This window comes from Phenylobacterium conjunctum (assembly GCF_042679085.1).
GTDB lineage: Bacteria > Pseudomonadota > Alphaproteobacteria > Caulobacterales > Caulobacteraceae > Phenylobacterium > Phenylobacterium conjunctum.
In genome coordinates, this window is the sequence record NZ_JBHTLQ010000029.1 from 1 (window position 1) to 49,630 (window position 49,630).

59 protein-coding genes, 1 tRNA gene, 1 pseudogene and 1 riboswitch are annotated in these 49,630 nt (G+C 69.1%); of the genes and pseudogenes, 37 read left to right on the forward strand and 24 right to left on the reverse strand.

The genetic code is table 11. The features are described 5' to 3' along the window. The 3 genes and pseudogenes from ACFQ27_RS13025 to ACFQ27_RS13035 form a co-directional block, all read left to right on the forward strand. Positions 1 to 198 (forward strand): annotated as a pseudogene (locus tag ACFQ27_RS13025) (hypothetical protein); the annotation flags it as partial. Positions 199 to 334: 136 nt separating this feature from the next. Further along, positions 335 to 520 carry a hypothetical protein gene (locus ACFQ27_RS13030; protein WP_374345504.1) on the forward strand — a complete coding sequence of 62 codons (186 nt, stop codon included), beginning with the start codon at positions 335 to 337 and terminating at the stop codon, positions 518 to 520. Positions 521 to 634: 114 nt separating this feature from the next. Next, on the forward strand, positions 635 to 856 hold the full coding sequence (locus ACFQ27_RS13035) for a hypothetical protein (protein WP_374345505.1): 222 nt from the start codon (positions 635 to 637) through the stop codon (positions 854 to 856). A 6-nt stretch (positions 857 to 862) separates the two neighbouring features. Here the strand turns inward: ACFQ27_RS13035 and ACFQ27_RS13040 are convergent, their stop codons facing one another. From ACFQ27_RS13040 to thiC, 3 genes are all read right to left on the reverse strand, one after another. After that, positions 863 to 1,750, reverse strand: a complete 888-nt coding sequence (locus tag ACFQ27_RS13040; RefSeq protein ID WP_374345506.1) for an SPFH domain-containing protein — start codon at positions 1,748 to 1,750, stop codon at positions 863 to 865. Between the two features lie 35 nt (positions 1,751 to 1,785). Continuing rightward, on the reverse strand, positions 1,786 to 2,520 hold the full coding sequence (locus ACFQ27_RS13045) for a pentapeptide repeat-containing protein (RefSeq protein ID WP_377353882.1): 735 nt from the start codon (positions 2,518 to 2,520) through the stop codon (positions 1,786 to 1,788). Positions 2,521 to 2,634: 114 nt separating this feature from the next. Further along, positions 2,635 to 4,455, reverse strand: coding sequence for a phosphomethylpyrimidine synthase ThiC (gene thiC / locus ACFQ27_RS13050; RefSeq protein ID WP_374345508.1), 1,821 nt, complete (start codon positions 4,453 to 4,455; stop codon positions 2,635 to 2,637). A gap of 52 nt (positions 4,456 to 4,507) precedes the next feature. Then, a riboswitch (TPP riboswitch) is annotated at positions 4,508 to 4,615 on the reverse strand. 115 nt (positions 4,616 to 4,730) lie between these two features. Here thiC and ACFQ27_RS13055 point away from each other — a divergent pair. The 6 genes from ACFQ27_RS13055 (at position 4,731) to ACFQ27_RS13080 (ending at position 8,272) form a co-directional block, all read left to right on the forward strand. Next, positions 4,731 to 5,099 (forward strand): hypothetical protein, encoded by a 369-nt coding sequence (locus ACFQ27_RS13055; protein ID WP_377353883.1) that lies wholly within the window; start codon positions 4,731 to 4,733, stop codon positions 5,097 to 5,099. Positions 5,100 to 5,178: 79 nt separating this feature from the next. Then, positions 5,179 to 5,589 carry an MAPEG family protein gene (locus ACFQ27_RS13060; protein ID WP_374345510.1) on the forward strand — a complete coding sequence of 137 codons (411 nt, stop codon included), beginning with the start codon at positions 5,179 to 5,181 and terminating at the stop codon, positions 5,587 to 5,589. Positions 5,590 to 5,643: 54 nt separating this feature from the next. Next, a complete protein-coding gene (locus ACFQ27_RS13065; protein ID WP_377353884.1) occupies positions 5,644 to 6,645 on the forward strand; it encodes a D-cysteine desulfhydrase in 1,002 nt (333 codons plus the stop codon). After that, positions 6,645 to 7,346, forward strand: coding sequence for an aspartate/glutamate racemase family protein (locus tag ACFQ27_RS13070; RefSeq protein ID WP_377353885.1), 702 nt, complete (start codon positions 6,645 to 6,647; stop codon positions 7,344 to 7,346). The genes ACFQ27_RS13065 and ACFQ27_RS13070 overlap by 1 nt, the downstream gene beginning before the upstream one ends. Positions 7,347 to 7,348: 2 nt before the next feature. Beyond that, complete coding sequence (locus ACFQ27_RS13075; RefSeq protein WP_374345513.1) at positions 7,349 to 7,975, forward strand: Crp/Fnr family transcriptional regulator; 627 nt, start codon at positions 7,349 to 7,351, stop codon at positions 7,973 to 7,975. A gap of 102 nt (positions 7,976 to 8,077) precedes the next feature. After that, positions 8,078 to 8,272, forward strand: coding sequence for a YgaP family membrane protein (locus ACFQ27_RS13080; protein WP_377353886.1), 195 nt, complete (start codon positions 8,078 to 8,080; stop codon positions 8,270 to 8,272). Here the strand turns inward: ACFQ27_RS13080 and ypfJ are convergent. From ypfJ to ACFQ27_RS13095, 3 genes are all read right to left on the reverse strand, one after another. Further along, positions 8,269 to 9,123, reverse strand: coding sequence for a KPN_02809 family neutral zinc metallopeptidase (gene ypfJ / locus ACFQ27_RS13085; RefSeq protein ID WP_377353887.1), 855 nt, complete (start codon positions 9,121 to 9,123; stop codon positions 8,269 to 8,271). The genes ACFQ27_RS13080 and ypfJ overlap by 4 nt on opposite strands. A gap of 70 nt (positions 9,124 to 9,193) precedes the next feature. Beyond that, a complete protein-coding gene (locus ACFQ27_RS13090) occupies positions 9,194 to 9,541 on the reverse strand; it encodes a hypothetical protein (RefSeq protein ID WP_374345516.1) in 348 nt (115 codons plus the stop codon). 45 nt (positions 9,542 to 9,586) lie between these two features. Then, positions 9,587 to 10,480, reverse strand: coding sequence for a DMT family transporter (locus tag ACFQ27_RS13095; protein ID WP_377353888.1), 894 nt, complete (start codon positions 10,478 to 10,480; stop codon positions 9,587 to 9,589). Between the two features lie 216 nt (positions 10,481 to 10,696). Here ACFQ27_RS13095 and ACFQ27_RS13100 point away from each other — a divergent pair, with 216 nt between their 5' ends. Further along, the gene (locus ACFQ27_RS13100) at positions 10,697 to 12,502 is read left to right on the forward strand and encodes a methyl-accepting chemotaxis protein (protein WP_377353889.1); all 1,806 of its coding nucleotides are present in this window, start codon (positions 10,697 to 10,699) and stop codon (positions 12,500 to 12,502) included. A 15-nt stretch (positions 12,503 to 12,517) separates the two neighbouring features. Here the strand turns inward: ACFQ27_RS13100 and ACFQ27_RS13105 are convergent, their stop codons facing one another. Beyond that, positions 12,518 to 13,477, reverse strand: a complete 960-nt coding sequence (locus ACFQ27_RS13105; protein WP_377353890.1) for a helix-turn-helix domain-containing protein — start codon at positions 13,475 to 13,477, stop codon at positions 12,518 to 12,520. A 142-nt stretch (positions 13,478 to 13,619) separates the two neighbouring features. On the opposite strand from ACFQ27_RS13105, the gene trhA reads away from it, so the two are divergent. Beyond that, on the forward strand, positions 13,620 to 14,276 hold the full coding sequence (trhA, locus tag ACFQ27_RS13110; protein WP_374345520.1) for a PAQR family membrane homeostasis protein TrhA: 657 nt from the start codon (positions 13,620 to 13,622) through the stop codon (positions 14,274 to 14,276). 12 nt (positions 14,277 to 14,288) lie between these two features. On the opposite strand, the gene ACFQ27_RS13115 is transcribed toward trhA, so the two are convergent. Together ACFQ27_RS13115 and ACFQ27_RS13120 are read right to left on the reverse strand one after the other, a co-directional pair. Then, positions 14,289 to 14,852: a hypothetical protein gene (locus ACFQ27_RS13115; RefSeq protein ID WP_374345521.1), complete on the reverse strand. Its 564-nt coding sequence runs from the start codon at positions 14,850 to 14,852 to the stop codon at positions 14,289 to 14,291. 85 nt (positions 14,853 to 14,937) lie between these two features. Then, positions 14,938 to 15,021 (reverse strand) — tRNA-Leu (locus ACFQ27_RS13120). 153 nt (positions 15,022 to 15,174) lie between these two features. On the opposite strand from ACFQ27_RS13120, the gene ACFQ27_RS13125 reads away from it, so the two are divergent. From ACFQ27_RS13125 to ACFQ27_RS13135, 3 genes are all read left to right on the forward strand, one after another. Then, positions 15,175 to 15,507, forward strand: coding sequence for a FeoA family protein (locus tag ACFQ27_RS13125; RefSeq protein ID WP_377353891.1), 333 nt, complete (start codon positions 15,175 to 15,177; stop codon positions 15,505 to 15,507). Continuing rightward, positions 15,504 to 17,372 carry a ferrous iron transporter B gene (gene feoB / locus ACFQ27_RS13130; protein ID WP_377353892.1) on the forward strand — a complete coding sequence of 623 codons (1,869 nt, stop codon included), beginning with the start codon at positions 15,504 to 15,506 and terminating at the stop codon, positions 17,370 to 17,372. The genes ACFQ27_RS13125 and feoB overlap by 4 nt, the downstream gene beginning before the upstream one ends. Before the next feature lie 83 nt (positions 17,373 to 17,455). Then, a complete protein-coding gene (locus ACFQ27_RS13135; protein WP_377353894.1) occupies positions 17,456 to 17,746 on the forward strand; it encodes a hypothetical protein in 291 nt (96 codons plus the stop codon). On the opposite strand, the gene ACFQ27_RS13140 is transcribed toward ACFQ27_RS13135, so the two are convergent. From ACFQ27_RS13140 to hppD, 6 genes are read right to left on the reverse strand one after another with little or no spacing between them, the layout of a single operon-like run. After that, entirely contained in the window at positions 17,721 to 18,236 is a 516-nt protein-coding gene (locus ACFQ27_RS13140; protein WP_377353895.1) for a MarR family winged helix-turn-helix transcriptional regulator, read from the reverse strand. The genes ACFQ27_RS13135 and ACFQ27_RS13140 overlap by 26 nt on opposite strands. Then, positions 18,233 to 19,240, reverse strand: a complete 1,008-nt coding sequence (locus tag ACFQ27_RS13145) for a fumarylacetoacetate hydrolase family protein (protein WP_374348751.1) — start codon at positions 19,238 to 19,240, stop codon at positions 18,233 to 18,235. Before ACFQ27_RS13145 ends, ACFQ27_RS13140 begins: the two co-directional genes overlap by 4 nt. 39 nt (positions 19,241 to 19,279) lie before the next feature. After that, positions 19,280 to 19,558 carry a hypothetical protein gene (locus tag ACFQ27_RS13150; protein WP_374348753.1) on the reverse strand — a complete coding sequence of 93 codons (279 nt, stop codon included), beginning with the start codon at positions 19,556 to 19,558 and terminating at the stop codon, positions 19,280 to 19,282. After that, a complete protein-coding gene (locus ACFQ27_RS13155) occupies positions 19,559 to 20,692 on the reverse strand; it encodes a homogentisate 1,2-dioxygenase (protein ID WP_377353896.1) in 1,134 nt (377 codons plus the stop codon). Beyond that, positions 20,692 to 21,678 carry an isoaspartyl peptidase/L-asparaginase family protein gene (locus ACFQ27_RS13160; protein ID WP_377353898.1) on the reverse strand — a complete coding sequence of 329 codons (987 nt, stop codon included), beginning with the start codon at positions 21,676 to 21,678 and terminating at the stop codon, positions 20,692 to 20,694. The genes ACFQ27_RS13155 and ACFQ27_RS13160 overlap by 1 nt, the downstream gene beginning before the upstream one ends. 10 nt (positions 21,679 to 21,688) lie before the next feature. Further along, positions 21,689 to 22,789, reverse strand: coding sequence for a 4-hydroxyphenylpyruvate dioxygenase (gene hppD, locus ACFQ27_RS13165; protein ID WP_374348760.1), 1,101 nt, complete (start codon positions 22,787 to 22,789; stop codon positions 21,689 to 21,691). Positions 22,790 to 22,901: 112 nt separating this feature from the next. On the opposite strand from hppD, the gene ACFQ27_RS13170 reads away from it, so the two are divergent. The 7 genes from ACFQ27_RS13170 (at position 22,902) to ACFQ27_RS13200 (ending at position 28,265) form a co-directional block, all read left to right on the forward strand. After that, a complete protein-coding gene (locus ACFQ27_RS13170) occupies positions 22,902 to 23,480 on the forward strand; it encodes a YqaA family protein (protein ID WP_374348762.1) in 579 nt (192 codons plus the stop codon). Positions 23,481 to 23,509: 29 nt separating this feature from the next. Next, positions 23,510 to 24,028, forward strand: coding sequence for a disulfide bond formation protein B (locus ACFQ27_RS13175; RefSeq protein WP_377353899.1), 519 nt, complete (start codon positions 23,510 to 23,512; stop codon positions 24,026 to 24,028). Next, entirely contained in the window at positions 24,025 to 24,588 is a 564-nt protein-coding gene (locus ACFQ27_RS13180; protein WP_374348768.1) for a demethoxyubiquinone hydroxylase family protein, read from the forward strand. The genes ACFQ27_RS13175 and ACFQ27_RS13180 overlap by 4 nt, the downstream gene beginning before the upstream one ends. Next, the gene (locus ACFQ27_RS13185; RefSeq protein ID WP_374348770.1) at positions 24,585 to 25,232 is read left to right on the forward strand and encodes a GNAT family N-acetyltransferase; all 648 of its coding nucleotides are present in this window, start codon (positions 24,585 to 24,587) and stop codon (positions 25,230 to 25,232) included. The genes ACFQ27_RS13180 and ACFQ27_RS13185 overlap by 4 nt, the downstream gene beginning before the upstream one ends. Next, on the forward strand, positions 25,229 to 26,428 hold the full coding sequence (locus tag ACFQ27_RS13190; RefSeq protein WP_377353901.1) for an MFS transporter: 1,200 nt from the start codon (positions 25,229 to 25,231) through the stop codon (positions 26,426 to 26,428). Before ACFQ27_RS13185 ends, ACFQ27_RS13190 begins: the two co-directional genes overlap by 4 nt. Before the next feature lie 59 nt (positions 26,429 to 26,487). Continuing rightward, positions 26,488 to 27,456, forward strand: coding sequence for a retroviral-like aspartic protease family protein (locus ACFQ27_RS13195; RefSeq protein WP_377353902.1), 969 nt, complete (start codon positions 26,488 to 26,490; stop codon positions 27,454 to 27,456). A 317-nt stretch (positions 27,457 to 27,773) separates the two neighbouring features. After that, positions 27,774 to 28,265, forward strand: coding sequence for a hypothetical protein (locus ACFQ27_RS13200; RefSeq protein ID WP_377353903.1), 492 nt, complete (start codon positions 27,774 to 27,776; stop codon positions 28,263 to 28,265). Here ACFQ27_RS13200 and ACFQ27_RS13205 read toward each other — a convergent pair. Continuing rightward, the gene (locus ACFQ27_RS13205; RefSeq protein WP_377353915.1) at positions 28,238 to 28,801 is read right to left on the reverse strand and encodes an HNH endonuclease; all 564 of its coding nucleotides are present in this window, start codon (positions 28,799 to 28,801) and stop codon (positions 28,238 to 28,240) included. The two genes, ACFQ27_RS13200 and ACFQ27_RS13205, sit on opposite strands and share 28 nt — an antisense overlap. Before the next feature lie 847 nt (positions 28,802 to 29,648). Between ACFQ27_RS13205 and ACFQ27_RS13210 the strand changes: the two genes are divergently transcribed. From ACFQ27_RS13210 to ACFQ27_RS13220, 3 genes are read left to right on the forward strand one after another with little or no spacing between them, the layout of a single operon-like run. Further along, on the forward strand, positions 29,649 to 30,278 hold the full coding sequence (locus tag ACFQ27_RS13210; protein ID WP_374342529.1) for a TetR/AcrR family transcriptional regulator: 630 nt from the start codon (positions 29,649 to 29,651) through the stop codon (positions 30,276 to 30,278). Positions 30,279 to 30,288: 10 nt separating this feature from the next. Next, a complete protein-coding gene (gene gluQRS / locus ACFQ27_RS13215; protein WP_377353904.1) occupies positions 30,289 to 31,143 on the forward strand; it encodes a tRNA glutamyl-Q(34) synthetase GluQRS in 855 nt (284 codons plus the stop codon). Continuing rightward, complete coding sequence (locus tag ACFQ27_RS13220; protein ID WP_374342533.1) at positions 31,136 to 32,032, forward strand: DMT family transporter; 897 nt, start codon at positions 31,136 to 31,138, stop codon at positions 32,030 to 32,032. Before gluQRS ends, ACFQ27_RS13220 begins: the two co-directional genes overlap by 8 nt. Here the strand turns inward: ACFQ27_RS13220 and ACFQ27_RS13225 are convergent. Continuing rightward, positions 32,020 to 33,432: a protein adenylyltransferase SelO gene (locus ACFQ27_RS13225; RefSeq protein WP_377353905.1), complete on the reverse strand. Its 1,413-nt coding sequence runs from the start codon at positions 33,430 to 33,432 to the stop codon at positions 32,020 to 32,022. The genes ACFQ27_RS13220 and ACFQ27_RS13225 overlap by 13 nt on opposite strands. 104 nt (positions 33,433 to 33,536) lie before the next feature. On the opposite strand from ACFQ27_RS13225, the gene nhaA reads away from it, so the two are divergent. Beyond that, positions 33,537 to 34,730: a Na+/H+ antiporter NhaA gene (nhaA, locus tag ACFQ27_RS13230; protein ID WP_377353907.1), complete on the forward strand. Its 1,194-nt coding sequence runs from the start codon at positions 33,537 to 33,539 to the stop codon at positions 34,728 to 34,730. On the opposite strand, the gene ACFQ27_RS13235 is transcribed toward nhaA, so the two are convergent. The 3 genes from ACFQ27_RS13235 to ACFQ27_RS13245 form a co-directional block, all read right to left on the reverse strand. Then, positions 34,727 to 35,665 (reverse strand): alpha/beta hydrolase, encoded by a 939-nt coding sequence (locus ACFQ27_RS13235; protein ID WP_377353908.1) that lies wholly within the window; start codon positions 35,663 to 35,665, stop codon positions 34,727 to 34,729. The two genes, nhaA and ACFQ27_RS13235, sit on opposite strands and share 4 nt — an antisense overlap. 109 nt (positions 35,666 to 35,774) lie before the next feature. Then, positions 35,775 to 37,214, reverse strand: a complete 1,440-nt coding sequence (locus tag ACFQ27_RS13240) for an aldehyde dehydrogenase family protein (protein WP_374342541.1) — start codon at positions 37,212 to 37,214, stop codon at positions 35,775 to 35,777. A gap of 113 nt (positions 37,215 to 37,327) precedes the next feature. Continuing rightward, positions 37,328 to 38,263 carry an SMP-30/gluconolactonase/LRE family protein gene (locus tag ACFQ27_RS13245; protein ID WP_377353909.1) on the reverse strand — a complete coding sequence of 312 codons (936 nt, stop codon included), beginning with the start codon at positions 38,261 to 38,263 and terminating at the stop codon, positions 37,328 to 37,330. 224 nt (positions 38,264 to 38,487) lie between these two features. Here ACFQ27_RS13245 and ACFQ27_RS13250 point away from each other — a divergent pair, with 224 nt between their 5' ends. The 5 genes from ACFQ27_RS13250 (at position 38,488) to ACFQ27_RS13270 (ending at position 41,737) form a co-directional block, all read left to right on the forward strand. Continuing rightward, a complete protein-coding gene (locus ACFQ27_RS13250) occupies positions 38,488 to 39,216 on the forward strand; it encodes an SDR family oxidoreductase (RefSeq protein ID WP_377353910.1) in 729 nt (242 codons plus the stop codon). Between the two features lie 86 nt (positions 39,217 to 39,302). Continuing rightward, a complete protein-coding gene (gene folB / locus ACFQ27_RS13255) occupies positions 39,303 to 39,650 on the forward strand; it encodes a dihydroneopterin aldolase (protein WP_374344506.1) in 348 nt (115 codons plus the stop codon). Continuing rightward, entirely contained in the window at positions 39,647 to 40,138 is a 492-nt protein-coding gene (locus ACFQ27_RS13260) for a hypothetical protein (RefSeq protein ID WP_374342547.1), read from the forward strand. The genes folB and ACFQ27_RS13260 overlap by 4 nt, the downstream gene beginning before the upstream one ends. A gap of 86 nt (positions 40,139 to 40,224) precedes the next feature. Beyond that, positions 40,225 to 40,629, forward strand: coding sequence for a DUF4870 family protein (locus tag ACFQ27_RS13265; protein ID WP_374342549.1), 405 nt, complete (start codon positions 40,225 to 40,227; stop codon positions 40,627 to 40,629). Between the two features lie 151 nt (positions 40,630 to 40,780). Beyond that, positions 40,781 to 41,737, forward strand: a complete 957-nt coding sequence (locus ACFQ27_RS13270) for a tetratricopeptide repeat protein (RefSeq protein ID WP_374342551.1) — start codon at positions 40,781 to 40,783, stop codon at positions 41,735 to 41,737. Positions 41,738 to 41,750: 13 nt separating this feature from the next. On the opposite strand, the gene ACFQ27_RS13275 is transcribed toward ACFQ27_RS13270, so the two are convergent. After that, a complete protein-coding gene (locus ACFQ27_RS13275; protein WP_374342553.1) occupies positions 41,751 to 42,638 on the reverse strand; it encodes a branched-chain amino acid aminotransferase in 888 nt (295 codons plus the stop codon). Positions 42,639 to 42,715: 77 nt separating this feature from the next. Between ACFQ27_RS13275 and ACFQ27_RS13280 the strand changes: the two genes are divergently transcribed. The 5 genes from ACFQ27_RS13280 (at position 42,716) to aac(6') (ending at position 46,200) form a co-directional block, all read left to right on the forward strand. Next, positions 42,716 to 43,195 carry a MarR family winged helix-turn-helix transcriptional regulator gene (locus ACFQ27_RS13280; RefSeq protein ID WP_374342555.1) on the forward strand — a complete coding sequence of 160 codons (480 nt, stop codon included), beginning with the start codon at positions 42,716 to 42,718 and terminating at the stop codon, positions 43,193 to 43,195. Continuing rightward, positions 43,195 to 43,908 carry a response regulator gene (locus ACFQ27_RS13285; protein WP_374342557.1) on the forward strand — a complete coding sequence of 238 codons (714 nt, stop codon included), beginning with the start codon at positions 43,195 to 43,197 and terminating at the stop codon, positions 43,906 to 43,908. Before ACFQ27_RS13280 ends, ACFQ27_RS13285 begins: the two co-directional genes overlap by 1 nt. Further along, positions 43,908 to 45,257 carry an ATP-binding protein gene (locus tag ACFQ27_RS13290; protein WP_374342559.1) on the forward strand — a complete coding sequence of 450 codons (1,350 nt, stop codon included), beginning with the start codon at positions 43,908 to 43,910 and terminating at the stop codon, positions 45,255 to 45,257. Before ACFQ27_RS13285 ends, ACFQ27_RS13290 begins: the two co-directional genes overlap by 1 nt. A 66-nt stretch (positions 45,258 to 45,323) precedes the next feature. Next, complete coding sequence (locus ACFQ27_RS13295) at positions 45,324 to 45,752, forward strand: DUF2147 domain-containing protein (protein ID WP_374342561.1); 429 nt, start codon at positions 45,324 to 45,326, stop codon at positions 45,750 to 45,752. A 1-nt stretch (position 45,753) separates the two neighbouring features. Then, positions 45,754 to 46,200, forward strand: coding sequence for an aminoglycoside 6'-N-acetyltransferase (gene aac(6') / locus ACFQ27_RS13300; protein WP_377353911.1), 447 nt, complete (start codon positions 45,754 to 45,756; stop codon positions 46,198 to 46,200). Here the strand turns inward: aac(6') and proC are convergent. From proC to ACFQ27_RS13315, 3 genes are all read right to left on the reverse strand, one after another. Continuing rightward, positions 46,197 to 46,991, reverse strand: coding sequence for a pyrroline-5-carboxylate reductase (gene proC, locus ACFQ27_RS13305; protein WP_374342565.1), 795 nt, complete (start codon positions 46,989 to 46,991; stop codon positions 46,197 to 46,199). The genes aac(6') and proC overlap by 4 nt on opposite strands. Positions 46,992 to 47,139: 148 nt before the next feature. Further along, positions 47,140 to 47,643 carry a type III secretion system chaperone family protein gene (locus ACFQ27_RS13310; RefSeq protein ID WP_374342567.1) on the reverse strand — a complete coding sequence of 168 codons (504 nt, stop codon included), beginning with the start codon at positions 47,641 to 47,643 and terminating at the stop codon, positions 47,140 to 47,142. Between the two features lie 150 nt (positions 47,644 to 47,793). Then, positions 47,794 to 48,036: an accessory factor UbiK family protein gene (locus tag ACFQ27_RS13315; protein ID WP_374342569.1), complete on the reverse strand. Its 243-nt coding sequence runs from the start codon at positions 48,034 to 48,036 to the stop codon at positions 47,794 to 47,796. 96 nt (positions 48,037 to 48,132) lie between these two features. Here ACFQ27_RS13315 and lgt point away from each other — a divergent pair, with 96 nt between their 5' ends. Then, a complete protein-coding gene (lgt, locus tag ACFQ27_RS13320; RefSeq protein WP_377353912.1) occupies positions 48,133 to 49,041 on the forward strand; it encodes a prolipoprotein diacylglyceryl transferase in 909 nt (302 codons plus the stop codon). Further along, the coding region (locus ACFQ27_RS13325; protein WP_377353913.1) for an SAM-dependent methyltransferase at positions 49,028 to 49,630 on the forward strand (603 nt) is incomplete at its 3' end. The genes lgt and ACFQ27_RS13325, both read left to right, overlap by 14 nt.

The window sequence follows — 49,630 nt, forward strand, 5'->3', positions numbered from 1 at the left end:
AGCGCCACGGAGAGCGCGGCGGACGCCAGCGCGACCATCCCGGTCGCCCCGGTCCCCTATTCGCCCAGCGCCCAGACCTCGGCGCCGGCCCCGACGCCGCTTTTGACCACCCCGCCGCCGGTGGCGACGCCCGACCCCGCGCCCGCGGTGGTCACGCCTGAACCGGCCCCTCAGCCCGAGGTTCCGCCGCAAGGCTAAGGCTCCGCCCTTGGGCCGGGTCCCTCCCTCTCCCCGGCCCGCACTTGGAAAGCCGCCCCTCATCCCCGGGGGCGGCTTTCTTCGTGCGCGTCATGCCGCATGGCGCCCGGCGCCCAATCCGGGCAGAGGAAGCGCCATGCCTAGCCGCCGCGACCTCGCCCATTGGGGCTCCGCCATCCTGGTCTTCGCTGTCAGCCTGCTGGCTGGACGCTACGCCGCCGAGGGCATGACCCTGGTGCAGGCGACCGGCGCCGCAACGGCGGTCCTGGGCTCGATCACCGTGGCGGTGGCGGTGCGGGTCTGGCGCCCCGAAGAGGCCTGATCGCGGGCGCCTTCGCGCGGCGTTGCGACGCAGGAGAACGCCGCGAACCCTCTGTTCATCCCAATTGGCGAAACTGCTGGCGGGGTGAACAACAAGGAGGGCAATGGGAAACCCATGCTCCGCAAGCTTTTCTCACAAAAGACCGCCGAGTGGGGGACCACCGCCCTCGTGCTCGCGTCCGCCGGCCTCGCCGGTCACCAGGCCGCTCTGGGCATGACCCAGGCCCAGTTCATGGGCGCGGCGACCGCCATCCTCGGCTCGGTGATGGCCGCCGTCATGGTCCGCATCTGGCCGATGCCGGAGAAGGCCCCGGTCCGCGTCCGCAAGGACGACTGATCCGATCTATTTGGTCTGCAGGTTGATGAACGGCGTGCCCGAGCCCGTGACACTGGGCAGGCGGCCGTCCCACTTCTCGATCGCCCGCAGCTGAACCACGGCCGGATTGGTCGAGATCGACTGGGCCAGCAGGCGGTTGGACTCCGCCTGGCCGCGGGCCTCCTCGACCTTGGCGTCAGCCTCGGCCTTGGCCACGGCCACCCGCGCCTGGGCGGCCAGGGTGTCGGCGTCCGCCTTGGTCTTGGCCTGGATCGAGTCCAGGATCACCTGCGGGTAGCGGATGTTCCCGATCCAATCGAGCTGGCTGATGGTCACCCCTTGCGGGCCCCATTTGCGCTGGACCCGGGCCAGAGCCTTCTGGATCACGGTCTGACGACCGCCCTTGTAGAGGAACTCCACCGGCACCAGCTCGGTCTCGGCGGCGATCGCCGAGCGCACGTCATTGCGGATCGGTCCCTCGAACAGCTGGTCGAAGCTCAGCCGATAGCGGGTGTAGAGCGCCGGCGCCGACTGCGGATCGACGCGCAGCACGATCTGCACATCGGCGGTCATCGGCAGGGCGTTATTGTCGCTGAACGAGATCTCCTCGTTCTCCGTGCCCCGGTCATCGGACTCGCGGGTGTAGGTGTAGGTCCGCTGGATAGCCGGATACTGGATGATCCGTTCGCCGATCCCCACCAGGTACCAGCGCGCCGGCATCGGCACGGGATCAACCCCGGCGCTGGCGCCGAGGGTGCGGATCTTCACCCCCACATTGCCAGGCTGAACCGTCGTCGAGCAGTTCGACAGAGTCAGGGTCACGCCGATCAGCAACAGGGCGATGACGACGATCGGCAGGACGCGACGTCCGTTCAAGGTGCCCATGCGAGGCGGCTCCGGGAGGCTCCAGGTCATGGTTGAAGCCTAGCCTGACTCGCGCCTGGCGAATATCAGGTCGCGCTGACCTCGACGCCCATGGCCGTCAGCAGGGCGGCCTGTTGGTCCAGGGTGACGCGCAGGCCCTCAATAGACCCCAGGGCCTTCAGGTCCAGGCCGCTGACCTCGGCCCCGCGCAGGTCGGCCCGCGCCAGCTTCAGCCCAAAGGTGCTCGCCTGGAACAGGTCGGCCTCACGCAGGTCCGCGCCTTCCAGGTCGGCATTGGCCAGGTCTGCCTCGCGGAAGGAACAGCGGCTGAAATCCCCGCCCGGCAGCCGCAGCTCGGCCAGGTCCGCAAGCTCCAGATTACTACCGGCGAAACTCCCAGCCGTGCGCACGATGCTGCGGCCCAGGGCCTTGGCGAAGTCAGCCTTGATGAAGCTGGAGCCGCGCAGATTGCAGGCCTCGAAGCTGACCCCATAGAGCCCGGCCCGGTCGAACCGGGCGAAGGACAGGTCACAGCGGGCGAACACCGCCTCGTCCAGCCGCGAGAAGGCGAAGGCGACGCCCTGCTGGGCCTCTGAGAACACGCAGTCCTCAAACCGCGCCTCGCGAAACTCCGCATGCGCAAACCGGCAGCGCACGAGACGGCAGGCCTTGAACCGCGCCCCCTCAAACCCCGCGCCCGAGACCTGCACGTCCTCGAACCGGCAATCCTCGAACACCGCCTCGGTCAGGTCCGCGTCCGTAAAGTCCCGGTCGGAGAGATCCAGGCCCTTGAACACGGCGTTGGGTTCGAGCGGTTGCATGCCTCTCTCCGCCCCGTTCATCCCCGCGCAGGCGGGGATCCATAGGGCCTGTCCTCAGCCAAATCCCGAACTCAGCTTGGATCCCCGCTTTCGAGGGGATGAGCGGAGGGGGAACTATTCCGTCTTCACATAGATCTCGCCGCCGCCGTCGCGGAACTTGCCGGCCATTTCGGCCATGCCGGTGGCGACATCGTTCTGCTTGGCGGCGGTGTCGCGAATTTCCTGGCTGATCTTCATGGAGCAGAACTTCGGCCCGCACATGGAGCAGAAGTGCGCGGTCTTGAAGGCCTCCTTGGGCAGGCTCTCGTCGTGGTACTCGCGCGCCGTCTCGGGGTCGAAGCCCAGGTTGAACTGGTCCTCCCAGCGGAACTCGAACCGGGCGCGGGACAGGGCGTCGTCCCAGGCGCGGGCGGTGGGATGGCCCTTGGCCAGGTCGGCGGCGTGGGCGGCGATCTTGTAGGCGATCACCCCCTGCTTCACGTCCTCGCGGTCCGGCAGACCCAGGTGCTCCTTGGGCGTGACGTAGCAGAGCATGGCGGTGCCGAACCAGCCGATCATCGCCGCGCCGATGGCCGAGACGATGTGGTCGTAGCCGGGGGCCACGTCGGTGACCAACGGGCCCAGGGTGTAGAAGGGCGCCTCGCCGCAGACCTCGAGCTGCTTTTCGACATTGTGCTTGATCTTGTGCATCGGCACGTGGCCGGGGCCTTCGATCATCACCTGCACGCCATGCTTCCAGGCCACCTTGGTCAACTCGCCCAGGGTCTCCAGCTCGGCGAACTGGGCGGCGTCGTTGGCGTCGGCGATGGAGCCGGGCCGCAGGCCGTCGCCCAGGCTGAACGACACGTCGTAGGCCCGCATGATCTCGCAGATCTCTTCGAAGTGCTCGTAGAGGAAGTTCTCCCGGTGGTGCGCCAGGCACCACTTGGCCATGATCGAGCCGCCGCGCGAGACGATGCCGGTGACCCGCTTGGCCGTCAGCGGGATGTAGGGCAGCCGCACGCCGGCGTGGATGGTGAAGTAGTCCACCCCTTGTTCGGCCTGTTCGATCAGGGTGTCGCGGAACACCTCCCAGTTCAGGTCCTCGGCGATCCCATTGACCTTCTCCAGGGCCTGGTAGATCGGCACCGTGCCGATCGGCACTGGCGAGTTGCGGATCACCCAGTCGCGGATGTTGTGGATGTTGCGGCCGGTGGACAGGTCCATGACCGTGTCGGCGCCCCAGCGGATGGCCCAGACCATCTTGTCCACCTCGTCGGCCACGGTGGAGAGAACCGCCGAGTTGCCGATGTTGGCGTTGATCTTGACCAGGAAGTTGCGGCCGATGGCCATCGGCTCGAGTTCGGTGTGGTTGATGTTGGCTGGGATGATCGCCCGGCCTCGGGCGATCTCATCGCGGACAAACTCCGGGGTCACGAAGTCGGGGATCGAAGCGCCGAAATCCTCGCCGTCGCGGATGGCGCCGTCGTTCGCCTGGCGGCGCAGGTTCTCGCGGATGGCGACATATTCCATCTCCGGCGTAACGATCCCGCGCCGGGCGTATTCCAGCTGGGTGACGGCCGCGCCGCCCTTGGCGCGATAGACCCGGCGGGGCGCGGTGAACTGGGGCGCCAGGTGCTCACCCTTGGCATGGCCATTGTCCTCCGGCTTCACCTCGCGCGGATTTTCCACGATCTCCACGTCACCGCGGGACACGACCCAGGGCTCGCGGGTGCGGGACAGGCCCTGCTCGATGTCGATCTTGGCGGTCGGGTCGGTATAGGGGCCGGACGGGTCATAGATGGTCACCGGCGGCTCGTTGGCCGAGGGGTGCACCGCCACCTCGCGGAACGGCACGCGGATGTCCGGCCACAGCACGCCCGGCTGATAGACCTTGCGCGAACCGGGGCGTTCGCCCGTGGGAATGGCGTTGGCGATAGGGGTCTGGATGTTCACCGCGGGGCGTCCTCTCGTTCGAGGGTCTTCGGCTAAGGAAAGGCGGTGTCGGGGCGCATCCGGCATCCTTCCCTTCGCCGGCATGACCCGGATCAGGTTCAACGGGTCGCGGGCTCACCCGCCTCTCAGCCGCTTGCGCGCGGCCCCCCGAGGATAGGCCCCAAGACTAGGCCTGATCGCCTGTCTGGGGAAGCCGGTTAAGCAAGACGGGCTGCGCCGGCGCGACGCCGTGATAGACTGCGCGCTCCGAAGAGGTCCCTGCCCGGAGCCCGCCCATGAAGCGCCTGTTCGCCGCCGCCTTCGCCAGCCTGCTGATCGCCGGTCCCGCCGCCGCCCAGAGCGGGACCTGTTTCCGCCTGTCGGACATGGGCAATCACCGGGCCGCCGACAGCCAGACCCTTTATGTCGCCATGGGCCGCAAGGAGGTCTGGCGCTTCGACATGAACGGGGCGTGCCTGTCGGGCGTGGGTTTCGGCGATCCCCTGGTGGTGACACCCACGGGCGGCGCCAGCCTGATCTGCAAGCCGCTCGACCTGGACATCAAGGTCTCGCACATGGGCATGCTCAGCCCGTGCATGCTGAAGTCCATGACCAAGCTGACCCCGGCCGAGGTCGAGGCTTTGCCGAAGAAACTCAAGCCCTAAGGCGCCGTCGCGTCACGGTTGCACGCCGGACGCAGCAGGCCCATCGTGATCCCTTCCACAACGCCTGGGAGGGGCGACAATGACGGTTGAACTGACAATGGCGGCCTGGGTCCTGGTCCTGGCCTTTGTGCAGATCCTGCTTTTCGACTTCGCCCGCACCAGCCAGTACGGGATGAAGTGGAACACCAGCGCCCGGGACGGCCAGATGCCGGCCCTGTCCGCTGGGGCCGAACGCCTGCAGCGCGCCCAGGCCAACCTGTTCGAGACCCTGCCCCTGTTCCTGGGCGCGGTGCTGATCGCCCACCTCGCCGACATCCACACCCCGATGACCGCCCTGGGGGCTCAGATCTATCTGGGCGCACGGGTGCTCTATGTGCCGCTCTACGCCTTCGGCGTGCCGCAGATCCGCTCGCTGGTCTGGATTGCGGGCATCGTCGGCCTGGGCATGGTCGCCGCCCCGGTGCTGATGGCCTCGACCCCGTTCAGCTGAGGCTGCAAACCGCGCGGGGATGGTGGTAGGGACGAGGTCTCTGAGGAGTAGACCATGCATCTCGCCCGCTTTCCCCGCGCCCGCTTCGCCCACCTGCCGACCCCGCTGGAGGCCGCGCCCCGGCTGGGCGAGGCCCTGGGCGGCCTGAACCTTTTCATCAAGCGCGACGACTGCACCGGCCTGGCCGGCGGCGGCAACAAGACCCGCAAGCTGGAGTTCCTGGTGGGCGCGGCCCTGGCCGCGGGCGCTGACACCCTGGTCACCCAAGGCGCGGTCCAGTCGAACCATGTACGCCAGACCATCGCCGCGGCGGCGAAGTTCGGCCTGGCCTGCGAGGTGATCCTCGAAGAGCGCGTGGCCACCAACGCCATCGACTACCAGGGCTCGGGCAATGTGCTGCTCGACCACCTGCTGGGCGGCAAGTCGCGGCGGGTTCCGGCCGGCTCGGACATGAACGCGGCCCTGGAGCAGGTGGCCGAAGAGATCCGCGCCAAGGGCGGCAAGCCCTATGTGATCCCCGGCGGCGGCTCCAACACCATCGGGGCGCTGGGCTATGTGGACTGCGCCCTGGAGCTGGTGCGCCAGGCGGATGCGCAAGGACTGAAGATCGACCGCATCGTCACCGCCACCGGCAGCGCCGGCACCCATGCGGGCCTGGTCGCCGGCCTGGCCCTGGCCGGCGCCGACATCCCGGTGCTGGGCATTGGGGTGCGCGCGCCCAAGGAGACCCAGGAAGCCAACGTCCACAAGCTGGCCGTCGCCACCGCCGAGATGTTGGGCCATGGCGACCGGGTGACCCGCGAGATGACCGTGGCCGACTGCGACTATGTCGGCGAGGGCTATGGCCTGGTGGACGAGGCGGTGATCGAGGCCCTGAAACTGGCCGCCCGCACCGAGGGCCTGCTGCTCGACCCCGTCTATAGCGGCAAGGCCATGAAGGGCCTGATCGCGCTCGCCCAGCAGGGGATGTTCAAGGGCGAGACCGTCGTCTTCCTGCACACCGGCGGGGCTCAGGGCCTGTTCGGCTATCACTCGGTGCTGGAGGGCCACCTGTAATGAGCAAGACCAAGGTTCTCGGCGTGCTGGGCGGCATGGGCCCGGCCGCGACCCTCGACTTCCTGACCAAGGTCCAGGCCTACACCCCGGCCAAGACGGACCAGGATCACCTGCGAGTGCTGGTGGACATCAATCCCCAGGTGCCGGATCGCAACGACGTGTTCGCCAAGCCGGGTCCGGTCCTGGCCGAGATGGCGCTTGGCCTGCGCAATTCCGGCGCCCAGGTGCTGGCCATCGCCTGCAACACGGCCCACGCCTATGGCGACCTCGTCAGCCGGGCCTCGGGCCTGCCGCTGATCGACATGATCAGCACGGCGGCGACGGCGGCGCGCGACACCGGCGCCAAGCGGGCCGGCGTGCTGGGCACCAAGCAAGCCGTCAAGCTCTATCGCGAATACATCGCCGCCCAGGGCATGAGCCTGGTGACCCTGCCCTCCGACCAACAGGAAGCCTTCATGGCGTTGCTGTACCGGATCAAGGGCGGCGACACCGGCCCCGAGGCCCGCGCCGCCATGGCCGAGCTGGCGCAGGGGCTGGTCGCCGAGGGCGCGGAGGCCATCATCGCCGGTTGCACTGAGGTGCCGCTGGTGCTGGCCAAGGACGATGTCCGCAAACCCCTGCTGGACGCCGGCGACCTGCTGGCCCGGCGTTGCGTAAATGTCTGCCTGGGCCTGGAGCCGGCGCCGACGGTGGACGCCTAGGCGTGGACACGCTCACCGGCCGGGCCTCCGCTGTTCCGGGCGCCGTGGCGGTGAAGGCCTCGGCGGGAGATGTCCTGTTCCGGCCAGGAGACCCCTGTCGCGGCTTCCTCGCGGTCCGCAGCGGCTCTGTGAAGGTGGGTCTGACGGCCGCAAACGGCCGGGAGATCGTGCTCTACCGCGTACGTCCCGGGGAAATCTGCCTGCAGACCTTCTCCTGTCTCGTGGTGGGCGCCGCCTATGCGGCGGAGGGTGTGGCTGAGGATCTGGTCGAGGCGATCCTGATCCCGCCAGCCGCCTTTGACCGGCTGATGGCGGAGGACGAGAGCTTCCGCGCCGCGGTCCTGGCCTCGGTCGCCGGCCGGTTCGGCGACTTTGAACACGTCGTGCAGGCCCTGGCCTTCACCGGGCTGGAGACCCGCATCGCAGCCGCGCTCCTGCGACTGGCGGACGCCTCCCAAGAGGTGCGCGCGACGCATGCGGACCTGGCGGCCGAGATTGGTTCAGCCCGGGAGGCTGTGAGCCGTCAGCTCGGCCTGATGGCCCGGGCCGGCGTGGTCGACCTGGCGCGAGGGCGGATCAGATTGCTCCGCCCCGCCGCTCTGCGGCGGCTGGCTGAGGATGTGAGCTGAAATCAGCTGGAAACGTGACTTGGTCACAGACGGCGCGGTCGCTAGGGCGCAGCTTGCCGCCATCGACGTGGGGGAACGCCCCCACAGGAGATGGAGATTCCCATGCCCAAGAATGAAGGCGGTCTCGACCGCGTGCTCCGCGTGATCGCCGGCCTGGCGGTGTTGTCCCTGGCTTTCGTCGGGCCGAAGACGCCATGGGCCTACCTCGGCCTTGTGCCACTGCTCACCGGCGCCCTGGGCTATTGCCCGCTCTACAGCCTACTGGGCCTCAACACCTGCCCGGTGAAGAAGGCCTAGAGCCGGTTCACACCGAAGGTGTCGCAGGCGGCGGGATCGCCGCTCTCTGCGCCCGTCCGGAACCAGCGCATCCGCTGGGCGCTGGTTCCGTGGGTGAAGGTGTCGGGCATCACCTGGCCCTGGGCCTGGCGCTGCAGGGTGTCGTCACCGACCGCCGCCGCCGCGCCCAGCCCATCCTCGATGTCCTGGGCGGTCAGGCTGACGGCCCCGCCTGAGGCCTCGGCGGCGTGGGCGACCCAGACGCCGGCGTAGCAGTCCGCCTGCAGCTCCAGCCGCACGGAACCGGAGTCAGCTCCGCGCGCGCCCATCCGCTCGGCGCGGTCGGTCTGGCCGGTCAGCTTCTGGACGTGATGGCCAATCTCGTGGGCGATGACATAGGCCCGCGCCGCCTCGCCCTGGGCGCCGAAACGGCCCGACAGCTCCTGCCAGAAGCTCAGGTCCAGATAGACCTTCTCATCGGCCGGGCAATAGAACGGCCCCATGGCCGATTGGCCCAGGCCGCAACCGGTGCCGGTGGACTGGTCATAGAGCACGACGGCGGCGGGGCGCTGATAGGCGCGGCCTCGGGCCTTGAACTCGGCGCTCCAGACATCGGTGGTGGACTGTTCGATCACGTCGACAAACTGGGCGTCGCGATCCTGGGGCGTGCCGCGGAAACCTTCCTGGCTCTGTTCCTGGCCAGCGCCGGTCTGCTGCAGGGCGCCCAGGGTGTCGGACGGCGAGATGCCGAATACGAAGTAGCCGATGGCCGCCAGCACGAGGCCGCCTATGCCGACGCCGCCGGCGGCGACGGGGCCCATCCCGCGACGATCCTCGATATTGCCGCCCCGCTTGCCGCCGTCCCAGCGCATGGTCGTTCCCCTTCAGGTTCCGGGCTGAACGCCGAACCGAGGCGCAGGATGCGTCGGAACGGCGCCGCTGTCAGCGCCGCTCGGCGAGGATCGCCTCGATCCGGGCGCGGGAAGCCGCCAGCGCCGCCTCCGGAATGGAAGGCCAGACGGGCTGGGCCAGGGTCGGCAGCGGCGGGATCACGTTCGGCGGCTCGGGCGAAGGCGGCAGGCGCGGCGGCTGGGTCTGCAGGGCCGCGAGGTTCTGTTCGCTGCGCAGGCGGGCGTCCAGGGCGTTGAGTTCGGCCTCGAGGCCGAGCTGGCGCGGCCGATCCATCATGCGTTCCGCCCAGCTTGTGTCAGGCGGCGCGGGTAGAGCTTGCGCGAAAGCGGCGCTCGCGCAGGCCCAGGCGGCGACGATGAGGGTGGCGGTGCGGACCATGCTTCGTGTCCCTTCCCCCTTGATGTGGGGATCGCGAGAAGCGGTTTAAGCCCCCCGGCGGAAACCCCGGGTCTCGCGGAACAGGATGTAGACCCCGCTGCCGGCCACCACCACCGCGCCGATCAGGGTGGTGAACTGGGGCGTCTCACTCCAGACGAAGAAGCCGATCAGGCTGGCCCAGACCAGCTGGCTGTAGTCGAAGGGCGCGACCACGGCGACGGGGGCGTTGCGCAGGGATTCCGTCAGCAGCAGCTGGCCGACCCCGCCGATCAGGCCGGCGGTGATCAGCAGCAGCAGGGTCTGAGTGTCCGGCATGACCCAGCCGAACGGCGCGCCCGCCAGGCCCAGCACCATGCCGGCCAGGGTGAAATAAAAGACTATGGTGGGGCCGGGCTCGGTGCGGCTGATCTCGCGGATGGTGATCATGGCGCCAGCCGCGCCCATGGCGCCGACAATGGCCAGGATCGTGCCGGTGAAGGCCATGTGGGCGGGGTCCGGATGGACCATGATCAGCACGCCCAGAAAGCCCACCCCCACGGCGGCCCAGCGGTGCACGCCCACCGGCTCTTTCAGGATCAGGGCCGACAGGGCGGTCATGAACAGGGGCGAGGAAAACGAGATCGCCGTCGACTGGGTGAGCGGCAACCGCGCCACCGCCATGAAGCCGCAGACCATGCCGGTCAGCCCCACGGTCGCCCGCATCAGGTGGCCAAGCGGCCGCTGGGTCTTCAGCACCGAGAAGCTGGAGGTGCGGGCGATGTAGATCATCACCGGAATGAAGGCGAAGGCGTTGCGGAAGAAGATCACTTCCAGCACCGGCACGCCCTTGGCCGAGCACCACTTCACCAAAGCCGCCAGGGTCGCCATGCAGGCCATGGCCGCGACCCGCAAGGCGATGCCGACGCCATTGCGATCCAGGGCGGTGGTCTGATCGTTCAAGGCGCGGGCTCCGATATGCGAACCCGCCATAAGCCGCGGGACGCGGCGTGACCATGGCGCACACCGCGCGCAGCCCCAAATACAACCCTCGCGTTTGCGACGCCCGTCCAGGTCTTGCGACATAAGGTCGCCCAAAATGGGGGGAGGGATTTCTTAACCATGGCGAAACGGCTGCGGACCAGGGTTTGCCGTATCTGCCAACCAGCCGGACGTGTCATGAACCTGCAGTCCATCAAGGGCCGGATCAATCTAGCCGGACTACTCATACTCGTATTGGGTGTAGCCAGCGCCGGAATCGGACTCGGCGTGACCTTCGGCCTGACGCGCGCCCTGGAGAACAGCACGCTCGCGGCGACCATCCTGCGCAACCACATGGAAGCGGACATGATGCACGACGCCCTGCACTCCGACGTGCTGGCGGCGATCATGTCGGGCGACCCGACCAACGGGGTCTCCATCGCCGACGTGAAGGCCGATCTCGCCGAACACGCCCAGTTGTTCGAGGACAGCCTGGCGGCCAATGACAAGCTGGTCACCCGCCCGGAGGAACGGGCGTTGCTGGCCGAGCTGAAGACCCCGCTCTCCGACTATATCGCCTCGGCCCAACGCATCGTGGACCTGGCGACCACCGATCCGGCGGCGGCCAAGACCGCCCTCCCCGACTTCAAGACCAGGTTCGACGCCCTGGAAGAGGGCATGGCCAAGGCCGGCGACGCGATCGAGGCCAATTCAGCCAAGGCCAGCAGCGAGGCCGTCAAGAAAGACAAGGACGCTCACAGCCTGATGTTCGTGGTGCTCGCGGCGGGGATCGTCTTCGCCGTGGCGTTGATCATCCTGGCCAACCGCGTGCTGGTGAAGCCCATCACCGACGTGACCGTCGCGACGGAGCGTCTGGCCCAGGGCGACCTGACCATTGTCCCGCCGCACGCCGATCGCCGCGATGAGATCGGCGCCATGGCCCGGGCCATGGGCGCCTTCAAGGAGGCCATGGCCGGCCGCCAGAGCGAGGCCGAGGCCGCCGAGCAGCGCCGCCAGATCGAGGCCGAGCGCCGCTACGCCGAAGAGATCCGCGCCAAGGCGGAAGAAGAGCAGAACGCCGCCATGGCCGCCGTCAGCCAGGCCCTGGAGCGTCTGGCCCAGGGCGACCTGACCCACCGGATCGATGACCGTATCCCCGCCTCGTACCGGAAGCTGAAGGAGGACTTCAACCAGGCCATCCGCCAGCTCGAAGAAACCATGGTGGTGATCCTGGAGCACGCCGAAGCCATCAAGTCGGGCGCGGGCGAGATCAGCCACGCCTCGGACGACCTGTCGCGTCGCACGGAGCGCCAGGCCGCGACCCTGGAGCAGACCGCCGCGGCGGTCGAGGAGATCACCACCACGGTGCGCCAGTCGGCCGACGGCGCCCGCGCCGCAGACACCGCCGTGACCGAGGCCAAGACCGACGCCGAACGCGGCGGCGAAGTGGCGACCCAGGCCATTGCGGCCATGAGCGAGATCGAGGCCTCCTCCGCCCAGATCGGCCGGATCATCGGGGTCATCGACGAGATCGCCTTTCAGACCAACCTGCTGGCCCTGAACGCCGGGGTCGAGGCCGCCCGGGCCGGCGAGAGCGGCAAGGGCTTCGCCGTCGTCGCCTCGGAAGTCCGCGCCCTGGCCCAACGCTCCGCCCAGGCGGCGCAGGAAATCAAGGACCTGGTCGAGGTGTCCGGTCGCAACGTGTCCACCGGCGTCGGCCTGGTGGGCCAGACTGGCGAGGCCCTGTCGCTGATCGTGAATAAGGTGGGCGAAATCAACGCTCTGGTGCGCCAGATCGCGGCGTCGTCCCGGGATCAGGCCTCGGCCCTGGGCGAGGTCAATCTGGCGGTCAACGAGATGGACCAGGTGACCCAGCAGAACGCCGCCATGGTCGAGGAATCCACCGCCGCCAGCCATGCGCTCGCCCGCGACGCCGTGGACCTGTCGAACCTGGTGGGCCGGTTCCGGATCGGCCAGACCTCAGCCCATCGGCGCGCGGCCTGAGGCTCTAGCCCAAACTCAGGGCCGGCGCGGGACGACGCCTTCGTCCGCCGGGGGCAAGCCGATCTCGGCCAGGCGCAGCAGATAGGCGTAGGTGGCGCCTGCGAACTGCAGGGCGGCCTGCAGAAGCTCCGGACGCCCTATCACCTCCGCCGGCAGGATCAGGCCGCCGTCGGCCTTGCGCTCCAGCCAGCCCTCCTTGGTCAGGCGACGAGCGTATCGGCGGGTGGTCTCGTAGGGCAGGCCCAGCCCCTTTGACACGGCATAGACGCTCACCGGCCGGCGCACAGCGTCCGGCGGGATGGCGTCAATTCCCGCATAGGTCTCGGCGGTTTCCCGGTCCTGGGCGAAGTGCTGCATGTTGCCCCGCGCCACGGCCATGCCGACCAGCAGGCTCAGCGCGTCCAGTCCCACGATGCCCGCCATCTCGGTCAGGCTGTCGAGGAAGTAGTCGATGGACAGTCGAACCGTGCGTCGGCTGACGTCAGGCCCGGCTGGCGCGGGCGCCTTCCCCGGGATCGCCCCAATCGTGATGGCGTCGCGCAGGAAGCGGCGGGCGACCTCCCAGTTCTCCGCCATGCCGGACAACAGCCCCGGCGAGAGATGCACCCGGTTGGGCACCCAGACCCCGCCCGGCCCGGCCTCGACCATGCCGGCCTCGCGCAGCTTGACGACATGCCGGCGCACGGTCTCGTAGGGCAGGCGCAGGTCCTTGGCGACCGCGTAGACGCTGACCGGTCGGCGCATCTCATCGGGCGGCACATCGCCCGCGCCCGCGAAGGCGGCGTCCTGCGCCGGATCCTCTTTCAGGGGGCGAACATTGGCCCGGCTGACGCCCAGAAACACCAGGGCGGTCAGCAGATCCTCGTCAATCGCCCGGGTGACGAGCGTGGCGGTCTGCAGGAAGTAGTAGCCGGCCACCCGAAGGGCCATGCGCCGGCGGTCGGCGGAAATGGCCATCTGGGTGGGCTGGAACATGTCCTAGGCATCCTCTCATGCGCGCGGCGACGGCGAGGTCCGTGGCTGGCCGTCGACTCAGGCGCGAACATCAGCTCAATTGACTTGACGTCGTCGCACGGCGCCATCCCCATATTGAGGGATAAAATTTCAAGGCGTCCGCATGACCGTCCCTCCCCGACACTATCCCACTCCGGCCGCAAAGTGCGCCGACCTTGTGGTCCACGTGGCCGGCCTGACCCTGGCCCTGATCGGCGGCGGGATCCTCCTGGGGCTGTCGGTGCGGCTGGGCCATATGGGCCAGACCGCGGCGATCGGAATCTATGCGGCGGGCATGGTGGCCATGCTGGCCCTGTCCACCGCCTACAACTTCGCCAAGGCTGCGCACCGGCCGCTGCTGCGCCGCTTCGACCATGCCGGCATCTTCCTGATGATCGCCGGCTCCTACACGCCCTTCACCACCCAGAACCTGCACGGGGCCTGGGCGATCGGCATGACCACCGCCGTCTGGTCCGTGGCCCTGGTGGGGGTGGCGGGCAAGCTGTTCCTGCCCGGCCTCGGCCGCCGGTTCTGGGTGGCCATCTACCTGGCCCTGGGCTGGCTGGTCCTGGTCGCCATCAAGCCGATGATCGAGGGCCTGTCGTGGCCGGCCCTCACCCTGCTGGCCCTGGGCGGGCTGGCCTATTCCACCGGCGCGGTCTTCTACCTGATCCAGCGGCTGAAGTTCCGCCGGGCGATCTGGCACGGCCACGTGGTGGGCGGCGCGGCCCTGCAATATGTGGCCGTACTGCTGGGCGTGGTGCTGGCTCAGCCCCACTGACCCCCGCCGCCCTCAGGGGGCGATGGGGTACTGCACGGTCTGGACCTTGGTCTTGCACTGTTCGGCCCGCGACGCGTTCATGTCGCTGACCTGCTTCTTGACCACCAGCTTGTCGCCCTGGACGACGGCGCTTTGCAGGCAAGGCACAAAGCTCTCGCCCAGCACGGTCAGCACATGGACCGGCCGGGTCGCCGGCGCCAGCAGGTCCGGCTTCGTCGCCACCACATCGATCCGGTAGGCGTAGATCTCATTGCCCGTCTGCTTGAGCACGAACACGCCCGAGGTCGTCTTGCCCAGCACCTGATAGCTGAACGGCTCGTCCTCGATCACGGTGGAGACCGTGTCGCCCGCCACCTGCACCGGCTGGTCGTTGAAGGCCCAATTGCTCTCCTGGCAGGTCTCCAGGACGATGGATCGCACGATGATCCCGTTGTCGCTGGCCCAGGGGGCCATCTTCTGCAGACAGACCGGATTGATCGCCTTGCCCCCCAGGTTGAACCCCTGGAACGGCTCCGCCGCCTGGGCCTGAGCCGCCATGGCCCAGAGCACGCCGATCACGGCCAGATGTCTGATCATTGGAATCCCCCCTCGGGCGCGCCTGCCCAAGGCCGAGCTTCCCCGCCCGACCGGGGGTCCGTCAACATCAAGGTCCCGCCGCAAGTGGTGCCCCAGGCCGGACTCGAACCAGCACGCCTCTCGACAGCAGATTTTGAGTCTGCCGCGTCTACCATTTCGCCACTGGGGCCAGCGGGGCGCGCAATGTAGCGGAGGCTTGATCCCGGTCAACGCGCTGCACACGTTTGAGCGCGCAAAGTCGCAGGGCTGAAGACTCCCCTCGACGGACGCGGGGGCAAATGATAATCGTTCGCAATAGGGGCGCGTGACGAGGAAGGCCCGGATGAACAATCTGTCGATCGAGCGTGCGGCCCTGGCCGAGGCCGGCCCTGTCGGGGCGGCCATCGTGCGCCTGAGCGAGGCCTCGCCCGGCGACCGGGGCGCCATCATCGAGGTGCGCGCCGATTTGGCCGAGACCGATCACGGGGTCGACCGCGAGGAACTGCAGCGCCGGCTGTTGGAGTTCGGCTTCGTCGAGGGCGCCCGCATCGAGGTGATCCACGAGGGCCTGTTCGGCCACGACCCCATCGCCGTGCGGCTGGACGACATGCGCGTGGCCCTGCGCCGCCGCGACGCCGACGAGGTGCTGTTCATCCTGGACAAGCCCGGCGTATGAGCGAGGCTGTTCTGCCGCCGGCGCGCGTGGCGCTGGTGGGCAATCCCAATTCCGGCAAGACCGCCCTGTTCAACGCCCTGACCGGCAGCCGCCAGAAGGTGGCCAACTATGCCGGCGTGACCGTGGAGCGGAAGGAAGGGGTGATCGTCACCCCCGCTGGCCGGCAGATCTTTGTCCTCGACCTGCCCGGCACCTATTCCTTACGCGCCCGCAGCCCGGACGAGGCGGTGACCCGCGACGCGGTGCTCGGCCAGCTGGCCGGGGAGACCCCGCCCGACGTCATCGTCTGCGTGGCCGACGCCACCAACCTGCGCCTGGTGCTGCGCCTGATCCTGGAACTGCGCCAGGTGGGGCGGCCGTTGGTGCTGGCCCTGAACATGTACGATATCGCCCAGCGCCAGGGCCTGCGGATCGACCTTGAGGGCCTGAGCCGCGAGATCGGCGCGCCCATCGTCACCACCGTCGCCACCCGTAAGCGCGGGATCGAGGACCTGGTGGCCCAGATCGACGCCGCGACCCTGGACGCGGCCCAGGCGGCCGAGAACCGCTGGCAGGCGCCGGACGCCAGCCAGATCCGCGACGCCCACCGCGAGGCCCAGCGGATCCTGCGCACCTATGTCCGCCCGCCGGAGCGCCCCGACACCCTGACCGGCAAGGTCGACGGCGTGCTGCTGCACCCGGTCGGCGGCCTGGCCATCCTGTTGACCCTGCTGTTCGTGATGTTCCAGGCGGTGTTCACCTGGGCCGCGCCGGTCATGGACCTGATCGACGGCGGCGCGGGCGCCCTGGGGACCCTGGTGGGCCAGGCCCTGCCTGACGGCATGTTGCGCAGCCTGATCGTCGACGGGGTGATCGCCGGCGTCGGCAGCGTGCTGGTCTTCCTGCCGCAGATCCTGATCCTGTTCCTGTTCATCATCCTCCTGGAGGACAGCGGCTACATGGCCCGGGCCGCCTTCCTGATGGACCGGATCATGGGCGGCGCCGGCCTGCACGGCCGCGCCTTCATCCCCCTGCTCTCCAGCTTCGCCTGCGCCATCCCCGGCATCATGTCGACGCGGGTGATCGACAGCCGCCGCGACCGGCTGACCACCATCCTGGTGGCGCCCCTGATGACCTGTTCGGCGCGCATCCCGGTCTACACCCTGATCATCGGGGCGGTGATCCCGCAGAAGACTGTGTTTGGCTTCGCCAGCCTGCAGGGCATGGTGATGTTCGGGCTCTACGCGGCCGGCATCCTGTCGGCGCTGGGCGCGTCCTTCGTCATGCGGCGCTTCTTCTGGCGGGGCCTGTCCGAGCCCTTCATGATGGAGCTGCCGACCTACAAGGCGCCGGATGCGGCCAATGTGGCGCGCCAACTGCTGCAGCGGGCCCAGATCTTCATCAACCGCGCCGGGCGCATCATCCTGCCCTTGATGATCCTGGTCTGGTTCCTGTCGACCGTCCCCGCAGCGCCCGCCGGGGCCACCGGCCCGGCCATCGACTACAGCTTCGCCGGCATGATCGGCCGCTTCATCCAGCCCATCTTCGCCCCCATCGGCTTCAACTGGCAGATGGTGGTGGCCCTGGTGCCCGGCATGGCCGCCCGGGAGGTCGCCGTCGCCGCCCTGGGCACGGTCTATGCGGTGGGCGGCGAGGCCACGACGGCCCTGTCCGCCACCATCGGAGCCCAGTGGTCCCTGGCCTCGGGCCTGGCCTTCCTGGCCTGGTACGTGTTCGCGCCCCAGTGCGTGGCCACCCTGGGCGTCGTGAAGCGGGAGACCAACAGCTGGAAGTGGCCGACGGTCATGTTCGTCTACATGATGGCCCTGGCCTATCTGGCGGCCTTCATCGTCTACCAGAGCGCCGTCGCCCTCGGGGCTGGTTAAGATTTCGCCCGCTCCGGTTAAGCGCGCCCCTTTATCGCCCGTTAAACGTGCGCACCCTAGGATGGGTTCGGGAGGGCTAGCCCATGACGCTTGCGCGGAATTCCCACGTCCGGATGACGCCGACGGCCGAGGTCATCGCCTGTCAGATCCGGGAGACCCTGTTGCTGTTCGGGGGCGAGGCCCACCGCAGGGACGTGATCGCCCAGCTCGCGCGGGACCGGGGTCTCGACGTCCGCCGCATTCCGCCGGAGCTGGAGCGGGAGGTCATCGACAGCTTTGAACGCGCCTGCCGCGCCCAGGCCCTAGGCCTGCACCCCAAGTTCGGCGAAGGCTCTCACCGCTGGGCGGTCAGGACCCGAGCCCTGGCGAGCTGACCGGCGGGGTGTCGCCGCCCAGCGCATTGGCCGCGCCCTGAAGCCGGATCAGCAGCCGCTTGAGCAGGGCCACCTCGCTGGGCGCCAGGCCGGCGATCAGCGCCGCCTCATAGGCCAGGGCCAGGGGCGAAATCTCCGCGTGCAGCCGCGCGCCCTCCAGGCTCAGGGACAAAAGGTGCGAGCGGCCGTCGGAGGTGTGATCCGCCCGTTGCACCAGCCGCCGCTTGGACAGCCCCTGGGCCGCGCGGCTCACCGTCACCTTGTCCATGCCGGTGCGGGTGACGATGGCGGCCTGGGTCAGGGCGCCGTCCTCGGCCAGCACACAGATCAGCCGCCATTGCGGGATGCTGAGGCCGAAGCGGTCCTCATAGGCCCTGGCGATCAGGCCGGAGACGGCGTTGGACGCCACCGACAGCCGGTAGGGCAGATAGGCGTCCAGCTTCAGGTCACCGGGGGCGGCGTCCTGGCGCGGCTGGGACGGGGCGTTCATGGCTGGGCGACGTCCTGTTCGATGGCTCCAAAGATGGAGTGGCGGCGGGCGTCGCGCATTTCAATCCTGACGCGATCTCCGCGCTTCAGGAACGGCGTGCTGGGCGCTCCGTGGGCAAGGGTCTCCACCGTGCGAAGCTCAGCGAGGCAGGAATAGCCGACACCGCCCTCGGCGATGGTTTTCCCTGGACCGCCGTCCGGACCGCGATTCGACACCGTGCCGGAGCCGACGATGGTCCCGGCGCCCAGCGCCCGGGTCTTGGCCGCGTGGGCGATCAGGGTTCCGAAGTCGAAGGTCATGTCGACCCCGGCGTCGGCCTCGCCCAAGAGCTTGCCGTTCAGCTCGACCTCCAGGCGGCCGTGCAGCTTGCCGTCCTTCCAGGCGTCGCCCAGGGCGTCCGGCGTCACCGCCACGGGCGAGAAGGCCGAGGCGGGCTTGGACTGGAAGAAGCCGAAACTCTTGGCGATCTCGCCGGGGATCAGGTTGCGCAGCGAGACGTCGTTGCAGAGCATGACCAGGCGGATGGCGGCCAGCGCCTCCTCCCGGCCGGCGCCCATCGGCACGTCGCCGGTGACCACCGCGATCTCGCCTTCCATGTCGCAACCCCAGGCCTCGTCGGCCAGGGGGATCGGGTCGCGCGGGGCGAGGAACCCATCGGAGCCGCCCTGGTACATGAGGGGATCGGTCCAGAAGCTGTCGGGCATGTCGGCGGCGCGGGCCTGACGCACCAGGGCCACGTGGTTCACATAGGCCGAGCCGTCGGCCCACTGGAAGGCGCGCGGCAGCGGGCTCTCGGCGGCGTGCTCATGGAACCGCACGCGGGGGATCGAGCCGTGCTCCAGGCTCTCGGCCAGGCCCTTCAGCAGGGGCTCGCAGCGCTCCCAGTCATCCAGGGCCGCCTGCAGGGTCGGCGCGACATCATTGGCCTCCACGCACCAGGCCAGGTCGTTGGACACGACCACCAGGCGGCCGTCTCGGCCCCACTTCAGCGACGCCAGCTTCACGCGTTTCTCCCTTTCCGGACTCGAGCGCCGGATTCAGACTCAGACTTCAGACCGTGGGATGATCCGGGTCAACTTCACACCCTGTTCGTGGGCCTCCGGCTGGAAGACCACGACCTCGACGCAGATGTCGCCGCGGGCCTCACCGGCCCACAGATAGTTGCGCTCGAACTGGGCGGTGCGGCCGGCCGGGGTGAAGCCCTCATAGGTGTCGCCCCAAGGGGTGACCTGGGCCAGCTCCCGCCAGCTCATGGCGCAGGCGCGGTCCAGTTCCTCGGCGGCGGCCTCGGCCAGGTCGGCCTTGCGATCGATCTGCGCCATTCAGCCCTTCCAGCTGTCCACATAGGCGGTGTTCTCCACCGCCTGCGCCGCCTCGCCCACCTCCAGCGGATCGCGGGTGTCGATCATCACGGCGTATTCGTCGGTGGCCGGCTTCGCCTGGACCAGCATGTTCTTCAGCGCCTTCGGGTGCGGCCCATGGGTGAAGCCCGAGGGGTGGAAGGTCATCATGCCGGCGTCGATGTTATCCCGGCTGAAGAAGTCGCCCGCGTGGTAGAACAGGACCTCGTCGAAGTCGTCATTGTTGTGGAAAAACGGCACCTTGAGCGCACCGGGATCGGTCTCGAAAGGCCGGGGCGCAAAGGTGCAGACCACGAAGCGGTCCGACAGGAAGGTGGTGTGGACCGATGGCGGCAGGTGATAGCGATGGCTGACCAGGGGCCGCAGGTCCTTGATGTTCAGCCGCACCGGGGCGAGCTCGCCATGCCAGCCCACGGCGTCCAGCGGATTGTAGGGATAGGTGGCGATGGAGACCTGGCCGCGCTTCTTGATCTCGACCGGGAATTCGCCCTCCAGGGCCTGATGGTCGCGGAAGGCCGCGTCCATCTGCGGGATGTCCAATATGGCGGGGTCGAAGAAGGCGTGGCCGCCCAGCAGGCCGCGATCCGGCAGGGTGTAGTGGGTGTTGGTGGCCTCGATCATCAGGATCGCGGTGGGCGCGGCCGGATGCAGCCGCCACATCGTCCCGCGCGGCAGATAGAGATAGTCCCCCGCCGCATAGGCGATGCGGCCATAGTCGCAGAACAGGTCGCCCTCGCCCTGGTGGACGAACAGGAGTTGGTCGCCATCGGCGTTGCGGGCCAGGGCCAGCATGGCGGGGCCGAGCTTCCAGAACCGCACCTCGGTCGCGGCGTTCCTCAGCACCACCGGCGCAGCCCAGGGCGAGGCCTGGGCCTCCTGCAGTCGGGCGAGGTCAAAGGCCCGGGGCCGCAAGGGGCCCTCGAACTTCACCCAGCCGGTGGGGGGGCGGCGATGATGCAGGAAGGCGGCGGGCCCGAAGAACCCCTCCTTGGAGATCTCCCGCTCATAGGTGCCCTCGGGCAGGTCCGCATGGGCCTGGCGCGAATGGGTTCCTTGCGCCCCGCGAACGGGGATCCAGTTGCGCGATCCAGCCATCAGAAGTCGTCCTTGTAGACGCCGATCACCGGCGCGCCGCCTGCGGCGAGCCGGGCCCGGTACATGCCCGAGGTGTTGAAGCTCCAGGCCAGCGCCCCGTCCGGCCCGGCCGCGATCACCCCGCCGTCACCGCCGAGCGCGGTCAGCTGGTCCTGGACCACGGCGTCGGCCGCCGCCTGCAGAGACAGGCCCTTGTGCCGCACCAGGGCGGCGATCTCGTGGGCCACGGCCAGGCGGATGAAGAACTCCCCCGAGCCGGTGGCCGATATGGCGCAGGCCTGGTCCGAGGCGTAGGTCCCGGCGCCGATGACGGGTGAATCGCCGATCCGGCCCCAGCGCTTGGCGGTCATCCCGCCGGTGGAGGTCGCCGCCGCGACATGGCCATGGATGTCCACCGCCACCGCGCCCACCGTGCCATGCTTGCCCTCATCATGGGCGAGTTCGGCGCGGGGGTCCTGCGACGCGCCGGGCGGCCGGGGCGGAACCGGCAGGCCCTGGGCCTCCAGGGACCGCACCAGGCTCTTCCAGCGACGCTCGGTGAAGAAGTGGCCGGGGTCCACCGGCTCGACGCCCAGGCTCTCGGCGAAAGCGTCGGCGCCGCTTCCCATCAGCATGACGTGGTCGGAGCGCTCCATCACCGCCCGGGCCAGGGTGATGGGGTGGGCGGCCCGGGTGACGCCCGCAACAGCGCCGGCGTCCAGGGTGCGGCCATCCATGATCGCGGCGTCGAGCTCATTACGCCCCTCGGCGGTGAACACCGCCCCCCGCCCGGCATTGTAGAGCGGGTCATCCTCCAGCAGCCGAACCGCGGCTTCCACCGCGTCCAGGGCGGAGCCGCCGCGCGCGAGCACCTCGCCGCCGGCCCGGATGATCCGCTCGAGCGAAGCGCGATAGGCCGCCTCCTGTTCAGGCTTCAGCTGGCCGGGCGCAATAACGCCGGCCCCTCCATGGATCGCGATCGCCCAGCGGGCCGAGGTCTCACTCATGGACGCCAGACTAGTCCTGGTTCGCCGGCAGCACACCCCGGCGGATCTGGTCCAGCTCGATGGACTCGAACAGGGCCTTGAAGTTGCCCTCGCCGAAGCCCTCATTGCCCTTTCGCTGGATGAGCTCGAAGAAGATCGGGCCGATCATGTTCTCGGTGAAGATCTGCAACAGCAGGCCCTGGCCCTCGGTCGGCGCGCCGTCGACCAGGATCTTGTTGGCTTGCAGCCGCTGGACGTCCTCGCCGTGGCCGGGGACGCGGGCGTCAATGCCCTCGAAATAGGTGTCGATGGTGTCCTGGAAGCGGACGCCCCGCGCCCGCATGGTCTCGACGGCGTAGTAGATGTCGTCGCAGCCGAGCGCGACATGCTGGATGCCCTCGCCCTTATAGTCCTTCAGGAATTCCTCGATCTGCGAGTGCTCGTCCTGGCTCTCGTTGAGCGGGATGCGGATCTTGCCGCAGGGGCTGGTCATGGCCTTGGAGACCAGGGCCGTCTGCTTGCCCTCGATGTCGAAGTAGCGGATCTCGCGGAAATTGAAGATGCGCTCGTAGAAGTCCGCCCAGGTGGCCATGTGGCCGCGATGGACGTTGTGGGTCAGGTGATCGAGATAGGTCAGGCCAACGTCGTTTTCGGCCATGGCCGCCTCGGCGCCCGGGATCGGGACGAAGTCGACGTCATAGATCTCCTGCGCCCCATAGCGGTCGACCAGATAGAGGTTCGAGCCGCCGATGCCTTCGATGGCCGGGATGTTCAGCTCCATCGGCCCGACAGGTCCCAACACCGGCTTGGCGCCCCGCTCCACCGCCAGCTTGAAGGCCTGGGCGGCGTCGCGCACCCGAAAGGCCATGGCGTTGGCTGACGGCCCGTGGGCGGCGCGGAAGTCGGCGGCCTGGCCCTGAGGCTCCATGTTCAGGATGAAGTTGATGTCGCCCTGGCGGAACCGCAGCACGTTCTTGGACCGGTGCTTCGCCACCGCGGTGAAGCCCATCAGCTCGAACAGGCCCTTCAGCCGTTCCGGTTCCGGCGAGGTGAATTCGACGAACTCGAACCCATCGGTGCCAAGGGGGTTATCGAACAGGTCGCGGGTCGCCTGGGGGGTATGGACGTTCATGCTCGCCTCCAGCGGATATGGTATCGTTTGAAACTATCTGCACCAGGCGAGGGCGCGAGACAAGCGCCGCCTCGGCTGGTAGCTAACCTGTGATCGTCCTCCCCGGGGTCCCATGCTTCGCAAAACTTATGACTGGGTCATGCGCCAGGCCGGTTCGCGCCACGCGCCCACCACCCTGTTCGCCGTGTCCTTCGCCGAAAGCTCGTTCTTCCCGATCCCGCCGGACGTGATGCTGGCGCCGATGGTCGTGGCGCGGCCGGACCGGGCCTATGTCCTGGCCGGGATCTGCACCCTGGCCTCGGTGCTGGGCGGGATCCTGGGCTATGCGATCGGCTACTTCCTCGAGCCGGTGGGCCACTGGCTGCTGGCGTTGATGGGCCATGCGAACGGCGACGCCGCCTTCCGCGCCTGGTTCGAGCAGTGGGGCCTGATGGTCATCCTGATCAAGGGCCTGACCCCGATCCCCTACAAGCTGGTGACCATCGCCTCGGGCCTGGCCCACTTCTCGTTCTTCACCTTTGTCTGGGCTTCGGTGGTGACGCGCGGCGCGCGGTTCTTCCTGACCGCGACCCTGCTCAAGTACTACGGCCCCAAGGTGCAGGAGGAATTCGAGAAGCGGATGACCCTCTACACCGGCCTGCTGCTGGGCCTGATCGTGATCGCCGTGATCGCGCTAAAGGTCTTGGGCTGAGGCGCGTTTTGGGCTCATATCCCGCGACCATGAGCGCCTTCCTCCGCGTCTTCCGCGACCACTGGCTGTTCTGGGCGCTGCTCGCCTCCGCCCTGATGCTGGCCATCGCCCACGCCTTCGAAACCTTCGGAGGCTACGCCCCCTGCACCCTGTGCCTGCGTCAGCGGGAAGCCTATTGGATCGCCGGGACCATCGCCCTGGCCGGGATCCTGGTGACCCGCCTGCCGACCCAGCGCCGCCTGCGCTGGATGTTCGACGCCGCGGTCGCGCTGGCCTTCGCCTATGGCCTCTATCTCGCGATCTACCATTCAGGCGCCGAGTGGAAGTGGTGGCCCGGCCCGACCACCTGCTCGGGCGGCGGCGGCCAGGTCAGCCTGGACGCCCTGTCAGCCCTGGCGGACGGCACCGCGAAGATCAAACCGCCGGCCTGCGACCAGGCGGCGTGGCGGATGTTCGGCCTGTCCATGGCCGGCTGGAACGCCCTGATCAGCCTCAAGCTCCTGGTCTGGAGCGTCATCGCCCTCCTGCATGATCGGCGACCCGCATGACTGAGAAGCCCATTCCCATGCGCCCGGGCCTGGGCGCCCCCAAGGCCCGCCTGGCGGAGATCCTGCGGGTGGACCACGCTGGCGAGCTCGGCGCCGTGCATATCTATCGCGGCCAGCGCGCCGTCCTGGGCGCCGCCCGGGGCCATGAGCGCACCGCCGCCCAGCTGGCGGAGATGGAGGGCCACGAGGCCGTCCACCTGGCCCGCTTCGACCGGCTGCTGACCGACCACGGGGTGCGCCCCACCCTGATGACCCCGCTCTGGCGCGTGGCGGCCTTTGCGCTCGGCGCCGGCACCGCCCTGTTGGGCGACAAGGCCGCGCACGCCTGCACCGAGGCCGTCGAAAGCGTGATCGAGGGCCACTATGCCGGCCAGATCGCCGAGCTTGAGGACCGCGACCCGGAGCTGGCGGCCGAGCTGTCCAAGTTCCGCGACGAGGAGCTGGCCCACCGCGACCTGGCCATCGAAGAGGGCGCCAAGGAGGCGCCCGGCTACGCCCTGCTCTCCGCCGTCATCCAGGCCGGCTGCAAGGCGGCCATCAAGATCAGCGAGAAGATATGACCCCCGACGCCATCGAGGCTCTTCGGCGGGGCGCCGAGGCCCCGATGACCACCGGCGTCGCCGACATTCCGCGGGTGGCCGACGACCTGTCCGCCGCCTTCGCCACCGATCCCCAGTTCGACTGGTTCATGCGCGACGACGCCCAGCGGGAGCCGGCGCGCCTGGCCTTCTTTCGCCTGCTGCTGGCCGCCATGGCCCTGCCGGACGGCGAGGTGATCGCCCCAGCGAGCGGCGGCGCGGCCTCGATCTGGATCCCCTCGACCAAGCTCGGCCCCGGCTCGCTGGTGGATGAGCTGCGCGTCCTGCCCACCATCCTGCGCGCCACCGGCTTTTCCCGCTTCGGGCGGCTGGCGGCCATGCGCAAGGCGATGGATGAGAACCACCCCATGGACCGGCCCCACGCCTATCTGTGGTTCCTGGGCGTGCGCCCCGAGGCCCAGGGGATGGGCGTCGGCTCGCGCCTGCTGGCCGCGGGCCTGGCCAAGGTGGACGCCCAAGGCCTGCCAGCCTTCCTGGAAAGCTCCAACATCGCCAACGTGCCGCTCTACCGCCGCTACGGCTTCGAGGTGATCAAGGAGTACCGGCCCCGGGCCGACGCCCCGCCGATCTGGGCCATGTGGCGGGAGGCCCAAAGCCCGGCATGAGCCCGGCGGCGCGCCTGCTGATCGCCGCCCGCGCCCTGCGCGCCTTCGGCGACGGCGTCGTCGCCCTGCTGCTGCCGCTGCACCTGACTGCCCTGGGCTTCAGTCCCGTCCAGGTCGGCGCCCTGACCACCGCCACCCTGTTGGGCTCGGCCGCCCTGACCCTGCTGGTCGGCCTGGTGTCGCACCGTCTTGCGCCGCGCGCCCTGCTGTTCGCCGCCTGTGGCCTGATGCTGGCGACCGGGCTCGCCTTCGCCGGCGTGAAGGACTTCTGGGTGCTGATGCTGGTCGGGTTCGTGGGCACGCTGAACCCCTCGGGCGGCGACGTCAGCCCCTTCCTGCCGTTGGAGCAGTCCCTGCTGGCCCATGCCGGGCCGGACGCCGATCGCACCAAGCTGTTCGCCCGCTACAGCCTGACAGGATCCCTGGCCGCAGCGGCGGGCGCCCTGGCCCTGGGCGTCTTCGACCGACTGGGTCGCGGCGTGGGCCTGGACGGCCTGCAGATCGGCCGGGGCCTGTTCCTGCTGTACGGCGGGATCGGCCTGGCCGTGGCCCTGATCTATCGGCAGCTGCCGAAGATTGCGCCCGAGGCGGAGCCTCCGCGCACGCCGCTTGGCCCGTCACGGCCCCAGGTGCTGAGGCTGGCGGCCCTGTTCAGCCTGGACAGTTTCGGGGGCGGTTTCATCGTCCAGTCGCTGCTGGCCCTGTGGCTGTTCCGGACCTTCGGCCTGTCCCTGCAGGCGGCCGCCGCCTTCTTCTTCTGGGCCGGGGTGCTCACCGCCTTCTCGCAGCTAGCGGCCGGGCGGCTGGCCAAGCGGATCGGCCTCGTCAACACCATGGTCTTCACCCACATCCCGGCCCAGCTGTGCCTGATCGCGGCGGCCTTCGCCCCCAATCTGCCTGTGGCTCTGACCCTGCTGCTGATGCGCGCCAGCCTGTCGGCCATGGATGTGCCGGCCCGCACCTCCTACGTCATGGCCATCGTCACCCCGGCCGAGCGCGCCGCCGCGGCCAGCGTCACCAATGTCCCGCGCAGCCTCGCCTCGGCGCTCAGCCCGTCCCTGGCCGGCGTCCTGATGACCGCCAGCCCCTTCGCCTGGCCCCTGGTGATCGGGGGCGGGCTAAAGATCGCCTATGACCTGGCCCTGCTCGGCCTGTTCAGCCGAGTGAAGCCGCCGGAGGAACAAGCTTCGGCTTGAATTGCCGAGACCGGATAACGACGTTAGCGTCACAGTCAAACGCCAGGGGGACCTTGGGCATGACGCCGGACCGCCGCCAGTTCGCAGGCCTGATGGCCGCCGCCGGTCTCGCCGGATGGCCCAGCCTCGCGAGCGCCAAGATCACCATGCCCGCGCCGCCCCCGGAGCCCGAGGGCCTGATCCCGCCGCCGGACGACGTCGAAGGCAAGGACCCTACCCGCGTCTCGACCGGCCAGGACAAGTCCTTCCGCATGACCGCCCCGGTCAGCGTCAATGGCCAGGGCCCCTTCCCCTTCCTGGTGGACACCGGCGCGAACCGGTCCTGCGTCAGCCTGGACCTGGCCGAACGCCTGCAGTTGCCCGCCGGGCCGCCCGTCAACCTGCACACCGTCGCCAAGGTCGGCCTGCGTCCCTCCGTGATCGTTGATCGCCTTCAGGTGGGCGAGCGCGCCCAGCGGCGGGTGCGGGTGCCGGCCCTGAACCTGGTCGGCGCGGACGGCGTGGACGGGGTGCTGGGCGTCGACTGGCTGAAGGGTCGCCGGCTGTTGCTGGACTTCAAGGCCAAGGCCCTGGAGATCCTGGCGCCCATGGCCGAACAGAGCCGGACCGGCCGGGTCGTGGTCCCGGCGCGCCGCCGCTCGGGCCAGCTGACCATGATCGACGCCGATGTGGGCGGGGCGCAGATCAGCGCCATGATCGATTCCGGATCCGAGCTGTCCCTGGGCAACCAGGCCCTTCGCAAGCTGGTGTCCAGCTCGCGCAGCGTGCGCGCCTCGGACTTCCGCCGGGTCTCCATCACCACGGTGATCGGCGAAAGCTTTCCAGGCGACCTGCTCTATGTGCCCTTCATGCGCCTGGGCGGGCTGACCATAGGCAACGCCCCGGTGGTCTTCGCCGACACCCACGTCTTCAAGCTCTGGGATCTGCACGAGAAGCCGGCGGTGATCCTGGGCATGGACCTCCTGACCCAGTTCAACGCCGTGGCCCTGGATTTCGGCCGCTCGACCGTCCGGTTTGACTTTACCTGAGCTAGAGGGACTCGCCCATGACGCGAGTTTTTTCTGGTACGCCACACCCATTTTGGGTCAGATTCAGAACTTCTTAATCGTGCGATGGACAAATAGTCGCACCTCGCGCTGGCGGCAGTAGGTCGCGATCGCGGGAAAAAATCAAAGTCAGATCGGTAGCTTAGGTTTCCGCCGCCGCCGACACGGCCAGCTCGCGTCGCCGCGCGAGGGTCGCTGCGCGGAGTCTTGTCGAAAAAGTCGACGAGCCGCGCACGAGACCGGGCCACCCCCGCCTGACACGGTTCGCGCCTGGCGCGGACCTGACGGAGATATGTGTCATGAGCACCGCCTGGGACCTGCTGCTGCAACACCGTGCGGACATTCTCGACCAGCTGCAGTCCGCCCGGAAAAAAGCGGAGGCGCCCTTCCTGGCCGAACTGGAAAGCACCAACCGCGCGCTGGAAGCCCTGCGCGGCGGACGGCGTGGACGCAAGCCAGGCGCCGCCCTCTGCGAGGCTGAGCCTCAAGCCTTCGCCGCCGCGATCCGCGCGGCCACGGCGACGCCCCGCGGCCGCCAGCGCCGTAGCCTGAAGGAGATGGTGCAGATCGCCCTGCGCAGCCACGCCGGCCCCATGGACCTCGAGACTCTGACCCAGGCCCTGGAACAGCGCTGGAACCGCGCCTTCAGCGCGTCCCAGGTGGAGCTGCAGCTGATCGCCCTGAAGCAGGAGGGCGCGGCCGAGGCCGATGGCGAAACCTGGATGGCTCTGGAACGCCGCGCCGAGCCCAGAGGCGAGCCCGCTCAGGCCTCCAGCTCGATGTCCCAGTAGAGATAGTCCAGCCAGCTTTCATGCAGGTGGTTCGGCGGAAAGCGCCGCCCGCGTTCCTGCAGCTCGAAGGCGCTGGGCCGGCGGGGTTTGTGGAAGGGGTGCATCGACGCCTCCAGAGGCGTGCGGCCGCCTTTACGCAGGTTGCAGGGGGCGCAGGCGGTGACGATGTTTTCCCAGGTCGTGCGCCCGCCCCTTGAGCGCGGCGCCACGTGGTCGAAGGTCAGGTCCTCGCCCGAGCCGCAGTACTGACAGCTGAAGCTGTCGCGCAGGAACAGGTTGAAGCGGGTGAAGGCCGGCGGCCGGTCCTGGGGGACAAAGATCTTCAGCGCCACGACGCTGGGCAGCTGCATTTCAAAGGACGGGGAGCGGACGACCTGGTCATAGGTCGAGATCACGTCGACCCGATCCAGGAACACCGCCTTGATCACCTCCTGCCAGGGCCACAGGGACAGGGGATAGTAGCTGAGCGGCCGAAAGTCGGCGTTCAGCACCAGCGCCGGGGCGCCGGACGGCGGGCGACTAAGCACCTGCATGATCAGATCTCCCAAACTGGAGTCGTCGCAGGCGCTTCAGCGCGAAGTTTTGGCAAGCGCAGAGACTGAAGACAGAACCTCCACCGCAGACGCCATCGGCGATCTGGAGCGGAAGCCTGAGGGGCTCTAGGCCCGACCTCCGCGAGGCCAGTATCCCGACGCCCGAAAACTATAGGAGCGATTCTGGGACATTCCCATGACGGACTGCGCAGGCCGTTCGGGAAAGTTGGAAACTTATGCGGGTCTCGTCCGACGGCTTCAGGGAGCTTAGTCGCCGGACGAGGCCAGGCGCGCCGACATCAGGCGCCGACAGCGGCGGTGGCGCCGGCCAGCACGACAGCCAGCACAACGGCGAGAACGGAAACGGTGGCGTCGAGCGCGCGGGCGAAACGGGGAGCAGTCATGGGTTTGTCCTCCTAGATGCCGGATCGGGCCGGCCCCCTCGTCCATCTGGACAACGCTAAGATAGTCGCAAACTAAGCAATGTACAGATTCATTTTACACTGTACGGCATGCAAAAATGCATGAGGGTAGCTGTGTGGTGAAGGCAAAGAAAAAGGGGACCCGCAAGGGTCCCCTCCATCGTCGCAGGACGCTTCAGTCTTAGATCAGCGCAACCGCCACGGCGCCGGCGGCCACCAGGGCCAGCACGATCAGATAGGCGGGGGCGATCCGGTCGAAGAAGCGTTCGACGTTGGTGATTTGAGCGAGAGACATGACACACACCTTTCAGTTGGAACCCCCGGGGGAGCGGGGGCGTATTCATTTGAACGATGCTTAGATAGCCACCCATCTGAGCGGTGTCAAGATGATCTTTACGGCGCCTAGATATAGTTTTACGGTGACCCCGATGAGCGAAGCTGCAGCGCCCGAATCCCGGCCCTATCACCACGGCGACCTCCGCCGCGCCCTGATCGACGCCGCCCGTCGGCTGCTGGAACAGGAAGGCCCGACCGCCCTGTCCCTGCGCGCCGTGGCCCGTGAGGCCGGCGTCAGCCCGGCGGCGCCCTACCATCACTTCAAGGACAAGGGCGAACTGCTGGACGCCGTGGCCCATGAGGGCTGGGAGATGCTGAACTCCGCCATGGTCCAGGCCCGTGGCGACGCCGTCAGCGTCAAGGACAAGATGGCCGCGCTGGGCGTCGCCTATGTCTGTTTCGCCCGCGACAATCCCAGCCTCTATCGCGTCATGTATGACGGCTCGCGCGATAAGGAAGACCTGCCCATGCATCTCCGCATGCAGGAGGACAGCGCCTATTGCCAGGTCCGCGACACCCTGGTGGACGCCGGCGCCGACCCCACCGATGAGGTCGCCCTGGAACTGGCCACCACGGCGGCATGGTGCGCCGCCCACGGCCTGGCCGAGATGGCCTCCTTCAAGCAGTTCGACCACCTGAAGGATGCGGTCGGCGGCGAACTGGCCTTCTTCCGCGGGGTGTTCGAGCACATGAAGGTGTTCGCCGAGGACAAGGACGCCTAAACCGTCCAGCGTGGACGCCGCCTTCGTCACCCGCTTCGCCCCCTCCCCCACCGGCTACCTGCACCGGGGGCACGCCTATTCCGCCCTCACCGCGTGGACCGCCGCCCATGAGGTCGGCGGCCGCTTCATCCTGCGCATTGAGGACATCGACCGCACCCGTTGCCGGCCGCAGTTCGAGGCGGCCATCTACGAGGACCTGGCCTGGCTGGGCCTGAGCTGGGAGACGCCGGTGCTGCGCCAGTCGGATCACCTGGCCGACTATGAGGCGGCGGTCGCCGACCTCGCCGCACGGGGCCTCGCCTATCGCTGCTTCCGCACCCGCAAGGAAATCGCCGAAGAGATGTCGCGCGCCCCGCACGGCGCGATGGACGCCTGGCGCGGCGCACCCCTGCCCGCCGATGAGGAGCAGGCCCGGCTGGCGGCCGGCGAACCCTTCGCCTGGCGGCTGTCCCTGGCCGCCGCCGAACAGGCCCTCGGCGGCTTCGAGAGCCTCAACTTCCTCGAGGCTGGCGCAGGCCCAACTGGTGAGACCGGCAGGATCGCCGCACGCCCCGAACTCGGCGGCGATGTCGTGCTGGCCCGCAAGGACGTCGGCGTCGCCTATCACCTGGCCGTGGTCATGGATGACGCCCGCCAGGGGGTGACCCACGTGATCCGCGGACAGGACCTGTTCGAGGCCGCTCACGTCCAGCGTCTGCTGCAAGCCTTGCTCGACCTGCCCACACCGGTCTATCGGCACCATCCATTGCTCGTCGGGCCGGACGGCAAGCGCTTCGCCAAGCGCGACCGGGCCGAGACCCTCGCCGAGCTGCGCGCCAGGGGAATCAGTCCGACGGCGTTGCGACAGGAGCTGGGATTTGACTGAGGCCCAACACGAACAGGGACGCGGCAGGGCCTTGGCCGTCCTCTTGATGGGCGCCTGCGTTATCGGCCTGGCGCCGATCCTGGTGCGGCTGTCCGACGCCGGGCCCTCGGCCACCGCCTTCTGGCGCCTGACCTTTTCCCTGCCCCTGCTAGCGCTGTTGTCCCTGCGCTCCGGCGGGGTCGGCGCGCCCAGCAAGTTTACGGTGCTGGCCGGGGTGGCCTTCGCCCTCGACCTCGGCTTCTGGCACTACGGCATCGCCTACACCTCAGTGGCCAAGGCGACGGTGCTGTCCAACCTGACCCCTGTGGTGGTGACCGCCGTCTCCTGGCTGGTGCTCAAGCAACAGCCGCGCCGCCTGTTCCTGCTGGCCGTCGCCCTCGCCGTCGCCGGCGCCTGGATCATGGCCGCGGCCAGGGACTCCGGCGCGCTCGGCAAGGCGCCGACCCTGGGCGACGCCTTCTCGGCCGCCACCGCCATCTGGTACGCCCTCTACTTCCTGGCCGTCGGCGCCGCGCGCCAGACCCAAGGCGCGACCCGCATCATGTTCTGGTCGTCCCTGACCGGCGCGCCGCTGATGATGATCGCCGCCCTCTTGCTGGGCGAGCCGCTGTTGCCGGTGACGGCCGGCGGCTGGGCGGCCTGTGTCGGTCTGGGGATCATGCACGTGGCCGGCCAGGGCTCCATCGCCTGGGCGCTCGGCCGCCTGCCGCCGGCCACCGCCTCGGTGACCGTCCTGGTCCAGCCGGTGGTCGCCGCCCTCCTGGGCTGGATCCTGTTCGACGAGGTGTTCGGCCACCTGCAGATCCTGGGCGCCGCCGTCGCCCTGTCCGGCGTCGTGCTGGCCCAGTGGTCCTCGCGGGTGCGGGCGGCGGCGCCTCAGAGCGAATAGGCCAGCCGGGCCTCCTCGATCGCCGCCAGCTTGGCGTTGAACGGGCCCCAGTCGTCCCGCTCGGCGATGGCGGCCCAGAGGGCCTCGATCTCGTCGATCAACAGCTCCTGCGGCTCCGTCCTCTGGAAGTAGGCCGCCTGCAAGCGCTCCGGCCGGTCGGGCTCGGTGTGGGCCAAGAGGGTGCGGAAGTTGGCGAACTGCCGCTCGTTGTAGATCTCCGCCCGCGGGCCAGACATGGCGCGAGCCTCGTCGGCGCAGAACCAGTCGAAGAAGAACGGCTCCCAGCGCAGGGGCTCGCCGCCGGCCGCCAGCGCCTGGAAGGCGGCGTTGACCAGGGCGGTGTCGTGGTCCTGGGACTTGGGCTTCAGGCCCAGCCGGCGCAGCATGGCCGCCCGCAACTCCGCCCGATATCCATCGGGAAACTCGTTCAGCGCCCCGATCAGGTCGTCAGGCTCGGCCACCGCCGACAGCGCCCCGCCCAGGGTCTGGAGGTTCCAATAGACCGCCTCCGCCTGGCGGCCGAAGCTGTAGAGGCCCTGCTGGTCGAAATAGGCGGCGACGAAGTTCGGGTCATTGCGGGGCAGGAAGCGATAGGGGCCATAGTCGAAGCTCTCCCCCGTCACATTCATGTTGTCGGTGTTGAGCACCCCATGGACAAAGCCCGCCGCCATCCAGCAGGCGACCATCTTCGCGGCGTTCTCCACCACCATGGACAGCATGGCCGCCGTGCGGTTCTCGGCGTTGTCGACCTCGGGGTAGTAGGTGGCGATCACATAGTCGACGAGCCTGGCGATATTGTCCGGCCGCTCCAGGAAGGCCTGGCGCTGGAAGGTCCCGAACCGGATGTGGCTGTGCGACAGGCGCACCAGCACGGCCGACCGCGTCGGGCTGGGCTCGTCATTGCGCTGCAGGTGTTCGCCCGTCTCGATCAGGGAGAAGGTCTTGGAGGTCGGGACGCCCAGGGCCTCGAGCATGGCCGTCGCCAGCACCTCGCGCATCCCGCCCTTCAGGGTCAGGCGGCCATCCGCCGTGCGCGACCAGGGCGTCTGGCCCGAGCCCTTGGTTCCCAGGTCCAGCAGTCGGTCGGACCCGGCTTCGCGCATCTGGGCGAAGGTGAAGCCCCGGCCATCGCCCAGGTCGGGGTTGTAAACCCGGAACTGGTGGCCGTGATACCGTTGGGCCAGCGGGTTCGGAATGTTGCCCGGCAGGGGCTGGAACCGGCCGAAGTGGGCGATCCACTCCGCGTCGGTCAGGCCGTCCAGCCCCACGCTCGCCGCCGCCCGGTCGTTGCGGTAGCGCAGGATCGTCTGCGGGAAATCGGCGGCGGCCACCGGATCGGCGAAGTCGGGGCCGAGGTCAGGAAGCTTCGGGTCGGGGCGGTAGGCGGGCGAGACGGGCATGGCCTCCACATGGCGCGGCGCTATCGGACGCACAACCCCGACGCCACGTCGTTTCCCGCCCCGATTGTCATGTTCCGGACGCGGAGCACATGTTAGCCAGGGGCATGTCCCGTCGACCGACCCTTGAGTTCCTGAAGACCGAGGCCGCGTCCGGCCTGATCCTGGTGGTCGCCGCCGCGGCCGCCATCATCGCCGCCAACTCGCCCCTGGCCGACCGCTATGTGGCCTTTGTCGCCCACCCCCTCACGATCCAGATCGGCGCCTTCCACGAGACCAAGCCGGTTCTGAAGTGGGTCAAGGAAGGGCTGATGGCGATCTTCTTTTTCGTCGTCGGTCTGGAGATCAAATACGAGATTCTGCGCGGGGAGCTGTCCAATCCCCGCCGCCTGGCCCTGCCGGTGCTGGGGGCGCTAGGCGGCATGATCGCGCCCGCCCTGGTCTATCTGGCGTTCAATATGGGGCCCGGCGGCGCGCCGCACGGCTGGGCCACGCCCACCGCCACCGACATCGCCTTCGCCCTGGCCGCCCTGGCGGTGGCGGGGCCTAAGCTGCCGCCGTCGCTGCGGGTGTTCCTGCTGACCCTGGCCATCGCCGACGACCTGGGGGCCGTAGCCCTGATCGGCATCCTGTTCACCTCGCAGATCAACATATGGGCGCTGGGCGCGGCGGTCTCGGCCCTGGCCCTGATGGCCCTGATGGGGCGCTGGAAAAATGCGCCCTACCTGTTCTACGCGGTGCTGTTCGCCATCGTCTGGGGCTTCACCCTGGAGAGCGGGATCAACACCTCCCTGGCCGGCGTCGCCGCCGCCATGACCGTGCCCATCGGCGCCCGCCGACATGGCCAGGCCGGCGTGCTGGCCGACTTCATGCGCAGCCTGCACCCCTATGTGGCCTATCTGATCCTGCCGCTGTTCGCCTTCGTGGCGGCGGGCTTCTCGTTCAAGGGCCTGTCCATCGGCCAGCTGTTCGGACCGATTCCGCTGGGGGTGGCCCTGGGCCTGTTCGTCGGCAAGCAGATCGGCGTCTTCGGCCTGTCGGCCCTGGCCATCGGCCTGAAGCTGGCGCGCAAGCCCACCGGCGCGCGTTGGGCCGAACTCTATGGCGTCTCCCTGCTGTGCGGGGTCGGCTTCACCATGAGCCTGTTCATCGGCGGCCTGGCCTTCCCGCCGGGCGACACCGCCGCCCAGGCCGGCGTGCGCCTGGGCGTCGTCGCGGGCTCCCTGCTCTCGACCCTGGTCGGCATGGCGGTGCTGGCCGCCTGCCAACGCGCCCGGGACGAGGAGCCCGCTGAAACCTAGGCCAGCGCCGCCTTCAGGAAGGCCGCCGTGTCGCGGGCGATCTCGTCCACCTTCGGGGAGACGTCGCCCAGGATGTAGAAGTCGTGGACCATGTCGTCGTGCTGGACATGGGTCGCCTTCACCCCGGCGGCGATCAGGCGCGCGGCGTAGTCGCGGCCCTCGTCCTTCAGCGGGTCATAGCCGGCGGTCACCACCAGGGCCGGCGGCGTGCCCGCCACATCAGCCTTGGAGCCCAGATTGGCGCGATGCGCCTGGGGGTGGCCGTCCGCGGCGAGGTTCTTTTCGAACCAGGTCATGACTTCCTTGGTCAGCAGAGGACCATCCAGGTCCTTACGCGACTGGGTCAGTTCGTCCGGCCAGATGCCCGGATAGAGCAGCAGCTGGAAGGCGAGCTTGCGCTGGGCGTCGCCCTTCAGGTCGATGGAGACGCTGGCCGCCAGGTTGCCGCCCGCCGAGCAGCCGCCGACGGCGATGCGCTTGGCGTCGATCCCGAGTTCCGCGGCATGGTCGAAGACCCACTTGGTCGCGGCGAGCGCGTCGTCGTGGCCGGCCGGGAAGGGATGCTCCGGCGCCAGCCGGTAGTCGATGGCGATGACCCGGATCCCGGCGTACTTGGCCAGGCGGCGGCAATGGCCGTCATGGCTGTCGAGGTCGCCGATCACGAAGCCGCCGCCGTGGAAATAGACCAGACCCGGCGTCACCGCCGGCGCGCCGGCCGGCGTGTAGAGGCGGGCCGGGATCGGCCCGTCAGCGCCGCCCACGGTCAGGTCGCGGGTATCGACGTCCTTGGGCGCGCCCTGGTTCTGGGCCGAGCGCTGCATGGTGTAGCCGGCCCGGACCAGTTCGGCCGGCAGCTGGTCCAGGGGCGGCGGCGCGGGCTGGCCGGCGGCCGCAGCGGCCTGTTCGTCCAGGAAAGCCTTGATATGCGGATCCATGGGGCGCTCCTCCGAAGCGTCAGCGGGCCGTTCTTCGGCGGCCTCGCCCATCTGGTCATAAAAAAACGGCCCCTTCTCCGCCGGGGAGAAGGGGCCGCCTGGTCAAGCCTTACTCAGCGGCTTCCTTCGGCGCGTAGCCGAGCATCGCCTTGGTTTCCAGGAACTCGTGGAAGGCGTAGTCGCCCCACTCGCGCCCGTTGCCGCTCATCTTGTAGCCGCCGAACGGCGCCATCATGTCGCCGCCGCCGCCGTTGATCGACACTTGGCCGGCGCGCAGCTTCTTGGCCACGTCGCGCGCCTTGGAGAGGTCCTCGGCCTGCACATAGGCGGCCAGGCCGTACTCGGTGTCGTTGCCGATGGCGATCGCCTGGTCGAGGGTCTCATAGCCCAGGATCGACAGGACGGGCCCGAAGATCTCTTCCTTGGCGATGGTCATCTCGTTGGTGACGTTGGCGAAGACGGTGGGCTTCACATAGTAGCCCTTGTCCAGGCCGTCCGGACGGCCGACGCCGCCGGTGACCAGGGTCGCGCCTTCGTCGATGCCGGCCTGGATCAGCTTCTGGATCTTGTTGAACTGAATTTCCGAGACCACCGGGCCGAGTTGGCTGTTGCCGTTCGGGTCGCCGACGGTGACCTGGCTGGCGGCTTCACGAGCCACCGCGATCGCTTCGTCCATCCGCTTGGAGGGGACCAGCATGCGGGTCGGCGCGTTACAGGACTGGCCGGAGTTGGTCATCATGGTGGCCACGCCACGGGCCACGCCCTTGGCGAAGGCGCCGTCGTCCAGGACGATGTTCGGGCTCTTGCCGCCCAGTTCCTGGGCCACGCGCTTGACGGTCGCAGCAGCGTTCTTGGCCACCTCGATGCCGGCGCGGGTCGAACCGGTGAAGGAGACCATGTCCACTTCCGGGTGGCTGGACATGGGCACGCCCACGCCGATGCCATCGCCTTGGACCATGTTGAACACGCCGGCCGGGACGCCCGCGGCATGCATGATTTCCGCGAAGATGTGGCCGGTGAAGGGGGCCACTTCCGACGGCTTCAGCACCATGGTGCAGCCCGTCGCGATGGCCGGGGCCACCTTGCAGACGATCTGGTTCAGCGGCCAGTTCCAGGGGGTGATGAACGAGCAGACGCCGATCGGCTCCTTGACGATCATCGTCGGGCCGCGGTCTTCCTCGAACTTGAAGGTCTTCAGGACCTCGATGGCGGTGGCCAGGTGGCCCATGCCGATCGGAACCTGGGCGCGTTGGGCCAGAGACGCCGGAGCGCCCATTTCCTCGGTCACCGCGGTGGCCAGGTCGCCGAAGCGCTTCTGGTACTCGGCCAGGATCCGGCCCAGCACTTCCAGGCGCTCTTCACGGCTGGTCTGGGACCAGGAGGCGAAGGCCCGGCGGGCGGCCATCACGGCCTTGTCCACGTCCTGGGCGTTACCCAGCGAGATCTTGCCGCAGACCTCTTCGTTGGCCGGATTGATGACGTCGAGCGTCTTGGGTTCGACCGGGTCGACCCACTTACCGTCGATGTAGAATTGCAGGTACTCACGCATGGACGTTCTCCCGTGGGTTCGTTGCGCACGCCGGCAGGGTTCGGCCCGGCCGGGTTTCAAACAAGCATTTTAGTGATCGCCGATAAGTGGGGAAGCCCCAATCCGGCGCAAGCTCAATCTCGCTGATGGATATGGGGTTGCCCTGGCGTCGGGCTACGGGTCTTGAGCACATAATCCGCCCGGATCGAGCCGATATAGAGATCCCGGAGGTCCGGCCCGCCCCAGGTGACGTTGGTCGGGTGGTTGACGATCTGTCCGGTGGGGTCGTGGATCACCGTCACCACCTCCAGCGAGGGCGTGATGGCCACCACCTTGTCTGCGCCCGGCAGGCAGACCCAGAGGTTGCCCTCGGCGTCCATGCCCACCCCGTCGGTATAGCCCAGGGTGTCGTGGGCCGGCGCGGGCTCGCCCGGAACCTGCAGGGCGCCCAGCTGCGGCCCGTAGCGCTCGCCCTTGCCCAGCCTGCCGCCCGCCAGGATCGGGAAGCGCAGCACGTCGGCGCCCGAGGTCTGGGCGCAGAACAGGAAGCCGTCATCCGCCGAGAGGGCCAGGCCGTTCGGGAACTTCAGCCCCTCGGCGACGATCTCGCAGGATCCGTCGGGCCGCAGGACGAAGATGAAGCCATCGGTGCGGCCGTCGAGCGCCTGGGGCCAGGTCTCGGCGTGGGTGGAGTTGGCGCACCAGATGTTTCCGGCCCGGTCCACCACCGGATAGTTGGCGCTGGTCAGCCGCCGGCCGCCCACCTCGGCGACCAGGGTTTCATGCTTCCCCGTCGCGGGATCGAACCGCTGCAGCGGCCCCTCCTCGCGGTCATAGATGCCGAAATTGGCGATCAGCACCCGGCCCTGGGCGTCCAGGTTGATGCCGTTGGGCGCGCCGCCCTTGGGACCCAGGCGCTTGAACGACCCGTCCGCGAAGATCTCCGCCACCGCGCATTGGTGATCGGAGGCGAAGATGCGGCCATCCCGGCTCACCACCACGTCCTCGGGCCGGTCGATGCCGACCGCGATCTTGGTAAAGGCCTCCGGCGGGATGGGGCTGAGCGGCATGGGGTTTCCTCGCGGGTCTAGTTTTGCCCCACCCTGACCTTTGCTGCGCCGCGTCCACAAGCCCGCTTGCTCCAAAGGAGTCGGGCCGCTAAAGCCCGGACAGGTCTTGCCCGGAGATTTCCATGAGCCCGCTGTTCATCATCATCCCGTTCTTCGCCGTGCTGGCCATCCTGAACGTCTGGGAATTCGGCAGCCTGGACTAAGTCCGGCCAGGACCTCACCCCGTGACCAGCCGCGGCGCGGCGCTGGTGACCGGCGGGTCGCGCCGCATCGGGCGTGTGCTGGCGCGTGTCTGCGCCCAGGCCGGCTTTGATGTCGCCATCCACTGCCGCGCCGTCGATGACGACGCCGAGCGCGCCGCCGCCGAGGTCCGCAGCCTGGGCCGCAAGGTCTCCATCCACGCCTGCGACCTGCGCCGCGAGCCGGAAATCTCGCCCCTGGTCGGCGATGTCGAGGGCGAGCTCGGCCCTGTGACCCTGTTGGTCAACTCCGCCTCTGTGTTCGAGGAAGACAGCTTCTCCACCCACAACCGGCACTCCTGGGACACCCACCTGGAGACCAACCTGCGGGCGCCCCTGGTGCTGGCCCAGGCCTTCGCCCGGCGCCTGCCGGCCGACCGCCACGGCCTGATCGTCAACCTCCTGGACCAGCGGGTGCTCGATCCCCGGCCGGAGTTCTTCAGCTATTCCCTGTCCAAGTCCGCCCTGTGGGACGCGACCCGGATGCTGGCCCGCGCGCTCGCCCCCAATATCCGGGTGAACGCCATCTCGCCGGGGCCGGTGCTGCAGTCGATCCACCAGACGCCCGAGGACTTCGCCGCCGAGGCGGCTTCAACGCCCCTGGCCCGGGTGGTCGACCCGGCCGAGATCGGCCAGGCCCTGGCCTACTTCATTGACGCCCCTTCGGTGACCGGCCAGATGCTCGCGGTCGACGCCGGCCAACACCTCAGCTGACCTCACAAGGACTCCCCGCCTTGGCCCTGCCCCAGGAGACGCCTGCCCAACCCACCGACCAGCCCGGCGCCGCCGGCCGCATCGTCATGACCAAGATCTTCGTCACCGGCCTGAAGGTCGAGGCCGAGATCGGCGTCTACGCCCACGAAAAGGGCCGCGCGCAGCCGCTGATCGTCGATGTCGAACTCGACGTCCCCGCCGCCGGGATCGAGCGGTTGGCCGATACGGTGAACTACGAGATGGTCGGCGAGGCCGCCCGGGCCATCGTCGCCGAGGGCCATATCGGCCTGGTGGAGGCCTTCGCCGAACGCCTGGCCCGCGCCTGCCTTGAGGACTCCCGCGTCATGCGCGCCCGGGTGCGGGTGGAAAAGCCCCTGGCGCTCGCCCCTCACGCCGCCGCGGCCGGGGTCGAGATCACGGTGGTGCGGGGGTGAGGCACGCGGCCCGCCTCTCGCCGCTCCAGGCCGAGACGGTCTGGACGCTGGAGGACGGCGCCATCGTCGAGACCCGCGGCGCCCATGTGCGCCGGCTGGCCCTGGCCGAGTTGAAGTCGCTGAAGATCACCCCGCAGGGCGCGGCCCTCGGCTTTGGCCTGCGTCGCCTGGTCATCCCGGCCCGCACCTATGGCGGCGGGCTCAAGCCCCTGGACGCCACCGACACCTACGCCCCCTTCGCCGAGGCCCTGGCGGAAGCCTGCGTCCACGCCGCACCCGCCGCCCGCCAGCGCGCCGGCGCGCCCGGCCGCGCCGAGCCGGTCATCTGGATCATGGCCCTGATGGGCGGCGGCGCCGCGGCCCTGCTGGTCTTCGCCGCCCTGGCGGGAGACTTCGCCCTGGGCGTGGCCCTGGCGTCACGCCTGCTGTTCGTGACCATCCTGGCGGGGGCCGTGCTGCCTTGGCTGGGGCGGCCGCGCACCACATGAACGCGAATTAAAGTGGCGCGCGACCAAAACGGGCCCACATTTCTCTTCAGGCGCACAATCCTGGCGCATCTGGAGCTGAAGTCACCATGAGCGATCACACCCTCGTCGAGCCCGCCGCGGCCTCCGAGGACCGCACCCTGCCCGCCATCGCCTACGCCCTCTATATCCTGGCCTTCAGCAATGGCCTGACCGCCATCATCGGCCTGATCCTGGCGTCGGCGAACCGGGCGTCGGCGGGACCGCGCATGGCCAGCCACTACCGGTTCCTGATCAACACCTTCTGGATGGGGATCGGCTGGGCGCTGATCGGCGGTGTGCTGCTGCTGTTCGGCGTGCCCCTGTCCCTGGTTCTGGTGGGCATCCCCTTCGCCATCCTGGGCGGGGTGATCCTGGGCCTGCTCAGCGTCTGGTTCCTGGTCCGCTGCATCCTGGGCGCCTACTACCTGGCCCAGGGCGTCGCCTATCCGCGCCCCAACACCTGGCTAATTTAAAGGCGCCCGCCGCGCGCTTCGCCCAAGAAGCGCGCGGCTGAGCCGATCCCGCTCCCCTCTCGGTTGCGTCGCCTCGACGCCCCCGGCGGCGCTTGCGGACCCTCCCGCTCATGGTCGCCATGAAGCGGGGGCGGTCGGTGAGGGGAAGCGCATGCTGGGTCGGATTTTCGGAATGCTGCTGGGTCTGGCGCTGGGCGCCGCCGGCTACGCCATCCTGAATCCGGGCGGGCTGGAGGGGCGCATCCCCCCGATCCCGCTCGGCCCCTTCGCGCCCCAGGGCCATGTTCTAGCCTATGCGGCCATGGGCCTGGGCCTGGTCATCTTCATCGCCGCCCTGCTGCCCAAGGGTCCGGGCGGCCCCGGCGGCGGCAAGCGCAGCAAGGGCGAACAGCCCATCGTCGTCGACTTCAGCGCGCCCGCCCCGGCGCCGGCGCCGACCTCGTCCCACGACAGTCCCCACGCCGCGCATGCGCCCGCGGTCCCGCCGCCGGCGCCGCCGACACCTCCACAGGGCCACGCCCCGCCAGATGCGGTCGGGGCGTTCGCCGAGGCCCGGCGCGCGCTCCATGCAGAGACCCGGGCCGAGCACTGGCCCCAAGCCGCCGAGCTCGTTCGGCGGCTTTCGTCTTTGGCGGCCACGGATCGCGAACACATGCTGGCCGCCCAGGATCGCGGCGACTTCGCCCGCGGCCAGGGCCACTTCGAGGACGCCGCCGAGGCCTATGACGACGCCCTGACCTACGCCCGCAAGCTGGGCGACCGCGCCGCCCTGGCCGACGCCCTGATCAATGTCGGCGACGTCGCCTATGACGAGCAGCGCCTTGAGGCGGCCGTCCACGCCTATGAGGAATGCCTGGCCCTGCGCCGCGACCTGGCCGCGGGAGACCCGACCAATCTGAGCGCCAAGCGGCGGCTGTCCCTGGTGCTGGAGCGGCTGGCCGACGCCCGCGAGGATCGCGGCCACCGGATGCGGGCCCTGGACCTGTACAAGGAAAGCCTGGGCGTGGCCCAGCACCTGGCCGCCGCCAACGCGGCCCGTTACGGCAAGGACCTGGAGTTCACCCGCCGCCGGGTCGCGGAGCTGGAAGCCAAGATCTCGGCGATCTGACGCCGGCGGAGACTTAAGCCCCCACGAGCTCCCGACGCACCATCTTGGCGTAGTCGTCCATCAGGCCCAGCGACAAGGCGGCCGGGGTGAAGCTGTACTCCCCGATCTGGGACACCGGCGTGACCTCGGCGGCGGTGCCGACCACAAAGCATTCGGTGAAGCCGCTCAGCTCCTCCGGCTTGATGTGGCGCTCGATCACCTCGATGCCCTTGGACTTGGCCAGAGCAATCACCGACTGGCGGGTGATGCCATTCAGGAAACAGTCGGGCGTCGGCGTATGCAGGACGCCGTCCTTGACGAAGAACACGTTGGAGCCGGTGCTCTCGGCCACATAGCCGCGATAGTCGAGCATCATGGCGTCGGTGTAGCCGGCCTTCTCCGCGGCGTGCTTGGAGATGGTGCAGATCATGTAGAGGCCGGTGGCCTTGGCGTGGACCGGCTCGGTCTCCGGCGACGGGCGCTTGTACTTGGCCCAGCACATGCGGATGCCCTTGGCCTTCTCTTCCGGGCTGAAATAGCTCGGCCAGTCCCACACCGCGATGGCCACGTGGATCTTGGTCATCTGGGCCGAGACCCCGATCATCTCCGAGCCGCGCCAGGCGATGGGGCGCACATAGGCGTCGGTCAGGCCGTTCTTGGCGCAGGTGTCCTTGCAGGCCTGGTCGATCTCGGCCACCGTGAACGGGATTTCGAAGTCGAGGATCTCCGCCGACTTGAACAGCCGCTCCGTATGCTCCGTCAGCTTGTAGATCTCGCCCCCGTACATGCGCTCGCCCTCGAACACCGCCGAGGCGTAGTGCAGGCCATGGGTCAATACGTGCACCTTCGCCTCGCGCCAGGCGACGAACTGGCCGTCCAGCCAGATCCAACCATCGCGATCGTCGAAGGGAACGAGAGACATGGGGTAGATTCCTCCAATCAAGGCCGCTTCCTTACATCCCCCCGCGACCACGGCGTCAAACAAAATGGAACCCCGACATGACGGCGCCGACTGACCCGCGACTGGTGCTGCGCGACGAGGAGCTGGACGCCGGGCTGGAAGCCCTGATGCTGGCCGAGGCGGCCCTGTGGGCGGGGGTCGACGCCGGGCTTGAGGCGGAGGGGCCGGGCCTGGGGCGATCGCACTGGCGCGCCTGCTTCCTGATGAAGCGCAGACCAGGGCTGGGCGTGCAGGAGCTCGCCCGCCTGACCAGCCTGTCCAAACAGGCCGCCAGCAAGGTGATCGGCGAACTGGAGGCCAAGGGGCTGGCAGAAAAGGTCCAGGGCGAGGAGGATGGCCGCCGGCGCGCCGCGCGGCTGACCGAGGCCGGCCAGGCCTTTGAGGCCCGCATCGCGGAACGCTTGCGCGGCCAGCTGGCCCGGGCCTATCGCACGGGCGGACTGGATGGCGTCGGCGGAGCCCGGCGGATCCTGGCGGCCCTGGCCGCCGGGCGGGGCGTGAACGGAGGAGCCGGCTGATGGCGATGGCGGAGACGTTTCAGGGCGAACGCCACCTGCTGGTCGTGGACGACGACGACCGTATCCGCGAGCTCCTGAAGGAGTACCTCAGCCGCCGGGGCTTCCGGGTGTCGGCGGCCGCGGGCGGCGCGGCGGCCAGGACCCTGATGGAGACCCTGGACTTCGACCTCGCCGTCTTCGACGTGATGATGCCGGGCGAGGACGGGTTTTCCCTGACCCGCTGGCTGCGCGACCGCAAGGGCGCGGCGGGCCGCACGCCGGTTCTGATGCTCACCGCCCGCGGCCTGGCCGAGGACCGCATTGAGGGCCTGAGGCTGGGCGCCGACGACTACCTGGCCAAGCCCTTCGAGCCCGAGGAGTTGGTGCTGCGCATCGAGGCGATCCTGCGCCGGGCGCAGGCGCGCCCGGTCCAGGCCCAGAGCGCGGCGATCAACCTGGGACGCTGCCAGTTCGATCCGGATCGCGGGGAGCTGACCTGTGAAGGCGCGGCCGTGCGCCTGACCGAGGCCGAGATCGCCCTGCTGCGCCGTCTGTCCCGCTGTCCGCACGAGCCCGTTGATCGGCTGGAGCTGGCCAAGGAGACGGTGGATCCCTCCGGCCGGGCCGTGGACGTCCAGGTCACCCGCCTGCGTCGAAAGATCGAGACCGATCCCAAGGCGCCCCGATACCTGCAGACCGTGCGCGGGGTGGGCTACATGCTGGCGCCCGACTGATGCGGCTGCGCATCCCCTCCACGCCTGTCATGCGCCGGCTGATCAAGCGCAGCATGCCGACGACCCTGTTCGGTCGCTCGCTGCTGATCATCATCCTGCCCGTCGCCCTGATGCAGGTGGCGGTCACCTGGGTGTTCTTCGACGCCCACTGGCAGGCGGTGACCAGCCGCCTGTCCGATGGCCTGGCGGGCGACGTCGCCTGGGCGGTCGAGAGCTATATGGACGATCCCTCGCCCCAGGCCCTGGCCAAGCTGACCAATCGGGCTGAGCGCTCCATGAGCCTGTCTATCGCCCTGCAGCCGGGGCGCACCCTGCCGGTGGGCCGCCGCCCGGCCCTCTTCGCCGTGGTCGACCGGTCGATGGAGAAGGCCCTGGCCGCCCGCCTGGACGCCCCCTTCTGGTTCGACACCACCCGCTACCCGGCCTATGTCGACATCCGGGTCCAGACGCCCCAGGGCGTGCTGCGGGTGCTGGCGCCGCGCGAACGGGCCATCGCCACCCAAGGCCATATCTTCGTCCTGTGGATGACCATCGCCACCCTGATCCTGACGGCCATCTCCATCCTGTTCATCCGCAACCAGGTGCGGGCCATTGAGCGCCTGGCCTCGGCGGCGGAGGCCTTCGGCCTGGGGGTGGATGCTCCGGCCTTCAAGCCTCACGGGGCGCGGGAGGTTCGCCAGGCCGCCCACGCCTTCCTGGCCATGAAGTCGCGCATCCAGCGCCATATCGACCAGCGCACCGCGCTCCTGGCCTCGGTCAGCCATGACCTGCGCACCCCCCTCACCCGCCTGAAGCTGGAGCTGGCCCTGGCCGAGCCCACCAGCCGCACGGCGGAGATGAAGCGCGACCTGTCCGAGATGGAGCACATGATCGACGAGTATCTCGCCTTCGCCCGCGGCGAGGGCGGCGAGGCTGTCGAGACCATCAGCCTGAAGGCCCTGATCGACGAGGTGAGCGAGGGCGCCCTGCGCGCCGGGGCCGAGGTCCAGGTGGCGGTGGACGCCGAGCTGACCTGCGCGGTGCGGCCCAATGCGCTGAAGCGGGCCCTGTCCAACCTGATCATGAACGCCGCCGTGCATGGCGAGCGGATCGAGGTCTCGGCCAGCGCCCGGCCCACCGGCGGGGTGGAGATCGTGGTCGACGACGACGGCCCCGGCATTCCCGAGGCCCGCTATGAAGAGGCCTTCAAGGCCTTCAACCGGCTGGACGAGAGCCGGAACCAGAACGAGAAGGGCGTCGGCCTGGGCCTGGCCATCGCGCGCGACGTCGCCCGCGGCCACGGCGGGGACGTCACCCTGGCCCGCTCCCCCCTGGGCGGCCTGCGCGCCGTGGTCCGCTTGCCCGGCTAAGCCGCCGCGCCTAGATTCCACCACAAGCCGCCGCGATAGACGACGCGCCCCTAAGGAGTGACCGCCGTGAAAGCCCTCGCCCCCGCCGCCCTTATCGCCACCCTGTTCGCCGCCGGCGCAGCCCAGGCCGCCGACCCCGTGATGGGCGACTGGATGACCTCGACAGGCTCTGGCAAGGTCCGCATCGCCCCTTGCGGCGACAAGCTGTGCGGCACCATTGTCTGGTTGAAGAAGCCCCTGGACGCCAAGGGTCAGCCCCAGAAGGACGAGGCCAATCCCGATCCCAAGCTGCGCGACCGGCCGGTGGTCGGCCTGACCCTGATCAAGGACTTCCGCCAGGCGACCCAGGGCAAGTGGGTGGACGGCAAGATCTATGATCCGCAGACCGGCAAGACCTACGCCTCCAAGCTCAGCCCCAACCCGGACGGCACCTTGAAGGTCGAGGGCTGCATCTCGGTGATCTGCCAGGCCCAGACCTGGAAGCGCGCGAACTGAGGTGGGCGGGATCGCGACCCGCCCGGCGGCGCCCTACGACCTCAGCGCCCTGACCGCGCTAAGATACACCATGTTCCCGGACGATGAGCTTGAGCTCCACCGGGAACAGCTCGAAGCCCTGATCCACAGCCCGGATTACGGCGTGTTCGTCGCGCTCGAGGACGGCGAGCTGGTTGGCTTCGCCGAGGTGGCCCGGCGATCAGACTATGTGAACGGCTGCGACACCAGCCCGGTCGCCTTCCTGGAAGCCATTTATGTCACGCCGGACTGCCGCCGCCGGGGCTGCGCCGGCGCCCTGGTCGCCGCGGTGGAAGCCTGGGCCCGCGACCAAGGCCTGACCGAGCTGGGCTCCGACGCCCTGCTGGAGAACCTGACCAGCCACCAGATGCATGAGGCGCTGGGCTTCGAGGAGACCGAGCGGGTGGTCTATTTCAGGAAAGAGCTCTAGCCGCCCAGTTCCTTCGAGCGCCTGGTCGCAGCGATCACCGCCTTGGACAGCAAGGGGCCCAGCCCGTCATCGGCCATCAGCACCTTGAGCGCGGCCTCCGTCGTGCCATTGGGCGAGGTCACCTGGCGGCGCAGGTCGGCGGGCTCCTCACCGCTGGCGGCCAGCAGGGCGGCGGCGCCGGTCATAGTGGCGCGGGCGAGCGTCCTGGCCGCTTCCGGCGGCAGGCCGGCGGCGACGCCGCCGGCCTCCAGGGCCTCCACAAAGGCGTAGAAATAGGCCGGGGCCGAACCGGAGACGCCGGTGGCGGCGTGCAGCAGGTCCTCGTCGTCCAGGTCGACCACCGCGCCGACCGGCTCGAACAGGGCATGCGCCCGGGCGCGCCCCTCAGCGTCCGCCGCGAAGAGGCTGATAGTGCCCTGGTTGATGGCCACGGCGGTGGTCGGCATCACCCGCGCCACGCGCCGTCCCCCGAAAGCCTGGCCGATGTCATCGGCCCGCACGCCCGCGCAGACCGAGACGATCAGGGCGTCCGGCGCCAGCAGGTGCGCGACCTCGGCCGCCGTCTCGCGCCAGATCTGCGGCTTTACCGCCAGGATCACGGTCTTGGCCTCCGCCAGAGCCGCGTCGGGCGGGTTCAGCCGCGCGCCGTCAGCTTCCACCGCGCGGGCGGTGTCGGTGGGATAGGGATCGCGCAGGATCAGCTCGGCCGCGGCGAAGGCGCCCGCGCGGCGCCAGCCTTCGACAAGCGCGCCGCCCATGCGTCCTGCGCCCAACATCAGGATCGGCGTCATGTGTGATTTCCTCGAACTACCCGCTCATCCCGGCGAACGCCGGGACCCAGATGCCGAAGCGCGGGCTCCGCCGCAATAGGCGCAAGTCCGGTCGGGTCCAAACCGTAGGACCGGGATCCCGGCTTTCGCCGGGATGAGCGGTGTTGGTTCAGGCCTCGCCGACCGTGTCGAACATGCAGGCGGCGATGGCTTCGTGCGGGGTCTTGCCGCCGCGGGCCATGAAGTCGAAGGCCGGATAGAAGCGGTCGGCCGACTCCATCGCCACGTCGATCATCGCCGCGGCCTGGGCCAGGCTGGGACGCTCGCCCGCCATCAGGGCCATGGCGTGGCGGAAGATGATCTCGCCGTCTTCCCAGACCTCGTAGTGGCCCAGCCAGACGCGCTGGTTGATGATCGAGATCAGCTCGTAGGCGGCGGCCTTCTGCTCCGGCTTCACGTGCAGGTCCATGGACAGGCACAGTTGCAGGCAATCGGCTTCCGGGCGCCAGGCGAACCAGAGCTCGTAGTCCTTCCAGTCCCCGGACAGGGCGAAGGCGAGATCGCCGTCCTCGGTCCGGTCGAACTGCAGGTTCTCGGCTTGAAGCACGTGCTCCACCACGTCCAGCGGATCGTGGGCGAGAAGGGCGTCTTCGTCAGCCTGAGGCATATCCATGAGACCTACGGTCCTTTCGCGGCGGCGGCGGAGCCATGGGCCCCGCGAATCGCCCTGCGACCTTGAAGTTAGTCCGGTTCGATGACGGCCTGTCACAGGCTTCTTCCGCCGCGCGAGCCGAAATCGTCAATTTGGTCCTGAGGCGCGATGTCACGCCTTCTTGGTCGGCGCCTTCTTGGAGCCCTTCAGCTCGGCGAGCTCCGCGCGCAGGGCGGCGATCTCGGCCTTCATCGCCTCGAACTCATCGCGCCGGACCAGGTCCATCTCGGCGGCCAGGCGGTCAGCCTGGGCGCGGAAGGCGGCCTTGGCCTCCTCGCCGGCCGTCTGGGCGAGGCCCATCGCGGCGCTGGTGAGCTTGGCCATCTCATCGAGGAAGGGGTTCTGGGTCTGCATACCCCCCTATATGGCCCTTCAGGGGGTGAATGCGAAGACCTTCCGGTCTAAACCGCTCATGGATATGCACCGGAATATCGCCCAGGAGGACGCCCTTTGCCCTTTCCGGACTTCGATCCCATCCTGGTTCAGATCGGCCCCTTCGCCATCCGCTGGTACGCCCTGGCCTATATCGCCGGCATCCTGCTGGGCTGGCGCTACGTTCAGAGCCTGGCCCGAAACGAAAATCTCTGGCGGCTGCGCGGGCCTATCGCGAGCTCGGAACAGATCGACGACCTGATCCTGTGGATCACCCTGGGCGTCATTGTCGGCGGCCGCCTGGGCCATGTGCTGTTCTATACGATGCTGTCCAATCCGGACTCGATCCTGTCCGACCCGGTGGAGATCTTCCGGACCTGGCACGGGGGCATGAGCTATCACGGCGGCACCCTGGGCGTGCTGATCGCGACCCTGCTGTTCGTGCGCAGCCAGAGAAACAAGGTGCCCATCGACCTGCTGCGCCTGGGCGACCTGATCTGCGCCGTGGTGCCCATTGGCCTGTTCTTCGGCCGGGTGGCGAACTTCATCAATGGCGAGCTGTGGGGCCGGCCGACCGCCCTGCCCTGGGGGATCATCTTCCCCGCCGCCGACGGCGTGATGCCGCGCCATCCCAGCCAGCTCTATGAGGCGGCGCTGGAGGGGATCGTCCTGTTCCTGGTCCTGCGCTGGGCGACCCATGGGGCCAAGCTCTTGAACCGCCGCGGCGTGGTGGCGGGGATGTACTTCGCCGGCTACGGCCTGATCCGCGCCCTTCTGGAGAACGTCCGCGAGCCGGACGTGGGCATGCCCAACTTCCCCCTCGGCCTGACCATGGGGATGATCCTGAGCCTGCCCATGCTGGCCTTCGGCGCCTGGCTGATCTGGCGTGGCCTGAAGGAGCCCCTGCCCGACCTCGAACCAGAGACCGAGACGGCGGCGGTCGAGGCGGAAGATCCGTTCAAGATCCGGTCCGATGGCGCTGGCTGACCGGCTGATCGCCCAGATCCGGGCGAACGGCCCGCTCACCGTCGCCCAGTTCATGACCGCCTGCCTGCACGACCCGCAGGACGGCTACTACGCCACCCGCCCGGCTCTGGGCGAGGACGGCGACTTCATCACCGCGCCCCTGGTCAGCCAGATGTTCGGGGAGCTGATCGGCCTGTGGCTGGTCCAGACCTGGATCGACCTGGGCCGGCCCGCGCCCTTCCGGCTGGTGGAGATGGGCCCCGGCGACGGAACCCTGATGAGCGACATCCTGCGCGCGGCCCGGGTCGCGCCGGATATCCTAACCGCCGCCGACATCTGGCTGGTGGAGGTGTCCGAGCCTCTGCGCGCCCGGCAGGCTGAGCGCCTGGCCGGCCAGCCGATTCACTGGGCCGCGAGCCTGGCTGAAGTCCCGGCGGGCGCGCCGCTGCTGCTGGTCGCCAACGAATTGCTGGACTGCCTGGCGCCGCGCCAGTTCGTGCGCACGGCCAGGGCCTGGGCCGAGCGGCTGGTCAGCGTGGATGACCAGGGCCGGCTGGCCTGGGGCCTGGGCGGCGGCGCGGCCCTGCCCTTGCCCGACGGCGCGCCGGAG

What these genes read in the sequence shown, in the direction of transcription:
- ACFQ27_RS13030 (WP_374345504.1), top strand. Translation starts at nt 335, where the DNA reads ATGCCTAGCCGCCGCGACCTCGCCCATTGGGGCTCCGCCATCCTGGTC.
- ACFQ27_RS13035 (WP_374345505.1), top strand. Translation starts at nt 635, where the DNA reads ATGCTCCGCAAGCTTTTCTCACAAAAGACCGCCGAGTGGGGGACCACC.
- ACFQ27_RS13040 (WP_374345506.1), bottom strand. Translation starts at nt 1,750, where the DNA reads ATGACCTGGAGCCTCCCGGAGCCGCCTCGCATGGGCACCTTGAACGGA.
- ACFQ27_RS13045 (WP_377353882.1), bottom strand. Translation starts at nt 2,520, where the DNA reads ATGCAACCGCTCGAACCCAACGCCGTGTTCAAGGGCCTGGATCTCTCC.
- ACFQ27_RS13055 (WP_377353883.1), top strand. Translation starts at nt 4,731, where the DNA reads ATGAAGCGCCTGTTCGCCGCCGCCTTCGCCAGCCTGCTGATCGCCGGT.
- ACFQ27_RS13060 (WP_374345510.1), top strand. Translation starts at nt 5,179, where the DNA reads ATGACGGTTGAACTGACAATGGCGGCCTGGGTCCTGGTCCTGGCCTTT.
- ACFQ27_RS13065 (WP_377353884.1), top strand. Translation starts at nt 5,644, where the DNA reads ATGCATCTCGCCCGCTTTCCCCGCGCCCGCTTCGCCCACCTGCCGACC.
- ACFQ27_RS13070 (WP_377353885.1), top strand. Translation starts at nt 6,645, where the DNA reads ATGAGCAAGACCAAGGTTCTCGGCGTGCTGGGCGGCATGGGCCCGGCC.
- ACFQ27_RS13080 (WP_377353886.1), top strand. Translation starts at nt 8,078, where the DNA reads ATGCCCAAGAATGAAGGCGGTCTCGACCGCGTGCTCCGCGTGATCGCC.
- ypfJ (WP_377353887.1), bottom strand. Translation starts at nt 9,123, where the DNA reads ATGCGCTGGGACGGCGGCAAGCGGGGCGGCAATATCGAGGATCGTCGC.
- ACFQ27_RS13090 (WP_374345516.1), bottom strand. Translation starts at nt 9,541, where the DNA reads ATGGTCCGCACCGCCACCCTCATCGTCGCCGCCTGGGCCTGCGCGAGC.
- ACFQ27_RS13100 (WP_377353889.1), top strand. Translation starts at nt 10,697, where the DNA reads ATGAACCTGCAGTCCATCAAGGGCCGGATCAATCTAGCCGGACTACTC.
- ACFQ27_RS13105 (WP_377353890.1), bottom strand. Translation starts at nt 13,477, where the DNA reads ATGTTCCAGCCCACCCAGATGGCCATTTCCGCCGACCGCCGGCGCATG.
- trhA (WP_374345520.1), top strand. Translation starts at nt 13,620, where the DNA reads ATGACCGTCCCTCCCCGACACTATCCCACTCCGGCCGCAAAGTGCGCC.
- ACFQ27_RS13115 (WP_374345521.1), bottom strand. Translation starts at nt 14,852, where the DNA reads ATGATCAGACATCTGGCCGTGATCGGCGTGCTCTGGGCCATGGCGGCT.
- ACFQ27_RS13125 (WP_377353891.1), top strand. Translation starts at nt 15,175, where the DNA reads ATGAACAATCTGTCGATCGAGCGTGCGGCCCTGGCCGAGGCCGGCCCT.
- feoB (WP_377353892.1), top strand. Translation starts at nt 15,504, where the DNA reads ATGAGCGAGGCTGTTCTGCCGCCGGCGCGCGTGGCGCTGGTGGGCAAT.
- ACFQ27_RS13135 (WP_377353894.1), top strand. Translation starts at nt 17,456, where the DNA reads ATGACGCTTGCGCGGAATTCCCACGTCCGGATGACGCCGACGGCCGAG.
- ACFQ27_RS13140 (WP_377353895.1), bottom strand. Translation starts at nt 18,236, where the DNA reads ATGAACGCCCCGTCCCAGCCGCGCCAGGACGCCGCCCCCGGTGACCTG.
- ACFQ27_RS13150 (WP_374348753.1), bottom strand. Translation starts at nt 19,558, where the DNA reads ATGGCGCAGATCGATCGCAAGGCCGACCTGGCCGAGGCCGCCGCCGAG.
- ACFQ27_RS13155 (WP_377353896.1), bottom strand. Translation starts at nt 20,692, where the DNA reads ATGGCTGGATCGCGCAACTGGATCCCCGTTCGCGGGGCGCAAGGAACC.
- ACFQ27_RS13160 (WP_377353898.1), bottom strand. Translation starts at nt 21,678, where the DNA reads ATGAGTGAGACCTCGGCCCGCTGGGCGATCGCGATCCATGGAGGGGCC.
- hppD (WP_374348760.1), bottom strand. Translation starts at nt 22,789, where the DNA reads ATGAACGTCCATACCCCCCAGGCGACCCGCGACCTGTTCGATAACCCC.
- ACFQ27_RS13170 (WP_374348762.1), top strand. Translation starts at nt 22,902, where the DNA reads ATGCTTCGCAAAACTTATGACTGGGTCATGCGCCAGGCCGGTTCGCGC.
- ACFQ27_RS13175 (WP_377353899.1), top strand. Translation starts at nt 23,510, where the DNA reads ATGAGCGCCTTCCTCCGCGTCTTCCGCGACCACTGGCTGTTCTGGGCG.
- ACFQ27_RS13180 (WP_374348768.1), top strand. Translation starts at nt 24,025, where the DNA reads ATGACTGAGAAGCCCATTCCCATGCGCCCGGGCCTGGGCGCCCCCAAG.
- ACFQ27_RS13185 (WP_374348770.1), top strand. Translation starts at nt 24,585, where the DNA reads ATGACCCCCGACGCCATCGAGGCTCTTCGGCGGGGCGCCGAGGCCCCG.
- ACFQ27_RS13190 (WP_377353901.1), top strand. Translation starts at nt 25,229, where the DNA reads ATGAGCCCGGCGGCGCGCCTGCTGATCGCCGCCCGCGCCCTGCGCGCC.
- ACFQ27_RS13195 (WP_377353902.1), top strand. Translation starts at nt 26,488, where the DNA reads ATGACGCCGGACCGCCGCCAGTTCGCAGGCCTGATGGCCGCCGCCGGT.
- ACFQ27_RS13200 (WP_377353903.1), top strand. Translation starts at nt 27,774, where the DNA reads ATGAGCACCGCCTGGGACCTGCTGCTGCAACACCGTGCGGACATTCTC.
- ACFQ27_RS13210 (WP_374342529.1), top strand. Translation starts at nt 29,649, where the DNA reads ATGAGCGAAGCTGCAGCGCCCGAATCCCGGCCCTATCACCACGGCGAC.
- ACFQ27_RS13225 (WP_377353905.1), bottom strand. Translation starts at nt 33,432, where the DNA reads ATGCCCGTCTCGCCCGCCTACCGCCCCGACCCGAAGCTTCCTGACCTC.
- nhaA (WP_377353907.1), top strand. Translation starts at nt 33,537, where the DNA reads ATGTCCCGTCGACCGACCCTTGAGTTCCTGAAGACCGAGGCCGCGTCC.
- ACFQ27_RS13235 (WP_377353908.1), bottom strand. Translation starts at nt 35,665, where the DNA reads ATGGATCCGCATATCAAGGCTTTCCTGGACGAACAGGCCGCTGCGGCC.
- ACFQ27_RS13240 (WP_374342541.1), bottom strand. Translation starts at nt 37,214, where the DNA reads ATGCGTGAGTACCTGCAATTCTACATCGACGGTAAGTGGGTCGACCCG.
- ACFQ27_RS13245 (WP_377353909.1), bottom strand. Translation starts at nt 38,263, where the DNA reads ATGCCGCTCAGCCCCATCCCGCCGGAGGCCTTTACCAAGATCGCGGTC.
- folB (WP_374344506.1), top strand. Translation starts at nt 39,303, where the DNA reads ATGACCAAGATCTTCGTCACCGGCCTGAAGGTCGAGGCCGAGATCGGC.
- ACFQ27_RS13265 (WP_374342549.1), top strand. Translation starts at nt 40,225, where the DNA reads ATGAGCGATCACACCCTCGTCGAGCCCGCCGCGGCCTCCGAGGACCGC.
- ACFQ27_RS13270 (WP_374342551.1), top strand. Translation starts at nt 40,781, where the DNA reads ATGCTGGGTCGGATTTTCGGAATGCTGCTGGGTCTGGCGCTGGGCGCC.
- ACFQ27_RS13275 (WP_374342553.1), bottom strand. Translation starts at nt 42,638, where the DNA reads ATGTCTCTCGTTCCCTTCGACGATCGCGATGGTTGGATCTGGCTGGAC.
- ACFQ27_RS13280 (WP_374342555.1), top strand. Translation starts at nt 42,716, where the DNA reads ATGACGGCGCCGACTGACCCGCGACTGGTGCTGCGCGACGAGGAGCTG.
- ACFQ27_RS13285 (WP_374342557.1), top strand. Translation starts at nt 43,195, where the DNA reads ATGGCGATGGCGGAGACGTTTCAGGGCGAACGCCACCTGCTGGTCGTG.
- ACFQ27_RS13290 (WP_374342559.1), top strand. Translation starts at nt 43,908, where the DNA reads ATGCGGCTGCGCATCCCCTCCACGCCTGTCATGCGCCGGCTGATCAAG.
- proC (WP_374342565.1), bottom strand. Translation starts at nt 46,991, where the DNA reads ATGACGCCGATCCTGATGTTGGGCGCAGGACGCATGGGCGGCGCGCTT.
- ACFQ27_RS13310 (WP_374342567.1), bottom strand. Translation starts at nt 47,643, where the DNA reads ATGGATATGCCTCAGGCTGACGAAGACGCCCTTCTCGCCCACGATCCG.
- ACFQ27_RS13315 (WP_374342569.1), bottom strand. Translation starts at nt 48,036, where the DNA reads ATGCAGACCCAGAACCCCTTCCTCGATGAGATGGCCAAGCTCACCAGC.